Annotated in this window: 53 protein-coding genes and 1 pseudogene (1 of these 54 running past the window's edge); 38 read left to right on the forward strand and 16 right to left on the reverse strand. The window is 62.7% G+C overall.

The window, feature by feature from the left end; genetic code table 11:
- Together GT613_RS05675 and istB are read left to right on the forward strand one after the other, a co-directional pair.
- A pseudogene (locus GT613_RS05675) lies at window positions 1–747 on the forward strand (IS21 family transposase); the annotation flags it as partial.
- Window positions 747–1,481 carry an IS21-like element helper ATPase IstB gene (istB, locus tag GT613_RS05680; protein ID WP_154240150.1) on the forward strand — a complete coding sequence of 245 codons (735 nt, stop codon included), beginning with the start codon at window positions 747–749 and terminating at the stop codon, window positions 1,479–1,481. The pseudogene GT613_RS05675 and the gene istB, both read left to right, overlap by 1 nt.
- A 16-nt stretch (window positions 1,482–1,497) precedes the next feature.
- Here istB and GT613_RS05685 read toward each other — a convergent pair whose 3' ends face one another.
- Together GT613_RS05685 and istA are read right to left on the reverse strand one after the other, a co-directional pair.
- Complete coding sequence (locus GT613_RS05685) at window positions 1,498–1,779, reverse strand: IstB-like ATP-binding domain-containing protein (protein ID WP_161172556.1); 282 nt, start codon at window positions 1,777–1,779, stop codon at window positions 1,498–1,500.
- Between the two features lie 14 nt (window positions 1,780–1,793).
- Window positions 1,794–3,326: an IS21 family transposase gene (gene istA, locus GT613_RS05690; protein WP_154249264.1), complete on the reverse strand. Its 1,533-nt coding sequence runs from the start codon at window positions 3,324–3,326 to the stop codon at window positions 1,794–1,796.
- A gap of 246 nt (window positions 3,327–3,572) precedes the next feature.
- Here istA and GT613_RS05695 point away from each other — a divergent pair, with 246 nt between their 5' ends.
- Genes GT613_RS05695 through GT613_RS05705 form a run of 3 tightly spaced genes read left to right on the forward strand, consistent with a single transcriptional unit; the run spans window position 3,573 to window position 7,713 of the window.
- Window positions 3,573–5,894 (forward strand): AAA family ATPase, encoded by a 2,322-nt coding sequence (locus GT613_RS05695; RefSeq protein ID WP_204987383.1) that lies wholly within the window; start codon window positions 3,573–3,575, stop codon window positions 5,892–5,894.
- Entirely contained in the window at window positions 5,891–6,976 is a 1,086-nt protein-coding gene (locus tag GT613_RS05700; protein ID WP_154249266.1) for a 5-methylcytosine-specific restriction endonuclease system specificity protein McrC, read from the forward strand. Before GT613_RS05695 ends, GT613_RS05700 begins: the two co-directional genes overlap by 4 nt.
- Entirely contained in the window at window positions 6,961–7,713 is a 753-nt protein-coding gene (locus GT613_RS05705; RefSeq protein ID WP_154249267.1) for a hypothetical protein, read from the forward strand. Before GT613_RS05700 ends, GT613_RS05705 begins: the two co-directional genes overlap by 16 nt.
- Before the next feature lie 15 nt (window positions 7,714–7,728).
- Here the strand turns inward: GT613_RS05705 and GT613_RS05710 are convergent, their stop codons facing one another.
- The 5 genes from GT613_RS05710 to GT613_RS05730 all read right to left on the reverse strand — a co-directional run bounded on the left by GT613_RS05710 (window position 7,729) and on the right by GT613_RS05730 (window position 10,898).
- The gene (locus tag GT613_RS05710; RefSeq protein WP_154249268.1) at window positions 7,729–8,088 is read right to left on the reverse strand and encodes a hypothetical protein; all 360 of its coding nucleotides are present in this window, start codon (window positions 8,086–8,088) and stop codon (window positions 7,729–7,731) included.
- Between the two features lie 83 nt (window positions 8,089–8,171).
- Window positions 8,172–9,257 (reverse strand): site-specific integrase, encoded by a 1,086-nt coding sequence (locus tag GT613_RS05715; RefSeq protein ID WP_154249269.1) that lies wholly within the window; start codon window positions 9,255–9,257, stop codon window positions 8,172–8,174.
- 3 nt (window positions 9,258–9,260) lie between these two features.
- Complete coding sequence (locus GT613_RS05720) at window positions 9,261–9,629, reverse strand: hypothetical protein (protein WP_154249270.1); 369 nt, start codon at window positions 9,627–9,629, stop codon at window positions 9,261–9,263.
- Window position 9,630: 1 nt separating this feature from the next.
- Window positions 9,631–10,704, reverse strand: a complete 1,074-nt coding sequence (locus tag GT613_RS05725; RefSeq protein WP_154249271.1) for a site-specific integrase — start codon at window positions 10,702–10,704, stop codon at window positions 9,631–9,633.
- Window positions 10,701–10,898 (reverse strand): HTH domain-containing protein, encoded by a 198-nt coding sequence (locus tag GT613_RS05730; protein ID WP_154249272.1) that lies wholly within the window; start codon window positions 10,896–10,898, stop codon window positions 10,701–10,703. The genes GT613_RS05725 and GT613_RS05730 overlap by 4 nt, the downstream gene beginning before the upstream one ends.
- A 136-nt stretch (window positions 10,899–11,034) precedes the next feature.
- On the opposite strand from GT613_RS05730, the gene GT613_RS05735 reads away from it, so the two are divergent.
- Window positions 11,035–11,451, forward strand: a complete 417-nt coding sequence (locus GT613_RS05735; RefSeq protein ID WP_154249273.1) for a helix-turn-helix domain-containing protein — start codon at window positions 11,035–11,037, stop codon at window positions 11,449–11,451.
- A 641-nt stretch (window positions 11,452–12,092) separates the two neighbouring features.
- Here GT613_RS05735 and guaA read toward each other — a convergent pair.
- A complete protein-coding gene (gene guaA, locus GT613_RS05740) occupies window positions 12,093–13,700 on the reverse strand; it encodes a glutamine-hydrolyzing GMP synthase (protein ID WP_009304919.1) in 1,608 nt (535 codons plus the stop codon).
- A 267-nt stretch (window positions 13,701–13,967) separates the two neighbouring features.
- Window positions 13,968–14,819 (reverse strand): TIGR02452 family protein, encoded by an 852-nt coding sequence (locus GT613_RS05745; protein ID WP_009304918.1) that lies wholly within the window; start codon window positions 14,817–14,819, stop codon window positions 13,968–13,970.
- Window positions 14,820–14,937: 118 nt separating this feature from the next.
- Between GT613_RS05745 and GT613_RS05750 the strand changes: the two genes are divergently transcribed.
- The 3 genes from GT613_RS05750 to GT613_RS05760 all read left to right on the forward strand — a co-directional run bounded on the left by GT613_RS05750 (window position 14,938) and on the right by GT613_RS05760 (window position 17,211).
- A complete protein-coding gene (locus tag GT613_RS05750) occupies window positions 14,938–15,831 on the forward strand; it encodes a DNA/RNA non-specific endonuclease (protein WP_009304917.1) in 894 nt (297 codons plus the stop codon).
- Window positions 15,832–15,903: 72 nt separating this feature from the next.
- A complete protein-coding gene (locus GT613_RS05755) occupies window positions 15,904–16,245 on the forward strand; it encodes a hypothetical protein (RefSeq protein ID WP_009304916.1) in 342 nt (113 codons plus the stop codon).
- A gap of 30 nt (window positions 16,246–16,275) precedes the next feature.
- Window positions 16,276–17,211 (forward strand): undecaprenyl-diphosphate phosphatase, encoded by a 936-nt coding sequence (locus GT613_RS05760; protein ID WP_009304915.1) that lies wholly within the window; start codon window positions 16,276–16,278, stop codon window positions 17,209–17,211.
- Between the two features lie 195 nt (window positions 17,212–17,406).
- Here the strand turns inward: GT613_RS05760 and GT613_RS05765 are convergent, their stop codons facing one another.
- Entirely contained in the window at window positions 17,407–18,345 is a 939-nt protein-coding gene (locus GT613_RS05765; protein ID WP_009304914.1) for an AEC family transporter, read from the reverse strand.
- A gap of 301 nt (window positions 18,346–18,646) precedes the next feature.
- Here GT613_RS05765 and GT613_RS05770 point away from each other — a divergent pair, with 301 nt between their 5' ends.
- From GT613_RS05770 to GT613_RS05790, 5 genes are all read left to right on the forward strand, one after another.
- Window positions 18,647–18,928 (forward strand): chorismate mutase, encoded by a 282-nt coding sequence (locus tag GT613_RS05770; protein WP_009304913.1) that lies wholly within the window; start codon window positions 18,647–18,649, stop codon window positions 18,926–18,928.
- Entirely contained in the window at window positions 18,925–19,725 is an 801-nt protein-coding gene (gene aroF, locus GT613_RS05775) for a 3-deoxy-7-phosphoheptulonate synthase (RefSeq protein ID WP_009608857.1), read from the forward strand. Before GT613_RS05770 ends, aroF begins: the two co-directional genes overlap by 4 nt.
- A 165-nt stretch (window positions 19,726–19,890) precedes the next feature.
- Window positions 19,891–21,654, forward strand: a complete 1,764-nt coding sequence (locus tag GT613_RS05780; RefSeq protein ID WP_009304911.1) for a Na/Pi cotransporter family protein — start codon at window positions 19,891–19,893, stop codon at window positions 21,652–21,654.
- Between the two features lie 107 nt (window positions 21,655–21,761).
- Complete coding sequence (locus GT613_RS05785; protein ID WP_009304910.1) at window positions 21,762–24,203, forward strand: ATP-dependent helicase; 2,442 nt, start codon at window positions 21,762–21,764, stop codon at window positions 24,201–24,203.
- Between the two features lie 183 nt (window positions 24,204–24,386).
- Window positions 24,387–25,241 carry a DegV family protein gene (locus GT613_RS05790; RefSeq protein WP_009304909.1) on the forward strand — a complete coding sequence of 285 codons (855 nt, stop codon included), beginning with the start codon at window positions 24,387–24,389 and terminating at the stop codon, window positions 25,239–25,241.
- A gap of 85 nt (window positions 25,242–25,326) precedes the next feature.
- Here GT613_RS05790 and sdaAA read toward each other — a convergent pair whose 3' ends face one another.
- Window positions 25,327–26,937, reverse strand: coding sequence for an L-serine ammonia-lyase, iron-sulfur-dependent, subunit alpha (sdaAA, locus tag GT613_RS05795; RefSeq protein WP_009304908.1), 1,611 nt, complete (start codon window positions 26,935–26,937; stop codon window positions 25,327–25,329).
- A gap of 278 nt (window positions 26,938–27,215) precedes the next feature.
- Here sdaAA and GT613_RS05800 point away from each other — a divergent pair, with 278 nt between their 5' ends.
- Window positions 27,216–28,583, forward strand: coding sequence for a putative manganese-dependent inorganic diphosphatase (locus GT613_RS05800; protein ID WP_009304907.1), 1,368 nt, complete (start codon window positions 27,216–27,218; stop codon window positions 28,581–28,583).
- Here the strand turns inward: GT613_RS05800 and GT613_RS05805 are convergent.
- Entirely contained in the window at window positions 28,572–29,444 is an 873-nt protein-coding gene (locus tag GT613_RS05805) for a LysR family transcriptional regulator (protein ID WP_009304906.1), read from the reverse strand. The genes GT613_RS05800 and GT613_RS05805 overlap by 12 nt on opposite strands.
- Before the next feature lie 168 nt (window positions 29,445–29,612).
- On the opposite strand from GT613_RS05805, the gene GT613_RS05810 reads away from it, so the two are divergent.
- Window positions 29,613–29,909: a hypothetical protein gene (locus GT613_RS05810; RefSeq protein WP_009304905.1), complete on the forward strand. Its 297-nt coding sequence runs from the start codon at window positions 29,613–29,615 to the stop codon at window positions 29,907–29,909.
- 36 nt (window positions 29,910–29,945) lie between these two features.
- Here GT613_RS05810 and GT613_RS05815 read toward each other — a convergent pair whose 3' ends face one another.
- Entirely contained in the window at window positions 29,946–30,521 is a 576-nt protein-coding gene (locus GT613_RS05815) for a nitroreductase family protein (RefSeq protein WP_009304904.1), read from the reverse strand.
- Window positions 30,522–30,684: 163 nt separating this feature from the next.
- On the opposite strand from GT613_RS05815, the gene GT613_RS05820 reads away from it, so the two are divergent.
- The 9 genes from GT613_RS05820 to rplW all read left to right on the forward strand — a co-directional run bounded on the left by GT613_RS05820 (window position 30,685) and on the right by rplW (window position 37,441).
- Window positions 30,685–31,797 carry a M20/M25/M40 family metallo-hydrolase gene (locus tag GT613_RS05820; protein ID WP_009304903.1) on the forward strand — a complete coding sequence of 371 codons (1,113 nt, stop codon included), beginning with the start codon at window positions 30,685–30,687 and terminating at the stop codon, window positions 31,795–31,797.
- 202 nt (window positions 31,798–31,999) lie between these two features.
- Entirely contained in the window at window positions 32,000–32,176 is a 177-nt protein-coding gene (locus GT613_RS05825) for a hypothetical protein (RefSeq protein ID WP_156788359.1), read from the forward strand.
- Between the two features lie 260 nt (window positions 32,177–32,436).
- Complete coding sequence (gene rpsL / locus GT613_RS05830; protein WP_009304902.1) at window positions 32,437–32,808, forward strand: 30S ribosomal protein S12; 372 nt, start codon at window positions 32,437–32,439, stop codon at window positions 32,806–32,808.
- A 116-nt stretch (window positions 32,809–32,924) separates the two neighbouring features.
- Window positions 32,925–33,395, forward strand: coding sequence for a 30S ribosomal protein S7 (gene rpsG / locus GT613_RS05835; protein ID WP_009304901.1), 471 nt, complete (start codon window positions 32,925–32,927; stop codon window positions 33,393–33,395).
- Between the two features lie 15 nt (window positions 33,396–33,410).
- Window positions 33,411–35,528 (forward strand): elongation factor G, encoded by a 2,118-nt coding sequence (fusA, locus tag GT613_RS05840; protein ID WP_009304900.1) that lies wholly within the window; start codon window positions 33,411–33,413, stop codon window positions 35,526–35,528.
- Between the two features lie 33 nt (window positions 35,529–35,561).
- Entirely contained in the window at window positions 35,562–35,870 is a 309-nt protein-coding gene (rpsJ, locus tag GT613_RS05845; protein WP_009304899.1) for a 30S ribosomal protein S10, read from the forward strand.
- Window positions 35,871–35,876: 6 nt separating this feature from the next.
- Window positions 35,877–36,506 (forward strand): 50S ribosomal protein L3, encoded by a 630-nt coding sequence (gene rplC, locus GT613_RS05850; RefSeq protein ID WP_369707138.1) that lies wholly within the window; start codon window positions 35,877–35,879, stop codon window positions 36,504–36,506.
- Between the two features lie 30 nt (window positions 36,507–36,536).
- Window positions 36,537–37,160 (forward strand): 50S ribosomal protein L4, encoded by a 624-nt coding sequence (rplD, locus tag GT613_RS05855; RefSeq protein WP_009304897.1) that lies wholly within the window; start codon window positions 36,537–36,539, stop codon window positions 37,158–37,160.
- On the forward strand, window positions 37,160–37,441 hold the full coding sequence (gene rplW, locus GT613_RS05860; protein WP_009304896.1) for a 50S ribosomal protein L23: 282 nt from the start codon (window positions 37,160–37,162) through the stop codon (window positions 37,439–37,441). The genes rplD and rplW overlap by 1 nt, the downstream gene beginning before the upstream one ends.
- Window positions 37,442–37,562: 121 nt before the next feature.
- Here rplW and GT613_RS05865 read toward each other — a convergent pair whose 3' ends face one another.
- Entirely contained in the window at window positions 37,563–38,738 is a 1,176-nt protein-coding gene (locus GT613_RS05865) for a phosphoglycerate dehydrogenase (RefSeq protein WP_021410594.1), read from the reverse strand.
- 174 nt (window positions 38,739–38,912) lie between these two features.
- Window positions 38,913–39,377, reverse strand: coding sequence for a bacterioferritin (gene bfr / locus GT613_RS05870; protein WP_009304894.1), 465 nt, complete (start codon window positions 39,375–39,377; stop codon window positions 38,913–38,915).
- Between the two features lie 237 nt (window positions 39,378–39,614).
- Here bfr and GT613_RS05875 point away from each other — a divergent pair, with 237 nt between their 5' ends.
- From GT613_RS05875 to GT613_RS05885, 3 genes are all read left to right on the forward strand, one after another.
- Window positions 39,615–40,415: a YebC/PmpR family DNA-binding transcriptional regulator gene (locus GT613_RS05875; RefSeq protein WP_009304893.1), complete on the forward strand. Its 801-nt coding sequence runs from the start codon at window positions 39,615–39,617 to the stop codon at window positions 40,413–40,415.
- A gap of 310 nt (window positions 40,416–40,725) precedes the next feature.
- A complete protein-coding gene (yidC, locus tag GT613_RS05880) occupies window positions 40,726–42,717 on the forward strand; it encodes a membrane protein insertase YidC (RefSeq protein ID WP_035577319.1) in 1,992 nt (663 codons plus the stop codon).
- Window positions 42,707–44,785: a sulfatase-like hydrolase/transferase gene (locus tag GT613_RS05885; protein ID WP_009608894.1), complete on the forward strand. Its 2,079-nt coding sequence runs from the start codon at window positions 42,707–42,709 to the stop codon at window positions 44,783–44,785. Before yidC ends, GT613_RS05885 begins: the two co-directional genes overlap by 11 nt.
- Window positions 44,786–44,905: 120 nt before the next feature.
- Here GT613_RS05885 and GT613_RS05890 read toward each other — a convergent pair whose 3' ends face one another.
- Window positions 44,906–46,747, reverse strand: coding sequence for an amidohydrolase (locus GT613_RS05890; protein ID WP_009608809.1), 1,842 nt, complete (start codon window positions 46,745–46,747; stop codon window positions 44,906–44,908).
- A gap of 256 nt (window positions 46,748–47,003) precedes the next feature.
- Between GT613_RS05890 and GT613_RS05895 the strand changes: the two genes are divergently transcribed.
- The 10 genes from GT613_RS05895 to GT613_RS05940 all read left to right on the forward strand — a co-directional run.
- Window positions 47,004–47,918 carry a LuxR C-terminal-related transcriptional regulator gene (locus GT613_RS05895; RefSeq protein ID WP_009608815.1) on the forward strand — a complete coding sequence of 305 codons (915 nt, stop codon included), beginning with the start codon at window positions 47,004–47,006 and terminating at the stop codon, window positions 47,916–47,918.
- Window positions 47,919–48,068: 150 nt separating this feature from the next.
- Complete coding sequence (ruvC, locus tag GT613_RS05900) at window positions 48,069–48,632, forward strand: crossover junction endodeoxyribonuclease RuvC (RefSeq protein WP_009608872.1); 564 nt, start codon at window positions 48,069–48,071, stop codon at window positions 48,630–48,632.
- Window positions 48,629–49,246, forward strand: coding sequence for a Holliday junction branch migration protein RuvA (ruvA, locus tag GT613_RS05905; RefSeq protein WP_009608888.1), 618 nt, complete (start codon window positions 48,629–48,631; stop codon window positions 49,244–49,246). The genes ruvC and ruvA overlap by 4 nt, the downstream gene beginning before the upstream one ends.
- A gap of 171 nt (window positions 49,247–49,417) precedes the next feature.
- Window positions 49,418–50,509 (forward strand): Holliday junction branch migration DNA helicase RuvB, encoded by a 1,092-nt coding sequence (ruvB, locus tag GT613_RS05910; RefSeq protein WP_009608877.1) that lies wholly within the window; start codon window positions 49,418–49,420, stop codon window positions 50,507–50,509.
- 43 nt (window positions 50,510–50,552) lie between these two features.
- Window positions 50,553–51,053 (forward strand): hypothetical protein, encoded by a 501-nt coding sequence (locus GT613_RS05915; protein WP_009608806.1) that lies wholly within the window; start codon window positions 50,553–50,555, stop codon window positions 51,051–51,053.
- Between the two features lie 173 nt (window positions 51,054–51,226).
- Window positions 51,227–51,430 (forward strand): cold-shock protein, encoded by a 204-nt coding sequence (locus GT613_RS05920; protein ID WP_009304886.1) that lies wholly within the window; start codon window positions 51,227–51,229, stop codon window positions 51,428–51,430.
- Window positions 51,431–52,370: 940 nt separating this feature from the next.
- Window positions 52,371–52,943, forward strand: a complete 573-nt coding sequence (locus tag GT613_RS05925) for a signal peptidase I (protein WP_114549841.1) — start codon at window positions 52,371–52,373, stop codon at window positions 52,941–52,943.
- Between the two features lie 66 nt (window positions 52,944–53,009).
- Window positions 53,010–53,705 (forward strand): SipW-dependent-type signal peptide-containing protein, encoded by a 696-nt coding sequence (locus tag GT613_RS05930; protein ID WP_009608853.1) that lies wholly within the window; start codon window positions 53,010–53,012, stop codon window positions 53,703–53,705.
- Between the two features lie 119 nt (window positions 53,706–53,824).
- A complete protein-coding gene (locus tag GT613_RS05935) occupies window positions 53,825–54,526 on the forward strand; it encodes a hypothetical protein (protein WP_009608818.1) in 702 nt (233 codons plus the stop codon).
- Window positions 54,523–57,154: the 5' end (the start) of an InlB B-repeat-containing protein gene (locus tag GT613_RS05940; protein WP_161172557.1), read on the forward strand. 2,873 nt of this gene lie beyond the right edge of the window; only the first 2,632 of its 5,505 coding nucleotides appear in the window; it begins with the start codon at window positions 54,523–54,525; the stop codon falls past the right edge of the window. The genes GT613_RS05935 and GT613_RS05940 overlap by 4 nt, the downstream gene beginning before the upstream one ends.

Consider the following 57,154-nt stretch of genomic DNA (forward strand, 5'->3'; position numbering starts at 1 on the left):
CCCCGCGACCGCGTCTTCACGTCGCTCGCGCAGCTGAACGGGGCGCTGATGGAGAAGGTGCGCGAGATCAACGCGCGCCCCTTCCAGAAGCGCGACGGCAGCAGGGACGAGGTCTTCATCCGCCAAGAGAAGCCGCTCCTCGTCCCGCTGCCCGGCAAGCCCTACGAGATGGTGACCCGCAAGACCGCCACCGTCAATTTTAACTACCACGTCGCCTTCGGCGGGTCCTGGTACTCGGTTCCGTTCAGCTACGTGAAGCGCGAGGTGGAGGTCTGCGCCACGAAGTCTGCGGTGTGGATCGCATGCGACGGCGAGCGCATCGCGATGCACGGACGCCTGCGCGGCCCCAAGGGCTCCTACTCCACGAACCCGGGGCACATGCCCGACTCGCACCGCGACTTCGCCGAATGGGACGGGAACCGCTTCCGCAGGTGGGCGGGGGAAATCGGTCCGTCGTGCGAGGCCGTGGTCGACGGAATCCTCAAGTCCCGCAAGATCGAGCAGCAGTCCTACCGCTCCTGCCGCGGCGTGCTCGCCCTCGCCAAGAAACACGGCAAGGAGATGCTCGAGCAAGCCTGCGCGAAGGCGCTTTCGTACTCGCCGCGCCCGAGTTACAAGACCGTCAAGTCGATCGCCTCGAAGATGGCGGAATCCGTCCCGGAGGACCCCGACGACGGCGCGTACCTGAGGGGAAGCGGCTACTACCAGAACCTGGATCAAGAAGATGCTGAAGGAGACGATGAATAATGCCAGCCAGCCAGTCAACCATGGACAAACTCTACAGCATGCGCCTATCGGTGATGGCGCAGGCGTACCGCGACCTAGAGGAGATGCCGGGCGCCGCCGACATGACCTTCGACGAGAGGGTCGCCATGATAGTCGACGCGGAATGGGACGCGCGGCGCGTGAACAAGCGCGCGCGGCTGCTCCGGCAGGCGGGCTTCCCCGAGCCCGAGGCGAACGTCGCAGACGTCCATTACGACCCCGACCGCAAGCTGGACAAGGTGAGGATTGCGGAACTCTCGAACTGCGAATGGATACGCAACCACAGGAACGTTCTGCTGACCGGGGCGTCGGGCGCGGGCAAAAGCTGGATCGCGAGCGCGCTCGGGGTCGCCGCATGCAACGCCTTCTTCTCCGTGCGGTACGTGCGGCTCCCCGAGATGCTCGACGAGCTGACGGTGGAGAAAGACGAGGAATGGTTCAAGACAAAGAAGCGATACCTCAAGTGCGACCTGCTCATCTTGGACGATTGGCTTTTGGAAAAGGTCAGCGGGAAGGGCGCGCGAGAGCTCCTCGAGATCGTCGAGGGCAGGCTGCGCACAGGTTCCCTGCTGATATGCTCGCAGTTCTCGCCAGCCGGCTGGCATGCCAAGCTCGGCGAGGGCGCAATAGCCGATGCGGTTATTGATCGCATCGTTTATCGCTCGGATATAATCCACATCGAGGGCGATGAGTCCATGCGCAAGCGCATCGGCTAGATCCGTCGCGGGTCGATTATGCCAAGAGGGGCGCTCGCGCGCCCCTCGTTGGTCTAACGGTTGCCGCATCGGCACGTATCGGCCAACCGCGGAACGGTGTAGCAGCGGCACGTGGAACGGCGTAGCAAAATCGGCGTAATAAGCACCTTGCGTCCCATTCGGCGTCGACCAGCATCGCGAGCCTGTCGTCGAAGGGCATCTCGGCCACGCCGATCGACTCCTCCTGCTCGCGGTACGCCCTTGCCATCACCGACATCCTCATCTGGTGGAGCTTGTCCATCGTCGCTTCGTTTGCCATCTTAGCCGAACCTCCTATCGGTCGCATCCGTCGAACTCGTCGTAGCAGTCGTCGGGCCTTCGGTAGGCGCCCGCATCCGGATCGGGGGCGGTCTCGGCCGCTATCTTCTGGAGCGCCGTCTTCACTGTCTTGTAGCTGGGGCGCGCCGTCCAGGTGAGCGCCTTTGCGCACGCCCTCTCCAGGAGCGCGTCCCCGTGCTTGTCGGCAAGGCCGAGAAGCGCCCGCGCTGAGCGGTAGGCCTGCTGCTCGACCTTGCGCGACTTGAGTATCCCGTCCACGACGGCGAGGGTGGCCTCCCCTTTCCCCGCCGCCCAGCTGCGGAACCTGTCCCCGCTCCACGCCGTCCATTCCCTGTGGGAGTCGGGCATGTGGGCGGGATCTGTGACATAGGAGCCGGCGGGAGATGTCGAGCGCCTGTGCATGGCGATGCGCTCCCCGTCGCAGATGACGGCCACCGTCGTTCTAGTGGCGACGATGCCCACCTCGCGCCGCACGTAGGCGGCTGGCACCGAGTAGTAGCGCTTGTCAAAGGAGACATGGTAGTTAAACTGGACGGTGGCGGTCTTCCTGACCGTCATCTCGTAATGGGTCGGCGGCAGGGGCTGCAAGCGGTCCTTCTCCCGCCCGAGGAAGGCCTCGCGCCTGCTGCCGGCCCGCTTCTGGAAGGGCGCGGAGTTGATGGAATCCACGGCCTCGTCGATTGCCGCAGCGAGTTCCGCGATGCCGATGAACACTCGGTCGCGCATGGCGGCGATGACCTTTCGCTCCACCACGCCAACGCTCATCTCGACGGCGGCCTTGTCCTTTGGCCTGCGAACCCGTGCCGGCACGACAGCCACGCCGTAGTGCTCGCACATGAGCCTGTACTGCTCATTGACGACGAGCTCCTCTACCGTGTTCTTGATGACGCCGGTCTTGCAGTTGTCCGGCACGACGATGGACGTCGTGCCGCCGAACTCGCAGAAGGCGCGGATGTGCCCGTCGATCCAAGACTCCTCTCCCATGTTCGGATAGGGCCAGGCGAAGATCATCGAGGAGTACGGCAGGCAGGCCACGAACACGTGGGCCTTGCGAATCTCGCCGGTGTCCGGGTCGCAATACGCCGGGCACTTGCCAGCCCAATCGACCTGCATCTCCTCGGCCGGACGACGGTCGATATGCAAGGTGATGCGGTTCCGCTGCGCCCATTTGCGATGGCGCTGGCAGAAAGCCGAGTACATGAAGGGATCGGCGCCGTGATCGGTGGCCTTCACGCAGTATTCGCTCCAAAGAAGCGTCATCGTGACCCCGGGCTTGCCCATCTCGCGCTCGATCCACTCGTGGTCGATGGCGAACTTCCCGTCATCGCGGGGTTCCTTCGGCGGGTAGAGCACGGCTCTGATTGCCGCATCGTCCATCTCGCCGGGCAGCGGCCACTCAAGCCCCTTGCTCTTAGCGAGCTTCTGGATCAGCTGCACGGTGGATCTCGCGCAGCCGCAGGAGAACGCTATGTTCTCCTGGCTGATCCCGAGATAAGTCAGTCTCAGGATCTCTCGGTACTTGACCATTTTTTCCTCCTAACATAGAAATGGCCCGGATGCTTTTTGCACCCGGGCCAATCGTAGGAGATTGGAGAGATTAAAGCGCCATCATCGGCGCACACCGACCGATAGCGGACAAGCGCACCGATGGCTCGCGGAATCACGGACTGAAAACGCCGCAATAATCACAAATGGAAGGCACTCAAGCATTTCAATGATCATTGGGATATCGATGCCCAGGATTTCCACGGAATGCTTTGCGAGTCTCTGTCCATGGCCGAGAACCTTCTCACAAGCAGCATGTACTTTGCACGAGGTATGATTGAGATCCTCGCTGAAAACGATCCTGAGGCCGTGAGAGGCTCTTTCAAATTACTGTTCGACAACAGCATCGCGCTCGATCAGAGAATGGAAAGCTTTTCCGACGACATGGACATCCAACTCGCCGCACTCAACGCCGTGCGGCAAGAAAACGATGTGCATACCGCGAAGAACCATTACCAAGATGCGCATGCGATGAGCGTCTACCTCACACTTCACCAGGACGATGGGCACTACATCTACAAATACCGCCCCTACGAAAGCTTCGCGGCACGCGTTGGCGCTGAAACACCGAAGGACAAGTACAAGAAAGTAGAGTCATTCGAGGCTCTGTGCGCAGTAATCCTCGATTACCTTCTTTCTAGGAGGAAAGACCTCGTCAGGAGGAGCGACGAACTGCTGCCCGAGGAGCTGCGCGATGCCGATTCCTCGCATCACATGCTAGCCCAAGACATCGTCTTCTACGCCAGCTGGGGCGTTACGAGGAACTGGGCATATGCTCCTGGAGAGCAAGCAAAGTACTGGCCAGACTTTCGCAATTCGGGAATCATGGGAATTGGCTGGGGGGATTTGGGCGATCCATCGCAATTAGGAACAAAAAAGGAACTGAAAGAAGCACTTATCGAGGCATACAAGGGCGAGAACCCAAAGAACGACACCGATTCAATCTGGTCGTTCGTACACGACGTTAGACCTGGAGATGTCATCTGGGCGCGCAGGGGGACGAAGCGCGTCGTCGGCTGCGGTATCGTCAAGTCTGATTTCAAATATGAGCCCGAGCGCAAACCATATCAATCTATCCGCGATGTTGAATGGATCGACATGGAAGAGTTCGACGTCGAGGGAACATTTAACCAAAGGACGCTCTACGAGCTCACGGAAAAGACCTCGGTGAAAACAAGCAAGCTCGATGATCTGTCCCAGGGAGCTACGGTCGGAGGCGATGCCGACGGCAGCGCTCGCGAATCGGGAGAAGAGACACGGGGCGATGTCGCTATTGAGAGGGCTTGCTGGTGGCTCAACGCGAACCCGAGGATCTGGAGCTTCGCGGAGACACCCGTCGGCGAGGTGCAGTCGTACACCCTCTACAACGAGAACGGCAACAAGCGCCGTATTTTCCAGCACTTCCTGGACGCAGCACCGGGGGATATCATCATCGGTTACGAATCGAACCCCGTGAAGCAGATCGTGGCGCTCGGCGAGATTGTTGCCGGCAGCGACGGCGAGAAGATCGCCTTCAAGAAAACCGAGGCGCTTGCGAGTCCAATTGACTACCAGGAGCTGAAGGGATTGCCCGAGCTTCAGGAGATGGAGTTCTTCGTGAACCCCAACGGGAGCCTCTTCAAGGTGTCGCCATGCGAGTACGCGACGATCATCGACGTGATCAGAGAGTACAACCCGGTCATAATGCCCGAGAGCCTAACTGCATACGACAAGCAATCGTTCCTCTCTGAGGTCTATCTCGATTCCAGTGAATTCGACAAGTTGGAGCGGGTGCTTCGGAAATCGAAGAACCTGGTCTTGCAAGGCGCCCCGGGCACTGGCAAAACATTCGCCGCAAAGAGGCTTGCCTACGCGATGATGGGCGTCAAGGACGAAGCCCGCGTCAAACTGGTGCAGTTCCATCAGAACTACTCCTACGAGGACTTCGTGATGGGATTCAAGCCCGAGGGGGACACCTTCAGACTGAAGAGCGGCATCTTCTACGAGTTCTGCAAGACTGCCGAGAGCCATCCGGAGGACGACTACTTCTTCATCATCGATGAAATCAACCGAGGCAACATGAGTAAGGTATTCGGAGAGCTCCTTATGCTCATTGAGGCGAGCCACAGGGGCGATTGCGCCACGCTCTCATACACCGGCATGCCCTTCTCTATTCCCGAGAACCTGTACGTCATCGGTATGATGAACACGGCAGACAGGAGCCTTGCTATGATCGACTACGCCCTGCGCAGGCGTTTCTCGTTCTACGAGATGGAGCCTGCGTTCGATTCGGAAGGCTTCAAAAAAGAGCTCTCTGAGCATGACTCCCCACAGCTTCAGAATCTGGTCGGGACGCTGCGAAGGTTGAATCGGGAGATCGAGCAGGACCAGTCGCTCGGCAAGGGCTTTCGAATCGGACACAGCTGCCTGTGTGGGCTCGAAGATGGGTCGATCGAGGAGCTGTCCGACATCGTGGAGCTTGAGATAGTGCCCATGCTTGCAGAATACTGGTACGACGACGAAGAGAAGGTTGCGGACTGGGCAGAGCAGCTTGGAGCCGCGCTCAAATGAGAACCCACAAGGGCATACCGATCTCCAACCTCTACTACATGCTGGCCTACGTCTTCGAGTTCGTCGACGAGAGCGAGCTTATAGATGCCGGGGCTGATGATTTCGACAACGCGCTGGATCTTCTGGCCTTCCTGCTCGAATCGGGCATCGTGAGCCAGGTGAAACACGGTCTACACAAGGAGTACGTTTCAAAACGGGAGGAGCTGCTCACGGTCAGGGGCAAGATCGACATGCTGGCTACCGCCCGTAGCAGGTTCGCCAGAAAGCAGACCATATCCTGCGAGTTCGACGAGCTTTCCGAGAACAACCAGATGAATCAGATCCTGAAGACGACGTGCCTGCTTCTCGTGAAAAGCGATTACGTCGAGCGCGGGCGGAGGGATGCCATCAAGAAGACCATGCTCTACTTCTCGGAAGTAGAGCCGATCCCCCTGCAATCGGTTGATTGGGCGAAGATCGCCTCCACGCGCAGCAACCGGTCGTACCGGTTCCTCCTAAGCATATGCCAGCTCATTGCCGAGGGCATGCTCGTCGATGATTCCAAAGACGGATTCGTCCTTGCCCCATACATAGACGAGGATGCCCTCAACAGGCTGTTCGAGAGGTTCGTGCTGCGCTACTACAAAGTGCACCATCCAGAGCTAAGCCCTTCGTCGCCCAAGATCGCTTGGGCGCTGGACGAGGAGTACTCGGGCACCATGCTTCCGACGATGCAGACCGATATCGCCTTGTCCAACGCTGAAAGATTCTTGATCATCGATGCAAAATTCTACGCGAGCTCGCTCCTGAACCAGGAGAGGTACGGCACGAAGAAGGTTCATTCCGGAAACCTCTACCAGGTCTTTTCCTACGTAAAGAACAAAGCATCGTCCTCTCCCGAGCTCGAGGTTCTCGGCATGTTGCTCTATGCCAGAACCCGAGAGGCCATCCAACCCAACGAGAGGTTCCTGATGGACGGGAACGAGATATTTGTCAGGACACTCGACCTGGCAGGCCAGTTCGACGATATATCGAGCCAACTTGAGGACATAGCTGCTCTGATGAAGCCGAAGCAGGGAGACTGCCCATGCAAAACAAAGTGAGAATCGATATCGAGGATCCCTGCATCCGCTTGTTCGGCAAGCGGGAGTACGCCGAACAATTCGTAGAGGGCCATTTCAGGATGTCCACGTTGAAGCGCTACCGCAAGATGGCAGAGGACGAATCCGGTATCGGCGACCCCTATGAGGGCATCAGGCTGATCGAGGCCTTAGCGCTACCATGCAATGAGGATCACGAGCTAGAAAACACGCCGAGAATGACTTCTGTACCACTGCGAATCCCGGAGGTGGAAGAATCCGTTGTGCTGTGCGCTACTAGTTTTCGGGAAGGCGCACTTGAGACTGCTGGAGAGGCGGATGGGCGGCATCTGGCTCAAATGTCGAAAAGATTCTCGGAATTCGTCGACCGTCAAGGAGATGAGGCGTCCAGGGTTTATTGTGCCATTTTCTCCGCAAGAGAAATGACGAACGCCCTCTTTGACTACGCAGCGCAGAGAGGGCTCGCTTTCATTTGTAATGAAATTGAATATGGATGCCTGCCCCTCACCGAGAAGGAAATCGAAGATTTGAAGCAGGGTCAGCCTGCGATCCACAAGTTTCTCTTCCATAAAAGGGAGGGCTACAGTGATCAGTTCGAGTACCGCTACGCGATTCTTCCTAAACCCGGCGACACCGCTGGTGTTCTGGCGGAAATGCTGGGATCGAAAGAGTTCATAGATGTGGAGATACCGCCGCTCAAGCAATTCCAGCTTTTGGAGTACCAGGTCGATGAGAGCTGATGCGAACCAGGCGGATCAGACAAGGGAGTCGGCCAACTCTCGGCAGATGCTCACCATTCCTATGAAGCGATGGCGGAAGTCGTCCCGCGTCCAACAAAGGCACGCGTCTTCAGATATTCCTGACTTGAAGGAACTCGGCAGCACGTTTTCTGCTTCATTGAGGTTAACGGCACCTTGTCTGCATCTCAGAACGCCGCCCTCGTTCCATACCAAGACATCGTCTTTCTCGAACCTGAACACCATCGCGTAGGGATCGCACCACTCCTTGAGATCGCAATCCCAAAGCCTGAGCACGTCCGCAAGGTAGTCATCATCAAACGTCATGAACACAGCACGCACGTCATCGGAAATGGTTATCGCGGTTTCTTCAGTCATAATCACCTAGCTATCTCTCGTTTTCGGCAAGCATACATTGCAATCTGTAGCGCGGGTGGCCTCAAATGGGACACCCGACGACTTCACCCAACTTTCTTAGTACTCTTAGCTTCGTTAAGGGCATCGGCCATCACTCCCTGCGAGTTGGAGAGCAGATGTGCGTAGCGGAACGTGATGTCCGTCGTCTCATGCCCCATGCGCTCAGCTATCGCGACAACGCTGAAGCCCATATGGATGAGCATGGAGACATGACTATGTCTCAGATCGTGCACCCTTATGCGTTTCGCACCTGAGAGCCTGCAGCCGCGATCCATCTCGTTGCAGAGGAATGACTTCGTCATCCCCTCGAAGATCCTCTCGTCTGGCTCTACCTTCAGGATCAACTCGATATACTCCCTTATCTCTTCGCACAGGAACTCTGACATAGCGATCTTCCTGTAAGACTTCTTCGTCTTCGGCGGGCCCACGATCGCCTCGCCACCTTTTCTCGTGAGGCTCTTATCTATAGTGAGGATGCGGTTCTCGAAATCGAAGTCGGCAGGAGTGAGCGCCAAAAGCTCGCCTTCGCGTATACCCGTCCAGAACAGAAGGTCGAAAGCATAGTAGCTCTTGTCCTTGTCGCAGATGGCGTCCAGGAACCGGTTGAACTCTTCCTTGCTCCATATCTGCATCTCGCTCGTCCTAGATTTGCCCGTCTTGGAGACCTTCTTCATCGGGTTAGGGTTGAGTCCGTAGTTCCGCTCTGCATGGTTGAACAGAGCTGCCAAGTCACTGTTGAGCTTCCTGACATAGGTCGGCGACAATGGATTGCCGTTCTTGAGCCTCTGCTCGTCGAGCCATCCCTGCCAATGCAGGACGTCGACGGGTTCGATGTCTCCAAGCAGCTTCTCTTTGAAGTAGGGCTTGATCCACTTCTCGATGGACAGCCTCTTGGTATCGTAGGTCGTCCAGCGGATGCGCGGCTTCAGGTCTGCCAGATAGACGTCCACAAAGGCCGAGAAGGGAAAGATGCAAGGGTTCTCGGCGCGCGTCCTGAACTCGTTCTCGTAGCGGAGCGCATCATCCTCCGTCTCGAAGCCTCGCTTGAACTTCTGCTTGAGCGTCCCGTCGGGCAGGCGGTAATAGAACGATGCAGACCATTTTCCGTTATCCAGTTTGTAAGCGGGCATCGGCTAGCACCTCCCCATGTTCTTGAGGATCTCGTCCTCATCCTCGATCTCCGAGCCGGTCTCGTCTCCTCGCAACCCGAGCATGACGTCTGCCAGGAGATCGCATGTCTCCAGCAGGTGCTCGCTGGGGTTGTCGCCCTTTCGCAACCGGTTGAGCTGCTTGCAAACCTCGCGCATCTCGTCGCGCAGCGCCTTCAGCGCCCTGGGCGAGGGAACGACGGTGATCTCCGTGTCGCAAAGCTTGGACATGATGTAGTCCTGCTTGGTAAGCCCGCTCATGGCGACCATCAGATTAAGCCGCTCGTTCATCTCCTTGGTGACCCTGAACGCGATGGTCATGGGGCGTGCCCGGTCCTCGTTTTTGCATGCCATGTCAATCCTCCCTATACGATTGCAGGGCATCGGCCATCTTCTCCTGCGAGCCAGGGAACATATGGCCATAGCGGAACGTGATCTCGGCTGACTCGTGGCCCGTCCTGTCACCGATGGCCACGGCCGAGAACCCCATCTCGATGAGAAGGGAAACGTGGCTGTGCCGAAGGTCGTGCACCCTAATGGCGGGAACGCCCGTCATGGCGCATCCCTTGGCGATGGCAGCCTTCAGCTTCGCAGAGCTGAGGTCGGCGAATATGCGCTCGTCGTGAGCCGTCGGGGACACGTTGTAGACGAAGTCTCGAAGCTCGTCGCGCAAGAACTCCGGAAGGGCTATCTGACGAATCGATTTCTCCGTCTTGGGGTCGGTGATGAGGTCCTTTCGCTTGAGCCGCCTGTAGGAGTGTCTGACACGCAGCGTCGATCCCACGAAGTCGATGTCGGCGGGGGTGAGCGCGAGTAGCTCTCCCGTTCGCACGCCCGTCCAATAGAGAACCTCGAAAGCGGTGTAGAGAAGCTTGTCGTTGGTTTGCGACTCGGAGAACCTCAGGTACTGCTCCTTGGACCAGATGTTTATGCCGCGAGCGTTCTTGGAGCCGATGCGCGGCGCTTTCTTGACCGGATTGGGGTGGAGCCCGTAGTATCGCTCGGCGTGGTTCATGATGGAGGCGAATGCGCTGTTGACCGTGCGCACGTACGTCTCCGAGTAGGGCTCGCCATTCTCCTTCCTGAAGGCGAGGATCTCGTTCTGCCAGTCGATGACATCGAGCACGGTTATGTCCCTCATGCGCTTGGTGCCGAATTTTGGGATGATCTTGTCGTTGATGATGTACTCGCGGGTGGCCCAGGTGTACTCCCTGATCGTCGGTTTCACATCTTCGGCGTAGACGTCTACGAAGTCGGCAAGCCTCATATCCATGGATCCGCGCGCCCTGTTCGTGTAGTCAAGCTCGAATGTCTCAGCATCGGACTTCTTCTCGAACCCGCGCTTGCACTTGTGCTTACGAATCCCGTAGATGTCCTTGTACCAGAACTGGCTCGTCCAGCTCCCGTTCTCCTCTCTAATCGCAGTCATTGGATACCGTCCTTCCAACCGAAATAGCGTTGCTCGAAGTAGTCCTTGCTTACTCTTCCCGTGACCGTCATGTAGCCTTTGTCGGCAAGCTCTCGATTCAACCCCTTGATGACCGTGTAGGCGGAAGTTCGGGAAATCCCTAGCCTCTCCGCCACCTCCTCGGCTCGGATCATCTCTATCTTCCGTTCAACCATGCATGCTCCTTTCATACCGTTCATATTTGAACTGTTTCATTCAGAGCATACTAACAGTTCACTTTCGTACGGTCAATACATTGCGTTCATATGTGAACTGTTTTAGAATTCGTAGGACACAGCACTAAGGAGCCTTATGAACACTGGAGAACTGATCCGCTTCTATAGGAAGCGCAAGCATTTGACGCAGGCCGGTCTAGGCGAGGCGGCAGGCCTTTCCGAACCTGCCATCCGAAACTACGAGCTAGGGAACAGGACCCCCGACAGAGGGCAGCTGGAAAAGATATCGAAGGCACTAGGGGTAACGCCCGACTCCCTTGTCAGATACGAGATCGAAAGCGCGAAAGATGTGCTTGGCGTATTGTTCCAACTGGAAGATGAGTTCGGACTCGTTCCTCAGGAGGGCGGGACCCTCGGAATCGATCCGAAGTCCAAGAACGCCCAGAAGCTCGATGCGGCCATCAAGGCATGGAGTAACGCTCGTGACGAGCTAGCACGCGGAGAGATGACGGAAGACGACTACAGAGATTGGCGGGCAAGGCTCCAGGCTTGACAGATGCAACATCTGTTGTCGTTCAAGGGCGCTCGATAGAGCACCCTTTCTTTGTTCTCTGCACACGCCAAATGCAAAACAATCCTTCTACCTCGTAGTATCGGGCGCAGGATTTATTCCCGCATGTATTAGGCACCGTTTTCGCCACGCTTCTAGAGCGATTTAGTCACGTCCCGATACTGTAATCCAACAGGAAAACGGGAACTAAAATGTGCCTGAAATGCCCTGAATCATAGTATCGGGCGGATTTTTTACACCCCTATCATTCCTGGGGAAACGGCTTTTCGAATGCTCGATTTCGGGTGTGAGTACAAAATGATACTGTTCTCCACAATTACACGCTTTTACTATTACCAGCGAAAGTATCGAGTGGCTTGATTCAGGCCATTTCTCTCGACTTCTTTCGAAGACTTTGTAAAGCTTTCGAACTCCCTAGGCGGCGTAGAGTCAGTTGAGGCTTAAAAACAGTATCGGATCTGGGAAAAGAACGACCCGCCAAGGCATTGGCGGGTCGTCTTACTGAAAATAAAAAGTGAGAGAATAATCGGGTGGCTTGCAATTTTCTTGTAGAGAATTACACAGCTTTACAAAGAATTAGAAAGTAATAGTGAAGCAAAATAGTGCCTCTAAACGGGTATTTCTCACTCCCACTCAATCGTCGCGGGCGGTTTGCTGGTGATGTCGTACGCTACCCGGTTCACGCCCGGGACTTCGGCTACGATGCGGCCCGACACTCGGGCCAGCACGTCGTAGGGCAGCTTCGCCCAGTCGGCCGTCATGGCATCGGAGCTCTCCACGGCTCGCAGGATGATGGGGTAGGCGTATGTGCGCTCGTCGCCCATGACGCCGACGCTCTTCACGTCGGGCAGCACGGCGAAGTACTGCCATACGCTGCGTTCGCTGTTGCGCTCGCCGGTCTCCTCGTAGACGCGGACGTTGTAGGCGTCCAGCTCCTCGCGCACGATAGCGTCGGCCTCCTTCAAAATCGACAGCTTCTCGCGCGTCACCGTGCCGATGATGCGGATGGCCAGACCCGGGCCGGGGAAGGGCTGGCGATGCACGATGTGGTCGGGCAGCCCCAGCGTCGTGCCCAGCGCGCGCACCTCGTCCTTGAAGAAGTGGTCCAGCGGCTCGATCAAATCGAAATGCACGCCGTCGGGGAAGGGGATCAGGTTGTGATGGCTCTTGATGGTGCTCGCCTTGCCGCCGGTCTTGCGCGCGCCGCTCTCGATGATATCGGGGTAGATGGTGCCCTGGGCCAGGTACTTCACCGGCCGCCCGTTCTCGGCCAGCTCCTCCGCCACAGCGAAGAACTCCTTCCAGAACTGCGAGCCGATGATGCGGCGCTTCTGCTCCGGCTCCACGACGTCGGCCAGCAGCGCGGCGTAGCGGTCCTCGGCGTGCACGTGCACGAAGTCCACGTCGAACTGCTTCGTGAACACGTCCTCAACTTCTTCGGGCTCGTTCTTGCGCAGCAGCCCGTGGTTGATGAACACGCAGGTCAGCTGCTTACCGATAGCCTTCGCGCACAGCGCGGCCACCACGGAGGAGTCCACGCCGCCCGAAAGGCCCAGGATCACGCGATCGCTTCCCACCTGCTGACGGATGGCCGCCACGGCATCGTCGATGATGGAGTCCATCGTCCAACTGGCCTCAAGGCCGCAGATGCCGAACAGGAAGTTCCTCAGCAGCTGGTCGCCGTGCGGCGTGTGGCGCACCTCGGGGTGGAACTGCGTCGCGTACAGACGGCGCTCGGCGCATTCCATCGAGGCCACGGGGCACACGTCGGTCGAGGCCGTTACCGCGAACCCTGCGGGAACCTCGGACACGGCGTCGCGGTGGCTCATCCACACCGTCTGCTCGACGGGCGTCTCGCCGTACAGCGAAGACGCTCCCTCGTCGCGCCGCGTCAAAGGCGCGGCCCCGTACTCGCCCTTCTCGGTGTGGCCCACGGTGCCGCCCAGCGTGACGGCCATAATCTGCTGGCCGTAGCAGAAGCCCAGCACGGGGATGTCCAGCTCGAAGATGCCCGGGTCGATGGACGGCGCGTCCTCGGCGTACACGCTGGCCGGGCCGCCCGACAGGATGATGGCCGCGGGCGCAAGCTCGCGCACCTCGTCGGCGGTGATGTCGCATGGGACGATTTCCGAGTACACGCGCAAGTCGCGCACGCGCCGCGCGATCAGCTGCCCGTACTGGGCTCCGAAATCGACGACGATGACCAACTGGCTGGACGGGGTGGCAGTCATGTTTGCTCCTTTGCGTACGGGCGGTGGCATGTTGGAAGCGCCCGTTGAAATTATCTCGCTGCCATCTTACATGAAAACGAAACCCGCACGGCGTTTGTCGGCCCACCTGCACGTGTTTTGCATGACGGGAAGGGATGGCGGAATCGGTCGCGCCGTTCCGCGTTTCGTCCGGAGCTTGCGCAGGGCAAAGCAACTCATGACCCAATGCAGCCATCTTGAAGATGGTTGCATCGGCGCGCAGCTATTCTTCTTGGAGGCTCCTCTGCTCTAACGCAGCGTAACGCCTTCGGGCAGCTCGATATTTCTGAGGTCGAAGTCGTCTTCCTCGTCTTCGTCGGCGGCAACCGGAGCGATCTCCTCGACCTTCGGCTCGCCGAATGCGGCGTCGAACGCGGCGGCATGCGCGCGGGGCACGGCGAACACGATGCGGCCGATGACGCCCGGATGCTTCCGGATCCAATCCTCGAACAGGCCGATCACCTGCTGCGTGTCGAACCCTCCGCGCCCGCAGCCGAACGCGCCGCACACGAGCGTCTCGCATCCGTTGGAGGCGGCGATGTGCAGCAAGGTTTCGATGCGCTCCGCCAGAACCTGGTCGCATTCGCGCTCCGAGCGATGGTTCTCCAGCGCGCGGGCGCGGTTCGGCTCGGGCAGCGCGACGACGTCCGCCTTGCGGATGACGCCCGCATGCGAAAACGCCACGTTCGGCAGGTAGAGGGCGCGATCCGTGAACAGCTGCCCGCGCTGGCAGCCGCGGTTGCCGTCATGGTACGCGCTTTTCAGCCCGTAAAGAATAGGGTAGAGGTTGCTTTCCGAGCACAGGATCTGTTCCGGCCCGAACGAGCCGTCCTCGTAGCCGCCGCCGGGCCGCGTGAACGACGCCGGATCCACCACGACGGTCTTGCCTCGCGCGTCGCGCAGGGCGGCGGGGGCGAAGGCGGTGGTGACAGAGGTCTCGGTGGTCTCGAACACGGCTTCCGGGATGGGCAGCTCGCGTCCTTCGCCGTCCTCGTACACGCGTGCGGCAGCGACAGTCGCTTCGGTTTCGGTCGAGAACGCCCCCTTCATCAGGGCAAGGTGCTTCGCCGCTTGGGCTCGTCGTTCTTCTCTCTCGGGCATGGCTTCCTCCTCCGATCGTTTCCCCGTATTGTAGCGGAAACGACGCTTCGGCGGGCTCTTCGCAGCGCGCGCGGTAAGATGTATGCCGTATACTCAATCGACGGTCGAAGGGGGGACGATGGCCCGGAATCTAGCGAAGCTTCTGCTTGTCGGCGTGCTGCTGGCAAGCGGCGTCCTGCTGCCCGGGTGCGCCGGCGAAACGCAGGCGCCGCTCGAGCCCCCGAGGCAAGCCGTCTCCCTTGACGAGTTGCCTGAATTCTCGGGCGACCCGTTCGTTGAAGTGAACGGCAACGTGCCCTCCTTCTCCGAAGCGGAGCGCGATCTCGCCGCGCTCGAAGCCTATGCTCCCCTCGACGGGCTCGGCCGTTGCGGCACGGCGTTCGCGCTGATCGGCCCCGAGACCATGCCGACGGAGGAACGCGGCTCCATCGGCAGCGTGAAGCCGTCGGGTTGGCATCTGGTCAAGTACGACATCGTCGACGGGGCGTACCTCTACAATCGCTGCCATCTTATCGCGTATCGGCTTGCGGGGGAGAATGCCAACGAGCGCAACCTCGTCACGGGCACGCGTTTCATGAACGTTCGAGGCATGGTTCCGCTCGAGGACCGGGTCGCTTCGTACGTCGATCGGACGGGGAACCACGTTCTGTACCGGGCGACGCCGGTGTTCGAGGGGGACGATCTGGTGGCGCGTGGCGTTCACATCGAAGCCGAGTCGGTGGAGGACGGCGGCTCAGGCGTTTCGTTCAACGTGTTCGCCTACAACGCGCAACCGGGGGTGGAGATCGATTACGCCACCGGCGAGAGCCGGCTGGACGGCTCGCTAGAATCGCAGGGCGCCTTCGATGCGTCGCAGTACGCCTACGTCCTCAACGTCAAGACGAAACGCTTCCACAAGCCCGATTGCCCCTCGGTCGAAGACATGAAGGCAGCCAACCGGGAAGGTTTCGACGGCTCGCGCGAGGAGGCGGAGGCGCGCGGTTACGTCCCCTGCGGCAGGTGCAACCCGTAGGCGCATGCCCTCTCGATGTGCCCCCTGTGGTTTCTCGACGCTCCACGCTCATCCTCGTGTACAATTCCCGGCATGGAGAACGCGCGAAACGACATAGAGGCGCTTGACGACCTGGAGCTGGACGCGCCCGCGTCCGTTCCTGCCGCGTCAGACGACGTCGCCGCGCCTGCGCGCCCGGCGAAACGTCCTCGTCGCGAGGCTCCCACCGACGAGGAGCGCCGTCAGATGCACGCCTCGTTCAACGACCGCATCTCCTACCTTTGCAAGATGGCGGCGCTCGTAGTGGCGCTCGTCTCCCTTGCCACCATCGCGCTGGGCCAAGAGCTTCCCCAGTTCGTCCTCATGGGGCTGTGCCTGTCGGTGGCGCTTTTGGCCATCGCCATGCTGCAAGACCATCATCAGCGCAAACGATAACCGCATCGACCCAACCAAGGATACGCACGCATGATCATCGAAGCATTGAAGGCCTTCCTCATCGGCATCGTGGAAGGCATCACCGAATGGCTGCCCATCTCCTCGACCGGCCACATGATCCTCGTGGACGAGTTCGTGAAGCTGCAGGTGTCCGACGAGTTTCTGGCCCTGTTCCTCGTGGTCATCCAGCTGGGCGCCATCATGGCCGTGCTCATCCTGTACTTCCACAAGCTGAACCCGTTCTCGCCGAAGAAGGACGCCGTCGAGAAGAAGAGCACGTGGCGTCTGTGGGGCATGGTGGCCATCGGCTGCATCCCGGCTGCCGTCATCGGCCTCTTGTTCGACGATCTGGTGAACGAGTACTTCTACAACAAGGTGACCGTGGCGGCCATGCTCATCCTGTACGGCGTGGTGTTCATCGTGCTCGAGCGCCGCAACCGCCGTCGACTGCGCGAGGCCGAAGCCGCCCTCGAGGCGCCGCGCGGCCGCCATGCGCGCGTGTCGTACGGCGATGTGTCCGACGAGGCCGAGGCATCGCTGTTCAAGATCACCGACGTGGACGAGATCGACTGGAAAACCGCGCTCAAGATCGGCTGCTTCCAGGTATTGGCCATCATCCCCGGCACCAGCCGCTCCGGCGCCACCATCATCGGCGGCATGCTGGCCGGCTGTTCGCGCACCGCGGCGGCCGAGTTCACGTTCTTCCTGGCCATCCCCATCATGTTCGGCTGGGGTCTGGTGAAGTGCATCAAGTTCGTCGCGGCCGGCATCGCCATGACCTCCACCGAGATCCTCGTGCTGGCGGTGGGAATCATCACGGCGTTCGCCATGTCGGTGGTGGCCATCAAGTTCCTCATGGGCTACATCAAGAAGAACGACTTCACGGCGTTCGGCTGGTACCGCATCGTCGTGGGCGTGCTGGTGCTGGGCTACTTCGTCTTCGAAAGCATGGGCATGCTGCCGTAAAGGTCGTGCATACAGATATCGCACGGTTCGCGGCGCGCCTTCGGGCGCGCCGCTTTACGTTGTCGCCCGAAAGCCGCGTTTTCGCAGCCGAAACCGAGGCTTTGGGGCGAGAACGCGTCCCGACGTCCCTGCCCTGCCGTCCCGCGCGCGATAGACGGCAGGGCGGGGACGTCAGCCGCCTATCGCTGCGCCCCGCTACGCCATGAACAGCACGGCGAGCAGCGGGATGGTGAACACGGCGCCCAGCGTGGTTACGAACGTGCCCTGCGCCATGGTCTTGCTGTCGCCGCCGTACTGGTAGCACAGCATGGTGCCGTTCGTGGCCACCGGCATGGCCGACAGCAGCACGATCACGCCCAGCAGCACGGGGTCGCTCACGAGGAAATGCAGCGGCAGCCATACGAGCGCTGGCGCGACCAACAGGCGCACGAGCGCGGCCGCCATGAGGCGCGGCCCGCCCACCAGCTGGCGCGCCGGCACGTTGGCCAGCGACGAGCCGATGATGAGCATAGCCGCCGGGGTGGTGAGCGAGCCCAGGGTGTCCAGCGCCTCGCCGAGCACCGGCACGCCGTGGATGCCGGCGAACGCCAGCGCGATTGACGCGACGCTGGCCACGATGCACGGCGAGAGGAACGACTTCGGGCTCATCTTGATCTTCACGCCGTATTTGTTGTCCGTGGCGAGCATCCACACGCCCAGCGTGAAGACGAGCGCATTGAACGCGAGATTGAACACCGTCGTGTAGATGAGCGCCTCCGCGCCGAAAACAGCCGCCGTCACGGGGAAGCCGATGAAGCCCGTGTTGCCGAACACCATCATGAACCGGAAGACGCCTTTGCGTCCGTCGGGCACGCGCAGCGCGGCCGTGATGGAGAATCCGATTGCGACGAGCACCACGTAGCTGGCGCACGAAACGCCCGCGGTCCAGAGGATCTTCGTCGCCGAGGGCAGCGTTTCGGCGGTCAGCACGGAGGCCAGTATAAGCGCCGGCAGCGCCGTATTCAGGATGAGCTTCGAGAACTTCTTGTCGAAGTCCTCGTCCATGAGGTTCAGCCGCTTGGCGGCGTAACCTGTCGCGCCCACGGCGAACAGGACGACCATCTGCACGAATATGTCGGCGAACTGCGAGATCAACGAGGCTTCCCTCTCAATAGGTTCGGATTCGGCGCAGCAGCGAGGCGCGCGTTCCCAGTGTACACCGTCAACGGGAGCCGCGGCGCCGAGCGGCTTGCAGCTTCGCCCTTCCATCGGTTTTCGGCATGCGCCGACCGCGATATCCCATGAACTTCCTCGCTAATTCGCCCGGCATGGCAATCGGGCGCGCCGCTTTTGCTATCATGTCAGCACACGTGTCGCCCGAGAACATCGCCGCTTTCGCGCGAGGCAGCGGGTCGAACCGCACGTTAAAGCATGAGAGTCATGAGAGGAAAAGCCGATGTCTGAGAGAGACAGCTCCCTGGCGGAGATCCAAGAACATCGTGCCAAGATCGACGAGATCGACAAGCAGATCGTCGCCTTGCTCAACAAGCGCGCCGGTCATTCGCTGGTCATCCGCGGTCTCAAGCCCGGAGCCCATCTGGGCTTGTACGACGCCAAGCGCGAAGAGGAGATATTCGCGAAGGTGAGCAGCTACAACGAGGGTCCTTTGTACAACGAGAACCTGTGCGAGATCTACGCCACCATTCTCAAGATCATGAAGGAGACCCCGTCCGTATGAGCGAAGCGAAGATAGCCCCCATTCCCGACTTGGGCACCCGCACCGACGAGATCACCATTTTCGCCGGCCCGTGCTCCGTCGAGTCGGCCGAGCAGTTCGAAGAAGTGGCCGAATGTGTCGCGGGCCTCGGCCTCACCTGGATTCGCGGCGGCGCGTTCAAGCCCCGCACGAACCCGCACTCGTTCCAGGGCCTGGGCGAGGAGGCCCTCAAGATCATGCGCGATTCCGGCGAGAAGCACGGCCTGAAAACGCTCACCGAGGTCATGGACTCGGCGCACTGCGAGCTGGTCCACTCCTACGTGGACGGCCTGCAGGTGGGCGCGCGCAACTTCCAGAACTTCAGCCTGTTGAAGAAAATCGGCCAGGTCACCGCCGAGTCGCACAAGATGGTGCTGTACAAGCGTGGTTTCGCGGGCACCATCGCCGAATGGCTGGCCGCCACCGACTACCTCACGGCGGAAGGCAACGACAACGTGGTGCTGTGCGAGCGCGGCATCCGCACGTTCGAGACGGCCACGCGCTTCACGCTGGACATCGCCGCCATCCCGGTGATCCACAAGCAGTCGCTGTGCCCGGTGTGCATCGACGTGTCGCACCCCGCCGGCCAGCGCGACCTGGTGCCGTCGCTCGCCTTCGCCGCCGTGGCGGCCGGCGCCGACTCCCTCATGATCGAGGTGCATCCCAACCCGCCCGCAGCCCTGTCCGACGGCCCGCAGCAGCTGACGCCGGACCAGTTCGAGGTGCTCGTGGCGAAGCTGCGCGAGATCGCCGCCGTCTTCGGCAAGAAGATCGTGTAAGGAATCGGGCGCGTCCGACGGCTCGGAAACCGTCGGACGCGCCCCGTTTGTAAAAACTTTACCCGAACTTTACCTTCCCTTGACCGGGGCCTTACCGTCTGCCCGGTATCCTTTCGACTCGCGTGCATGAGCGCTTGCAACCGACGATGCGAAGGGGAGTCCCGCGTGAACGCTCCGATGGAAACCGTGTTCGGCCTGCTCGGCGGACTGGCCGTGTTCCTGTTCGGCATGAACATGATGTCCGAGGGCCTGCAGAAGGCCGCCGGCGCCAAGATGAAGTCGATCCTGTCCATGCTCACCTCGAACCCGGTGCTGGGCGTGCTGGCGGGCGCGGTGGCCACCGCTGTGCTGCAAAGCTCCAGCGCCACCACGGTCATGGCCATCGGCTTCGTCAGCGCGCGCCTCATGACGCTGCGCCAGGCCATCGCCGTCATCTTCGGCGCCAACATCGGCACCACCATGACCGCGCAGCTCATGGCGTTCAAGCTCAGCGACTACATCTGGCTCATCGTGTTCGTCGGCTTCATCGTGTGGTTCGCGGCGAAGGACGAACGCGTCAAGAACATCGGCCAGACCGTGTTCGCGTTCGGCCTGCTGTTCGTGGGCATCGACACCATGGGCGCGGTCATGAAGCCGCTCGCGCAAAGCGAGGTGTTCCTGGCGATGATCGACCAGGTGAAGGATATCCCCGCGCTCGGCGTTGCGGCGGGCACCGTGATGACGCTGGTCGTGCAAAGCTCCAGCGCCACCATCGCGGTGCTGCAGAGCTTCGCCTCGCAGCCCGGCCCCGACGGCGTGACCAGCGTGCTGGGCCTCCAGGGATCCATCCCCATCCTGCTCGGCGACAACATCGGCACCACCATCACGGCGCTTCTGGCCTGCATCGGGCAGTCGCGCGACGCGAAGCGCACCGCCGTGGCGCATAGCGTGTTCAACGTCACGGGCGCGTTCGTGTTCATCTGGTTTGTGCCGCTTATCGCGCAGTTCGTGCAGCTTCTCACGCCCGGCCCCGAGCTGGACGTCATCGCGCGCCAGATCGCGAACGCGCACACCACGTTCAACATCGTCTGCACGCTTCTATGGCTGCCGTTCATCGGGGCTATGGTGAAGATCGTGACGTTTCTCGTGCCGGGCAAGGCCGGCGAGGCGGCGCCGGGCGCGCTCGTCGTCCTCGACGACAAGATCCTCGGTCAGCCGGTGTTCGCCATCAGGATGTTCGGCGAGGAGCTGCAGAAGTACTGCGACAAGGTGCGCGCCATGCTGGCCGCGCTGCCCGAGGCCATCGCGAACCGGGACGCCGCCGCGCTCAAGGCGCTCCAAGCCGATTGCGCGCAGGTGGAAGCCGCGGAAGGCGAGCTTGCGAATTACGCGGTGGAGCTGCTGAGCGCCGGCGCGACGTCCGAGCGGCAGGCCGCGGAGATATCCGACCTCATGTTCATCGTGGACGCGGCGGGCCGCATCGGCTCGCGCTGCGGCGAAGCGGCCGCGCTGTACGGCGAGCGCCTCTCGTCGAAGAAGCCCTTCTCGGACGAGGCGCGCGAGGAGCTGGCCGAAAGCGCCGCGATGGTGGCGGACATGTACGACGCGGTGCTGCGGTTCCTGAGCGACGGAGGCACCGCCTCCGAGCAGGTGCTCGACGAGCGTCGCCGCCAGATCGTCAAGCGGCAGAGCCGGGCGCGCAAGGCCCACTTCCGCCGCGTGGGCAGCCGGCAGTGCGCGCCTGAGAACAAGGCGGTGTACAACCAGCTGCTGCTGTGCCTGGAGCGCGCGGGCAACGAGTGCTCGAACCTCGTGGAGCACGGCGCCGAGCTGTCCATGTGGGGCGACGCGCTGGGCGCCGACCGTCCCGGTTCGCATGACGGGGGAGCGCCGCCGGTCGCGAAGCGTTCCGAAGCGCCTGTCGACGAGCTGGCGGAGGCGCTTGCGTAGCGGCCCCTGCGCTTGCGCAGATTGCGCGCGTTTGCCAGTTGCCGGAGGGGAAAAGCGGTAGAATACGAAAGCTTTGTTTCACCTCCATCCGTCAGGAGACTGCTCATATGTCAATCGATATCGACAGCTTGAACGGGCCGCAGCGCGAGGCGGTCGTCACCGTCGACGGGCCGCTGCTCGTGCTCGCCGGCGCCGGCTCGGGCAAGACGCGCGTGCTCACGTACCGTATCGCGAACCTCATCGAGAACCACGACGTGGCTCCGTGGGAGATCCTCGCCATCACGTTCACGAACAAGGCGGCCGCCGAGATGCGCGAGCGCCTGAACGGCCTGGTGGGCCCTCGCTGCCGCGGCATGTGGGTGTCGACGTTCCATAGCATGTGCGTGCGCATGCTGCGCTCCGACGCCGAGAAGCTGGGATTCACGCGCAACTTCACCATCTACGACACCGACGACCAGAAGCGCCTGTACAAGGAGATCATGGCCGAGCTGGACATCGACCCAAAGCGCTTCCCTGTGAACGCCCTCATGAACCGCATCTCCACGGCGAAGAACGAGCTCGTCGTGCCGAGCGCCTTCGAGAAGGAAGCGGGCGACCCGGTGGGGAAGGTGGCCTCGCGCGTGTACTCCCGCTTGCAGGAGCGCCTCAAGGCCGCGAACGCCTTCGACTTCGACGACCTTCTGCTGTACGCCTACCTGCTGCTGAAGAACCACGAGGACGTGCGGTCGGCCTACCAGCAGCGCTTCCGCTACATCATGGTGGACGAGTACCAGGACACGAACCACGCCCAGTACTCCATCACGGGGCTTTTGGCCGAGGGGCACAAGAACATCATGGTGGTGGGCGACGACGACCAGTCCATCTACTCGTGGCGCGGCGCCGACCTGCGCAACATCCTCGAGTTCGAGCAGGACTACCCGACGGCGCACACCGTGAAGCTCGAGCAGAACTACCGCAGCGTGGGCAACGTTCTGGCGGCCGCGAACGCGGTCATCGCGAACAACCAGCACCGCAAGGCGAAGAAGCTGTTCACCAGCGCCGAGGACGGCGACAAGATCCAGGTGTACATGGCCGCCGACGAGCGCGATGAAGGCCGCTGGATCGCCGGCGAGATCGAGAAGCAGCGCGCGGCGGGGCTGTCGTACAACCAGGTGGCCGTGTTCTACCGCACGAACGCGCAGAGCCGCATGCTGGAAGACATGCTGCTGCGCGCCGGCGTGCCGTACCGCATCGTCGGCGGCACGCGCTTCTTCGACCGCGCCGAGATCCGCGACGTCATGGCCTACCTCACGCTCGTGGTGAACCCGGCCGACGACATCGCGGCGAAGCGCGTCATCAACGTGCCGAGGCGCGGCATCGGCAAGACCACCATCGAGCGCATCGAGCAGTTCGCCCGCGAGATGGGCATGACGTTCATGGAAGGCGCCGAGCTGGCCATCGTCGACCCGGAGCTGCGCGCGTCGGCGCGCCAGGCCATCGGGGAGTTCGTGGGCCTCGTCAACGAGGCGCGCACCTACGGCGGCGATTTGCGCAAGGTCATCGAGATGATCATCGACAAGAGCGGCCTCATCGGCGCGCTGCAGGCCGAGAACACCGACGAGGCGCGCGGCCGCATCGAGAACATCCAGGAGTTCCTCGGCGTCGTCGACGAGTTCACCGAAACCCACGAGGACGAGGACGCTCTGTACGAGGCTCCCACGGCCGAGCCGGCCGACGCCCCCGCGCTCGCCCCCGTCCCCTCGTCCGCCGACGCCCCCGCGGGTTCGTTCTACGCCTTCGCGGGCGCGAACGAGCTTGCGGCTCCGGCCGAGGAGAGCCCCGTGCGCGTCCTGCGCGGCGACTCGCTGGCCGACTTCATCGAGTGGGTGCGCCTGCGCACCGACCTCGACACGGTGGCCGAGGACGGCCATGCCGTCACCATGATGACCGTGCACTCGTCGAAAGGCCTCGAGTTCGACTGCGTGTTCGTGGCCGGCATGGAGGAGACGCTGTTCCCCCACATGAACAGCGTGGGCGATGCGGCCGGCATCGAGGAGGAGCGTCGTCTCGCGTACGTGGCCATCACGCGCGCCCGCAAGAAGCTGTTCCTCACCTGCGCCTACGCGCGCCAGATCTTCGGCCAGACATCGTCGAACCCCATCTCGCGCTTCATCCAGGAGATCCCCTCCGAGCTGCGCCAGACCACGGGCCTCGGCTCGGCGGGCTTCAGCGGCACGGGCTGGGAGAAGCGCGGCAGCCGCAAGGGCATCGCCGGCAGCGGCACCGAGGCGGGCGGCGGCCGCGTGTTCGGCCGCTCCAGCGCGTCGGGTTCGTCCGGCCGCAGCGACGAGCGCGCCGCGCGCGTGGGCGGTTCCTACGTGCGCCCGGGCGCCGAGAAGAAGGCCGCCGCGAAGATGACGTTCTCCACGGGCGACACCGTGGATCACAAGACGTTCGGCCGCGGAAAGGTGACGAAGGTGGACGGCGACACGCTGTTCGTGAAGTTCTCCAAAACCGGTCAGACCAAGAAGCTCCTCAAAGACTACGCGCCCATCGTCAAGATCGGCTAGCGCGAGGCCCGCATCGGAAACGGTGCGGGCCTCGTCGTTTTTAGGCGTTTCGGCTTCTTCTTTCGCCCAGGCTCTTGCAACGCGGTGCGCTATACCGCATGATAGACGCGTCGATGACGTGCGGTCGCCACCGATCTGCAACCCCGCGCTCTTCGTCCGGCTGGCGAGAGAAAGAGGTTCACCATGAAGATCGTTACCGACTCTTCCGTTATGTTCTCGATGGAGGAGGGCGCGCGGCGCGGCATGGCCGTGCTTCCGCTCGTCGTGGCCATCGACGGCCAAAGCTGGCTCGAATACGAGGACGTGTCGGCCGAGGAGTTCTTGGCGAAGGTACGCGCGGGCGCGCTGCCGCAGAGCGCATCGCCTCCTCCGGCGCTCACCCTGAAGGCTTACGACACCGACGAAGAGGTGATCCACCTCGCCATGGCCGACGGGCTGTCGGGCGCCTACGAGGTGGCGTGCGGCCTCGTCAAGCAGGCGCGCCGTCCCGATCGCGTGCACGTGGTGAACACGCGCACGCTGTGCGTGCCCCATCGGGTGTTGGCCTGCACGGCGGTGCGGCTGGCCGAACAGGGGACGGACGCAAAGGCCGTCCTCGAGACGCTGCATGCCCAGATCGCTACCGCTCACTCCTACCTTATTCCCGAAGATTTCGACTACCTGCGCCGCGGCGGGCGCCTCACGCCGCTCGCGGCGACGTTCGCTCATCTCGTGAAGGCGTTTCCCGTCATGAAGCAGACCGACGACGGTACGCGCCTCGAGAAGATGAAGGTGGCGCGCTCGTTCGCGAAAGCCGTCAACGCCATCGCCGACGACCTGGAGGCTCGGGGCGTGGGCGATGGCTTCTTCCTGGGCGTGAGCCATGCAGACAACCGCGTGCGGGCCGACGAGGCGTCCGGTATGCTGTCCGGGCGCTTTCCGGGATGCCGCCACGGCGTCTTCGACCTGGGCCCCGCGTTCATCACGCAGGGCGGCCCCGGCTGCCTCGCCATACAAGCTGTCGACCTGGGAGCTTATCCCGATCTCGATTTGGATTAACCGAGGGGCCCGGGATGCGGGGATGCGGGCCCCTCGGTGCAGATGCCCGTTCCGGTTGTTCGCCCGCCGAGTCTCGGCCGGCGCGCTAGTTGCACCCCGGGCAGTAGGCGCAGGCCGTCGGCGCGGCGGCTATGCCCCCGAGAGCGCTTTCGCGCAGTTCGAACGGCAAGGTTCGACCCACTTTTCGCATAGCCTCCACCGTCTGGTCGAAGTCGACCAGGTTGCCGATGCCTGCGAGTGCGATCTGCGCGCTGACCAGCGCGACGGCGGCGCCGGCAGCGTTGCGCTTCTGGCAAGGTTCCTCGACAAGGCCTGCGATGGGGTCGCATACGAGGCCCATCATGTTGGTCAGCGCGTTGCTGGCCGCGTCGAGGCATTGGGCGGGAGCGCCGCCCATGAGCTCGACCGACGCCGCCGCGGCCATCGCGGCGGCCGAGCCGATCTCGGCCTGGCAGCCGCCCTCCGCGCCCGATACCGTGGCGTTGCGCGTGATGAGGTACCCGATGGCGGCGGCCGCCGCCAGGCCGCGCGCAAGATCGCCATCCGATAGCCCGCGCGTGCGCTGCAGCGCCAGCAGCACGCCGGGCAGCACGCCAGACGATCCAGCCGTGGGCGCGGCCACGATGCGACCCATCGACGCGTTCGTCTCCAGCACCGCCATCGCGTAGGCGATGGCGCACGACAGCTGGTCGTCGCACAGCTCGCCGTCGCGCTCGCGCAGATCGGCCAGCTTGCGCGCTTCGCCGCCTATGAGGCCGCCCATGGAAGGCAGCGCTTCGTCGATGGGGCGCTGCGCGGCGCATTTCATCACGTCCAGCGTCTCGTGCAAATACGCAAGGGAGCGGTCGGCGTATCCCAAGCTCTCGGCCAGCGCCGCCTCGCGGGCGAGAAACGCCTCCGATAGCGTCGTGCCGTGCTTTTCGCACCATGCCAGAAGCGCGGCTCCGGTGCCGAAGTCCGCCTCGGCGAACCGCTGCAGCGCCTCCTCCGCGTCGGGCGCGTCAACGGACCCGCAGCCGGGGCGCGCGTCGCCGGGAATGACGCGCACGTCCAGGATGGCGGGGTGGTCCTCGATGGCGGCCTTCGCGGCGCCGTCCACCTCTTGGTCGGTTTCCAGCACGGTGTAGGCGATGTCGCCTTTGCGCTCGCGGTACATGCGCGTGGTGGCGATGTTCACGCCTTCGTCGCTGATGCTCTGCGCGATGTGCGCCAGCACGCCGGTCTCGTCGCGCTGGCGCACGACGATGCTCGTGCTCTCGCCGGTGATGCGCACGTCGATGTCGTCGATCTTGCGGATGACGGCCGCTCCGCCTCCGATGCTCTCGCCGCGCACGCTCATCGCGTTGCCTGCGGCGTCCACGATGCGCATGTCGATGGTGTTGGGATGGTCGTATTCCTCGTCGGGAAGCGTGACGAACGAGAACGCGAGTCCCGCATCCCCCGCAAGCTGAAACGAGTCGCGGATGCGCAGGTCGTCGGCGGCCAGCCCCAGCATGCCCGCCACGAGCGCCTTGTCGGTTCCGTGCCCGGTCAGCGTGTGCGCGAACGACCCCAGCAGCCTGAACTCCACCGTCTTCGGCTCGGCCAGGCACAGCCGTCGAGCCATGTAGGCGATACGCAGCGCGCCCGCCGTGTGCGAGCTCGAAGGACCCACCATGATGGGGCCGATGACGTCGGAGAGGCCGATAGTTTTCATAGATGCTCCTCGATTGACGGGTAGGGAAGGGGGCGGGCGCGGGGATGGTGCGCGCCTATGGTATCACGGACTGTCGCAGCCGTCTCGTGCGCTCTTTCTGGCTCTTTCGTGACGTTTGCGCTCGAAAAGGCTGATCGGCCGCCGTTCGCTTCGCCGGTGCCGCTATACTGTGGCTCTCGGCGCCGCGCGGCTCGGTATGCGGCGGCGAACACCCTCATGACAAGCTAAGCGAGCGGGATGCGGCGTGCGTGCGGCATCCCCGGGTAAGGAGTACAGCAATGTCGGCACCGATCATCGTCGTGGGCCACAAGAACCCGGACAACGATTCCATCTCCTCGGCAGTGGGCTACGCCTACCTGAAGAACGAGCTGGCGCGCCGTGCGGCCGGCGAGGGGGAGCCGTTCCAGACGTACGTTCCCGCCCGCTTGGGGCCGTTGCCTCCGGAGAGCGCCTGGGTTCTGGAAGAGAGCGGTATCCACGCGCCCGAGATCGTGGGTCATGTGCATGCGCGCGTCGGAGACGTGATGACGCCGAACCCCATATCCATCGGCCATAACGCCACGCTGCTCGAAGCGGGTCGCCTGCTGCGCCAGCACAACGTGCGCGCGCTCGTGGTGACGAACGACGACGGCACCTACCGTGGACTCATCACCACGCGCATGATCGCCGAGCGCTACATCGCCGCCACCGACGCCCTCGAGGACGGAGGGGCGAACGAGATGGCGGTCGCCGGCGACCTCATCGCCTCGCTCGGCCAGAAGGTGGACGAGATCACCGAGACCGATGTGCTCATCCTCGACAAGGAGGGCCTGCTCAAGGAGGCTATCGAAGACCTCATGGCCAGCGCGTTGCGCGAGGCCGTCGTGCTGAACGACGACGGCCTCGCCATCGGCATCGTCACGCGCTCGGACGTGGCCGTGCGCCCGAAGCGCAAGGTGGTGCTCGTGGACCACAACGAGACGCGCCAGGCCGCCAACGGCATCGAGGAGGCCGAGGTCGTCGAGATCGTCGACCATCATCGCATCGCCGACGTGATGACCGCCAACCCCATCCAGTTCCTCAACCTTCCCGTGGGCTCCACGGCGACCATCGTCACGATGGAGTTCCGCCGCCACAACGTGGAGATGCCTCCGGCCATCGCGCGCGTGCTGCTGTCGGCCGTGATGACCGACACCGTCATCCTCAAGTCGCCCACCGCCACGCCGACCGATCACGAGCAGGTAGCCTATCTCGCCGGCATCGCGGGCGTCGATCCCACCGAATTCGGCCTTGCCGTGTTCAAGTGCCGCGGCGGCGAGGACGACATGCCCGTCGACAAGCTCGTCGGCGCCGACGCCAAGGAGTTCCAGATCGGCGACGCCACCGTTCTCATCGCGCAGCACGAGACGGTGGATCTTCCCGCCGTCATGAAACGCGAAGAGGAGATCCGCGAGCATATGCGCCGTCTGCGCGACGACCACGGCTACGAGTTCGTGCTGCTGCTGGTCACCGATATCGTGGCCGAGGGCAGCCAGTTCATGTGCGAGGGCAACCGCCGCATCGTCAACCGCGTGTTCGGCATCCATTGCACGGGCGAAGGCGGCACCTGGATGCCCGGCATCCTCAGCAGGAAGAAGCAGGTGGCGGCGAAGATCCTAGGAGCATAGGGGCGAGGGTTCGCGCCAGCGTTCTTCGAAAAACGAGACGAGGAAGCCGTGGAACGCCGCGGCTTCTTTGCTAAGGGGGCCGCTTGTCGGGGCGATCTCGATGGTGCGGGCGAACGGCGCGTCGGCTATGCTCGCCAGGCGCGCGCTACTATCGTCGAGGCCTCCCCAGCTGCGTTCGGGCCAAAAGCCCACGCCCAGCCCCAAGCCGATCATGTTCTTCACCACGGCGGGGCTGTCGCTTTCGAACGCCACGCGCGGCACGAACCCGGCATGCGCGCACGCTTCGTCGCATACCGCGCGAAACGTGCGGCTTCCGGCGAGGCAGATGAACGGCTCGTCGGCGAGGTCGGACAGCGGCAGGGGTTCCTGCGAGGCGCGCTCGGCGGGCACGGCGATGCCGATGCGTTCGAAGAAACGGCGAGCGCGGGGGTCCGCGCTCTCTGCGCGCACGGTGCGGACCCGCAGGTCCCAACGTCGGGAGGAGGCTTCCTGCGTCACCACGAAACGTGCGTCGGGATGCGCCGAGCGGTAGGCCGCGATGGCGTCCACCGCCAGCCCCGAGGCCGATTCGATGGCAAGATGGACGGCGGCCCGCTGTTGCCCGGCTACCACGGCAAGCTCCTCGGGCAGCTCGTCGAGGGCCGCCAGCAGCGGCGCGATGCGCTTCTGAAGCGCCTCGCCGCACGCGGTCAGCCGCACGTTGCGTCCCACGCGCTCGAACAGGGTCACGCCCAGCTCGCGTTCGAGCCGGCGGATCGACTGGGTGAGGGCGGGCTGAGCCACGTTGAGCTTCTTCGCGCTGTTCGTCACATGCTGGGTGCGCGCCACTTCGTCGAAGTACCTGAGCTGCTGCAGTTCCATCGGGAGCCTTCCGATCGTTATCCGCTCATCCTATAACATCTATCATATCATTGGGGATGAAATTTATATTGGACAACGCTGGGGCGAGCGCGTAGGGTGGTGCCTGTTGCAGGAAAGCGAGGCCGACGATCGCAGAACGATCCGGCGCGGTAAGGAGATGGTGGGCTCGTGTCAGAGCTCTTGGAGGCGGCGATGCTCGTGTGCTTCGGCTTGTCGTGGCCGCTCAACGCGTACAAGAATTTCAAAGCGGCAACGGCGGCTGGCTCCAGCTGGCAGTTCATCGCCCTGATCACGACAGGCTACATGGCCGGCATCGCCGCGAAGTTCGCATCCGGTTCGGTGAACTGGGTTTTGGCGGTGTACTTGATCAACCTCGCCTGCATCGGCGTCAACTGGATCGTGTACTTTCGCAACCGCCGCCTCGACGCGCAGCGCGAGATCGCGTACGAGGCGGCTGAAGCGTAGGCGCGCGATGCCCGGGCGGCGTGCGCCGGGTGCGGGCTACAGCAGCACGCTCGACAGCGCGCGTTTGGGCACGTAGTGCACGCCCGCCTCGTCGCGCCAATACTCGGTGGCACCGCCTGCCGGAAGGTCGACGATGCGCACGTCTTCGACGGGTTTGCCTAACGCCAACACGAGGTCGGGCTGGAAGCGGTCCGCGTCGACGCCCAGCGCTTCGGCCATGCTCCTCTTTTTGAACGACGCGATGATGCAGCCCCCGAACCCGGCTTCGACGGCCTGCAGCATAATGGTTTGCGCGGCTATTCCCTCGTCCCATGCGGTGAAGGTGTCGGCCAATGTGCGATCGTTGTCGCGGCACACCACGACGTAGGCGCTCGGGCGTTCGCCCGGCACGGGTCCCGGCCAGTCGGGCAGGGCCTTCGCCCATGCGCAGCACGAGAACACGCGCTCGCAGGCGCGCTCGTCGCTGACGATGGCGTAGCGCAGCGGCTGCGCGTTGCCGCTCGAAGCGACCAGTCGCGCGGCGTCCACCCAGGCGGTGAGCAGCTTGCGGTCGATGCGGTCGCTTTCATCGAATCGTCGATAGCTTCGACAGGCTTTGATGATGTCCTGCACTCGGAACCTCCCTCGATTTCGCGGTACGGAGCGCGCGGCCCCGTTGCCCGGGTTCTCGCGCGCACGGTGCTGTTGCTGATTATAATGGCTTTCCGTAACCGAACCCATCGTCGTTGCCGAGCGTTCAAGCTTGGCGGCTGAAGGAGAGAAAGAAGGAACGTCCATGCAAGAGAGCCGTCTGCTCGATCTGTTCTGCGAGCTCGTCCGCATCGAGAGCCCGTCGTTTCACGAGGCCCCGATGGCGGCCCGATGCGCCGACGAGCTGCGCAGGCTCGGGTTCGAGGTGAGCTTCGACGATTCCGCCGAACGCGTCGGCTCGGATACCGGCAACCTTGTCGCTCATCTTCCGGGAACGCGGACGGGGCATATGGTGTTCTCGGCGCATATGGACACCGTGCAGCCGTGCGCGGGCATCGAGCCCGTCGTCGTGGACGGGGTCGTGCGCTCGGCGGGCGACACCATCCTGTCGGCCGACGATAAGGCCGGCGTGGCCGCCATCTTCGAGGGCGTGCGCTCGGCCGTCGAGTCCGGCTCGCCTCGACCCGACGTCACCGTGCTGCTCACCACCTGCGAGGAGCAGCATCTGCTGGGTTCGAGCGCGCTGGCCGACGGCCTGCTGCCCGCGGGCGCGCCTTGCTACGTGCTGGACGCCGACGGCGCTCCGGGCACCATCATCACGGGCGCCCCGTGCCATTGGTCGCTCAACGCGACGTTCTCGGGACGCGCCGCGCATGCGGGCGTGTGCCCCGAAGAGGGCGTGTCGGCCATCGCCATGGCCGCCGCGGCCGTCTCGTCCATGCCGCTCGGCCGGCTCGACGAGGCCACCACGGCGAACGTCGGGTTCATCGAGGGCGGCGGCGCGACGAACGTCGTGCCGGACACGTGCGCGCTGGCGGGGGAGTGCCGCTCGCTGTACGCCGAGCGCGCCGAGGCTCAGAAAGAGGCCATGACCGAGGCGCTGGAGGCCGCCGCCGCGCGCTTCGGAGGCGCGGTGAGCATCGAGTGGACGAAGAGCTACGACGCCGTGCTGTTCGACGAGGAGGACGAGCTCGTGCAGGCCATCGTCCGTGCCTCCCGAGCGGCCGGCCTCGAGCCGCGGTTCCATCGCTCCGGCGGCGGCTCCGATGCCAACGTGCTGGCCGCCCGCGGCGTGCGTCCCGTCACGTTGGGCGTGGGCATGGCCGCCTTCCATTCCGTCGACGAGCACATCGCCGTGGACGACCTGGAGGGCGCTGCCCGCCTCGTGGAGGCTCTCATCGCCGAAGGCGCGCAGTAGGCCGCGCGCGACGGGCGCGTCTCATGCGAGCTTCCGAAGGCGATGCCGCGGAAGCCGAGCGCCGCCGCAAGATGAAGGCGGCCGAAGAGGGTTCGCGCATCTGGGAGCGCTTCTTCGCCGATCGACGCCGGTCGCGCGGCGACGCGGTTCGGATCGTGCAGGAAGCTGCCGCGCTCGATGCGGCGCTGTACTGCACGGCCCTGTGTTCGCCGCCGCCCAGCGCATCCAGGCCGACTACCTGGTCACCTCCGACAAACGGCTTGCCCGGAGCGCACCGGTGGCGTGCCTGGACGTTCCGGACATGCTCGCGCTGCTCCAAGCCGCGAAAGTCGACGGGGATGGCGGCGATACGCTGCCGACGGGTTCGAAGTATTTTTGAGAAACGGTGGACTTTTCGCCACGGATTCGTCACCAGTGTGGGTTTCACCTGCGATAACGGTTCTCAAGAGGTATAGATACTCCCGGATGCGTGGCGTTTGACAACCCTGAGGGGCGATGGTAGAGTTCACCTTCGCGTCTCCGAGGAGGCGAGCGTTTTCGTGTGCGCATCAGCTGAACGCACTTGGAAACGGTGTTCAAGCGAGCGTCTATAGAGTATGTAGACGTCTCGGACAAGCAAGAGGTAAAAGGAGAGAAGCTTTGCCTACCATCAACCAGCTGGTCCGCAAGGGCCGCAAGAAGGCAGTCGACAAGAGCAAGACGCCTGCCCTGAAGGGCAACCCGCAGAAGCGCGGCGTGTGCACCCGCGTGTTCACGACCACGCCGAAGAAGCCGAACTCGGCTCTGCGCAAGGTTTGCCGCGTGCGCCTCGTCAACGGCATGGAAGTGACCGCCTACATCCCGGGCGTCGGCCATAACCTCCAGGAGCACTCCATGGTGCTGCTGCGCGGCGGCCGCGTGAAGGACCTCCCCGGTGTGCGCTACAAGGTCATCCGCGCCGCGCTCGACTGCGCCGCCGTGGACAACCGCAAGCAGGCTCGCAGCCGCTACGGTGCCAAGCGCCCGAAGTAACACCCGCTAAGACGCGCGGGCCGCAGCAACCGACCGAGCCCAAAGGGGGCAGGCGGGCGGCCTAATGAACGGAGAGAAAGCCGTTCCGAAGCGCGCAGGACCTAGAAGGAGAACACATGCCGCGTCGTGCAGCAGCAGTCCGCCGCGAAGTACAGCCGGACGCCCAGTACAACAACCGTCTCGTCACGCAGCTGATCAACAAGATCCTGCTTGACGGCAAGAAGGCCACCGCCGAGAACATCGTCTACGGTGCGTTCGCCATCGTCGAGGAGAAGACCGGCGGCGATCCGCTGGCCGTCTTCAAGAAGGCAATGGACAACGTCCGCCCCACGCTCGAAGTCAAGCCGAAGCGTGTCGGCGGCGCCACCTACCAGGTGCCGATGGAGGTCAACTCCCGTCGTGCCACCACGCTTGCCATTCGCTGGATCGTCGACTTCTCGCGCAAGCGCAAGGAGCACACGATGAAGGAGCGCCTCGCCGCCGAGATCATGGATGCCGCCGAGAACACCGGCGCGTCGGTGAAGAAGCGCGAGGACCTGTACAAGATGGCCGAGTCGAACCGTGCGTTCTCGCACTACCGCTTCTAAGGGAGGATTCGACTCATGGCGAAAATCGAACTGAAGGATACGCGCAACATCGGCATCATGGCCCACATCGACGCGGGCAAGACGACGACCACCGAGCGCATCCTCTACTACACGGGCAAGACCCACAAGATCGGCGAGGTACACGACGGCGCCGCGACGATGGACTGGATGGTGCAGGAGCAGGAGCGCGGCGTGACCATCACCGCCGCCGCCACCACGTGCTTCTGGAAGTACCCCGGCGGGGCTGACAACGGCAAAGAGTACCGTTTCCAGATTATTGACACTCCCGGCCACGTGGACTTCACGGCCGAGGTCGAGCGTTCGCTTCGCGTGCTCGACGGCGCTGTCGCGGTGTTCGACGCCGTCGCCGGCGTGCAGCCGCAGTCCGAGACGGTGTGGCGCCAGGCAAGCCGCTACGGCGTGCCCCGCATCGCCTACATCAACAAGTACGACCGCGTGGGCGCCGACTTCTTCCATGCGATCGAGACCATGAAGGATCGCCTGGGCGCGCCGGCTGTCGCCGCGCAGATGCCCATGGGCGCCGAGGACAACTTCTGGGGCGTCATCGACCTGGTCACCATGACCGCGTGGGACTTCAAGGCCGACGACAAGGGCATGACCTACCCCGAGGCCATGGACGCCATCCCGGCCGAGTTCGCCGAAGAGGCCGAGCTGCGCCACCAGGAGCTGGTGGAAGCCGCCGCCGACTGCGACGACGCTCTCATGGAGAAGGTCCTCATGGAGGAAGAGGTGACGGTTGACGAGCTGAAGGCCGCCATCCGCAAGGGCACCATCGCCTGCCAGATCCACCCCGTGTTCGTGGGCTCGTCCTACAAGAACAAGGGCGTGCAGGAGCTCCTCGACGCCGTGGTCGACTACATGCCGTCCCCGATCGACGTGCCGGCCATCAAGGGCACGAACCCGGACACGGGCGAGGAAGACGAGCGTCCCTCCGACGTGAAGGCGCCGTTCTCCGCTCTGGCCTTCAAGATCATGACGGATCCGTTCGTGGGCAAGCTCACCTACCTCCGCGTGTACTCGGGCCAGCTCGATTCCGGCTCCTACGTGTCCAACGCCTCGAAGGGCAAGAAGGAGCGCATCGGCCGTTTGCTGCAGATGCACTCGAACCAGCGCGTCGATATCGACGGCTGCGCCGCGGGCGACATCGTCGCCGTCGTGGGCTTGAAGGACACGTCGACCGGCGACACGCTGTGCGACGCTGATCATCCGATCATCCTCGAGTCCATGGAGTTCGCCGAGCCGGTCATCGACATCGCCGTCGAGCCGAAGACGAAGGCCGAGCAGGACAAGATGGGCATCGCGCTGCAGAAGCTGGCCGAGGAGGACCCGACGTTCCGCGTGTCCACCAACCAGGAGACCGGCCAGACCATCATCGCCGGCATGGGCGAGCTGCACCTCGAGATCATCGTCGACCGCCTGCTGCGCGAGTTCAAGGTCGAGGCGAACGTGGGCAAGCCCCAGGTCGCCTACCGCGAGACGGCCACGCAGGAAGCTCGCAACGTCGAGGGCAAGTTCGTGCGCCAGTCCGGCGGTCGCGGCCAGTACGGCCATGCGGTCATCAACCTGATCCCGCAGGAAGCCGGCAAGGGCTACGAGTTCGAGAACAAGATCGTGGGCGGCGTGATCCCCAAGGAGTACATCACCCCGATCGACAAGGGCATCCAGGAAGCCATCAACTCGGGCGTGCTTGCGGGCTACCCGGTCGTGGACATCAAGATCGAGCTCATCGACGGTTCGTACCACGACGTCGACTCCTCCGAGGCGGCGTTCAAGGTCGCCGGTTCGATGGCGGTCAAGGCTGCGCTCAAGAAGGCCGCTCCGGTCATTCTCGAGCCGATGATGGCCGTCGAGGTCGAGACGCCCGAGGAGTACATGGGCGACGTCATGGGCAACCTGTCCAGCCGTCGCGGCCAGATCCAGGGCATGGGCGATCGCGGCAACGCCAAGACCATCAAGGCGAAGGTTCCGCTGTCCGAGATGTTCGGTTACGCCACCGACCTGCGTTCGACGACGCAGGGCCGCGCTTCGTACACGATGCAGTTCGATTCGTACGAGGCAGTGCCGAAGAACGTGGCGGAGGAAATTATCAGCAAGGCCGGCGGCAACGCCTAGGGCGTGCGCGCGAGCATAACGGAGGTAAAGTAAGTGGCTAATCAAAAGATTCGCATCCGCTTGAAGGGGTACGATCATGAGATCGTGGACCAGTCCACGAAGCTCATCGTCGATACCGCGCAGAAGACGGGTGCCAAGGTGTCCGGTCCTATCCCGCTGCCGACGGAGCGCAACCTGTACTGCGTCGTCAAGGGCCCGCACGTCGACAAGGATTCGCGCGAGCAGTTCGAGATGCGCACGCACAAGCGCCTCATCGACATCCTGGAACCGACCCCGAACACGGTCGATTCCCTGATGCGCCTCGATCTCCCTGCCGGTGTCGACATCGAGATCAAGCTGTAAAGGGGGATGTGCGATATGATCAACGCCATCTATGGTAAGAAAATCGGCATGACCCAGATCTTCAACGAGGACGACCGTGTCGTGCCCGTGACGGTGATCCAGGCCGAGCCGAACACGATCTGTCAGGTCAAGACGAAGGACAGCGACGGCTACGAGGCCGTGCAGCTGGGCTTCGGCGCCATCAAGGAGAAGAAGGTCAACAAGCCCATGGCGGGTCACTTCGCCAAGCAGGGCACGGCTCCTACGCGCTACCTGCGCGAGGTGCGCGTCGAGAACGCCGGCGAGTACAAGGTGGGCGACCAGCAGACGGTGGCCGCTTTCGCTGAGACGAAGAAGGTCGACGTGACCGGCACGTCCAAGGGCAAGGGCTTCGCCGGCGTCATGAAGCGCTACGGCTTCCGCGGCGGCCCGGGCGGCCACGGCGCGCACTTCCATCGCGCTCCCGGTTCGGTGGGCCAGTGCGCCACGCCGTCCCGCGTGTTCAAGGGGCTCAAGCTCCCGGGCCACATGGGCGTCGACACCGTGACCGTGAAGAACCTGGAAGTCGTCCGCATCGACGAGGAGCAGAACCTCATCCTCGTCAAGGGCGCCATCCCCGGCGGCAAGAACGGCGTCGTTCGCGTCCGCATGGCGTAGTTGAAGTAACCTATAAGGAGCTTGTATATCATGACGACTATCGAGATCAAAGACGCGAGCGGGAAGAAGGCCGGCACCGCCGACCTCGCCGCTTCCGTGTTCGGCATCGAGCCGAACGTGCCCGTCATGCACCAGGTCGTGCGCGCGCAGCGCGCGTCTTGGCGCCAGGGCACGCATGACACGAAGACGCGCGGCCAGGTGCGCGGCGGCGGCAAGAAGCCGTGGCGCCAGAAGGGCACCGGCCGTGCCCGTCAGGGCACCATCCGCGCCCCTCAGTGGGCCGGCGGCGGTACCGTGTTCGGCCCGCATCCGCGTTCCTACGCGTTCCGCGTGAACAACAAGGAGGTCAAGCTGGCCATGCGCTCCGCGCTGTCCGCCAAGCTGGCCGACGGCGAGCTGTTCGTGGTCGACGCGTTCAACTTCGAGAAGCCCTCGACGAAGGCGGCTGTGGCCGCGCTCAAGGCCCTCGGCTTGGAGCGTCGCACCACCCTCGTCATCGACGACGAGGACGTGAACACCTATCTGTCGTTCCGCAACATCCCCACGGTGAACATCCTGCCCGTGTCCGCGGCGAACACCTACGAGCTGATCGACAACAAGGCTCTCGTGTTCACGGCCGACGCCCTGAAGCGCATCGAGGAGGTGCTTGCATAATGAAGGATCCCCGCGAGGTCATCATCCGCCCCGTCATCACGGAGCACAGCTACGACCAGATGGAGGGCAACACCTTTACCTTCGAGGTGGCCAAGGACGCCAACAAGGTTGAGATCCGCCAGGCCATCGAAGCCATCTTCGATGTGACGGTGGTCAAGGTGAACACGCTCAACGTGAAGCCGAAGCCGAAGCGCGTTCGCTACCAGCTGGGCAAGACCCGCACCTGGAAGAAGGCCATGGTCACGCTCAAGGAAGGCGACACCATCGAGCTGTTCGCGTAAGCGACGTTTCCACGTGCTGCCTCGGCGCCCCTGCAATCGCGGGGGCGCCTTTTTTGTTGGAGGAGGGTGCGAAAAGCGAACTGCGGCGCCTTCTTTGACGTGCCGTATCGCCTTGGAGTCGTTACTTCACCACGCGGACGCGGCGGACGCCCTCGATGGCGCTCAGGCGCTCGATGGCGTCATCGGGATGCCCCGGAGTGCCGGCGTCCAGGTCGAGCATCGTGTAGGCGTTCTCGCCGCGGGCCTTGTTCATCATGTTCTCGATGTTCACGCCGGCATCGCCGAACACGTTCGTGATGCGAGCGATGGCGTTCGGGACGTTCGCGTGCAGCACGGCCACGCGGCGCAGGCCGTCGGGCACGGGACCCATGTCGCAGGCGGGGTAGTTCACGGAGTTCGCGATATTGCCGTTCTCCAGGTAGTCCATGAGCTCCCGCACGGCCATCATCGCGCAGTTGTCCTCGGCCTCGGCGGTAGAGGCGCCCAGGTGGGGCAGCACGATGGCGCGCTCCATCTTCATGACCTCGGGCGTGGCGAAGTCGGTGATGTAGGCATGCACCTTGCCGGAGTCCAGCGCGGCGGCCATGGCAGCGTTGTCCACGAGCGTGTCGCGCGAGAAGTTCAGGAACACGGCGCCGTCTTTCATGAGCGAGCAGGCGCGTTCGTCGATCATGCCGATAGTGCCCTCCATGGCCGGCACGTGGATGGTCATGTAGTCGCAGGTGCGGAAAATGTCGTCGAGGTTCGTCACGTGATGGACGGCGCTCGAGATGCGCCATGCTGCGCCCACCGACACGTACGGATCGTACCCGTACACGTCCATGCCCAGATCGATGGCGATGTTGGCGACTTCCGCCCCGATGGCGCCCAGGCCTATGACACCCAGCTTCTTGCCCTTCACCTCGCGTCCGGCGAACGCCTTCTTCGCCTTCTCGGCGGCTTTCGCGATGTTCTCGTCGGCGGCGTTGTGGCGGCACCAGGCGATGCCGCCGGCGATGTCGCGGCTGCCCAACATGAGGCCGCACACCACGATCTCCTTCACGGCGTTCGCGTTCGCGCCGGGGGTGTTAAACACCACGATGCCCTCTTCGGCGCAACGGTCGAGCGGGATGTTGTTCACGCCGGCGCCCGCGCGGGCAATGGCCTGGAGGCTTTCGGGGAACGCGGTGTCGTGCAGGGCGGCGCTGCGGACGAGCACGCCTTCCGCCTGGGTGAGGTCGTCGACGAGCTGGTAGTCGTCGGTGAGCAGGTCGGTGCCGTACGCCGAGATGTTGTTGAGGCAGTGGATGTTGCGCATGAGGTCTCCTTCGAGGATGGCAGACGTCACCGATGACGCGCGGCTCGTCGCCGTTTCTTGCTGCATCCTCCTATAGTGCGCAGGTCGCAACCCGTTGTCAACCACCGTTCAGCGGGTTCGCGCTTTATCTCGGTAAAGTGCGAACCCGCTTCGTCCTCGCGTCGCCGTTCGGTGCTAGTTCTGCGTGGAAAGGAAGGTGGGCAGCGTCATCTGCTCGATCTGGTCCTGCAGCTCTTCCAGCTCGTCGAGGTGCGTGTCCTCGTCGCGCAGGATGGCTTCGAGGATGTCGCGCGTGGCATAGTCCAGCACCTGGCCGGCCAGCACGATGGCCTCGTTGTACTGCCTGATCGCATCGAGCTCCAAGGCGTGGTCGTTGTTCACCTGCTGGGGGATCTCCGCGCCGATGTGCATGTCGTTGAGGTGGGATACGATAGGCGTGCCCTCCAGGAACAGGATGCGCTCGATGAGGCGCTCGGCATGCTTCATCTCGGTGATCGAGCGCTTCTTGAAATTCTCGCTCAGGCGGGTGTAGCCCCAGTCCTCGGCCATCTCGGCATGCACCATGTACTGGTTGATGGAGGTCAGCTCGCTGGCAAGCAGACCGTTCAGCGCGTCGACAAGTTCTTGGTTTCCCTTCATGGCAGTGCTCCTTCCATACGCACGATGATAGGGAGGATCCGCCCTTTGTAAGATCCTCGACCTCAGCATTGTACGGACAAGGGACCGGCTTGTTCGCTTGCTTACCGACTCGCATCCGTCCCGTGTTCTTCTCGAAACCTGTCGTTCTGGTTTTTGAAGACCGTGCGAAGGGTTATCGGGGATTTGACAGGTGTGCTAGAATAATCGGCTGGTATTGCTATGTTGGAAGGGACGTATATGTCTGGGCATTCAAAGTGGGCTACAACGAAACATCGCAAGGCAGCGCAGGATGCGAAGCGCTCGGCCTTGTTCTCCAAGCTGTCGCGCAACATCACGGTGGCTGCGAAAGAGGGCGGCGACCCGAATCCCGACAACAACGCATCGCTTGCGGCCGCCATCGAAAAGGCCAAGGGCTACTCCCTGCCGAAAGATAAGATCAAAGTCGCCATCGACAAGGCGTTCGGCTCCGGCAAGGACTCCGCTAACTACGAGACCGTCGTGTACGAGGGCTACGGTCCGGCCGGCGTCGCCGTGCTGTGCGAGGCTCTGACCGACAACCGCAACCGCACCGCCGCCGACGTGCGCGCGGCCTTCAGCCATGCGGGCGGCAACCTGGGCACGTCCGGCTCCGTTGCGTTCCAGTTCGAGCGCAAAGGCCAGATCATGGTTCCCAAAGAGGTCGAGACCGGCGACAAGAAGAACCCCGTGAAGCCGAACGGCGCCGCTGCCGACGAGGAAGAGTTCATGCTCGCTGTGGCCGAGGCCGGCGGCGACGATTACGAGGACGCCGAGGACGAGTGGATCGTCTACACGTCGCCCACCGATCTCATGGCCGTGAAGAAGGCGCTCGAGGAAGCCGACGTCGTCACGAAGGGCGCCGAAATGACCATGGTGCCCACTACGCCCGCGACGGTGAGCGTGTCCGATGCGAAGAAGGTCATGCGCCTTGTCGACCGCCTCGAAGAGCTGGAAGACCTCCAGAACGTCTACCACGTCATGGATATCACTGACGAGATTGCAGAAGCTCTGGACGAATAGGCTCTCTCGAAACCAAGCGAACGCGAAGCCGCCGCAAGCACGAAGCTTGCGGCGGCTTTCTCATGCGGGGTTGGACGAAGGGCGTAAGCGCCGGAGCGTCCGGTATCGCCGACGCCTTGTCGCTCGAAAGCCGCGTTTTCGGCCTCGATTCCCCCCACAACGGCGCGGCATGCGACCGTGGGCTCCGAGTCTCGCCTGCCCAGCCTGCGGTCTCCCGTTCTTCGCTGCCGCCGTTGTGTATAATAGCTGGTTGCTTGCTTGATTATCAATTGCCGCGCTTTTCGCGCGAAGGGGATTCAGGATTACGGATATGCTAGAAGCACTCGCTCGTCTTTTCTCGTACATCGTTCAGCCTTGCTACGATCTGACAGGAAGCTGGTGGATGGCTATTTTGCTGTTCACCGTGATCATCAAGATCGTTCTCATGCCGCTGTCGCTTTGGTGCCAGTGGAACAGCATCGTCATGGTCAAGATCATGCCGGAGCTCAACCGCATCAAAGTGAAGTACTTCGGCGACGCCGAAGCCATCGGCGAGAAGCAGACCTTGCTGAACAAGAAGCACCACTATCATCCTCTGCTGTCGCTCATTCCGTTGGCGGCGCAGATTCTCGTGCTGTTCGGGCTGGTGGAAGTGATTCACGGCATCACCGACCACGGCGCTCCGGGAACCGAGTTCTTGGGCATGGTGCCGATTGAAGACGGAGGGCTTTCTTGGATCATGCCGCTTCTGGCCGGTTTGTCCGCGGTGGTGATGGGCTTCGCGCAGAACAGGATCAACCCGCTGCAGCGCGAGCAGTCGAAGATGGAGAAGAACACCACCAACGGGCTGTCCATCGTGTTGTCCCTCGTCCTGGGCGTGTACGTGGCCGCCGGCATGGCCTTCTACTGGATATGCTCGAACCTGATGGCCATCGTGGTGCAGGCCCTGTGCAACCTGATCATGCGGCCAGCGAAGTATATCGACTATGCCGAACTCGCTGCAAGTCGTGTGGAGCTGGACGAGCTCAACGCTTTCACGGCGCGTAAAACGCCTTGGTACAAGCGCGATCCGCTGGCGAAGCGCGAGAAGGAGGACTACAAGCGCTTCATGAGCGTGGTCGGCAAGCATATCGTGTTCTACTCCGAGCGCAGCGGCTTCTACAAGTACTTCCAGGGCGCCGTCGAATGGCTGCTGGCGAACTCCGATGCGTGCGTTCACTACGTTACCAGCGATCCCAACGACCAGGTGTTCAAGCTGCATGAGGCAAATCCCCGCCTCATGCCGTACTACATCGGCGACAAGCGCCTGATCACGCTCATGATGAAGCTCGATTGCGACGTTGCCGTGATGACGCTGGACGATCTGGAGAATTTCTACATCAAGCGTTCGTATATTCGCAAAGACATCGAGTACGTGTACGCGTTCCATCATATGACGTCCACGCACTTGGTGTGCACGAAGGAGGCTTTCGACCACTACGACACCGTTCTGTGCGTGGGCCCGCATCAGAAGGCGGAGCTCGAACGCGCCGGGGAGATGCGGGATATCCCTCGTCGCAATCTCGTGGAATGCGGCTACGACCTGCTCGATCGGCAGATCGCGGCCTACGAGTCGCGCAAGGCCGCGAAAGCTGCCGAGGGCGCCGGGTCGCGTCGTCCCGTCGTGCTCGTCGCTCCGTCGTGGCAGGAGGACTGCCTGCTCGACCTGTGCGCCGACGAGGTGCTCGAGCCCTTGCTGGGACGCGGGTTCAGCGTGATCGTGCGTCCGCATCCCGAGTACACCAAGCGCTATCACGCCCGGTGGGAGTCGCTGCAGCAGCGCTACGCGTCGTGGTCGCGCGACGACATCTACTTCGAGCAGGACTTCAGCACGTCCGATTCGGTCTACGATGCCGACGTGCTGGTCACCGACTGGTCCTCCATCGCCTGCGAGTTCTCCTTCACCACGATGAAGCCGTGCGTGTTCGTGGACACGCCCATGAAGGTGACCAACCCCGATTGGGAAGAGCTGGGCATCGAGCCCGCCGATCTGGCCATCCGCAATCAAATCGGCGCGTCGCTGGCCATGGAGGAGCTGCCGCGGTTGGGCGATGTCGTGGAGGACATGGTTGCCCGCCCCGAAGCCTGGCGGAACCGTATCGAGGAGGTGCGTTCGCGCATGATCTACCATAAGGGTCGCGGGGGCGAGATCGCCGGCGCATATCTGCTTGACCGCATGCTGGCGAAGCAGGGCGACCGGGCCGTCGAGGCGTCCGGAGCATCCCGGCTGGATAGGGCTGGCGTAGCCGGCTGGATCGACGAGGAGGTGCGTCATGCGGGATAGCAGCCTGCCGCGCTTCGCTGCGCGCATCGGCCTTGCGGCGTCCGACGTCGCGTTCCCCCTTGTCATCGCTCTGGTTTTGACGCTGGGTTTCGCCTCGCCGGCCTACGCCTACGTCGACCCTTCGGTCATGACCTACACCATACAGGCGCTGGCGGGCGTCGCGGTGGCGCTTTCGGCTGTGCTCGGCGTCGTTTGGCGCCGCATGCGCAGACATCTTCTGCATATTCTGCGCATCGACGAGAACGAGGGAAAACAGGTTGAAGGCGCGGTGCACGCGCTCGATCCGCTTGCGTCCGATTACCGAGACCGCCTCGATAGGGCGGAATCGGAAGCGCGCAGAATGAAGGCCGAGCAATCGTCGAGCAAGCCTGAGACGCTGTGCTGGCGTGCGCGCTTCCTGTTCTCGCTGGCGGCTTCGCTGATGCTGGTCTACACGTTCGCGGTGGTGGCTCCGCTGGAAATCGTCGCCAGCAGCGTGAACAGCCTGCTCTTCACGGTGACGGACGTCTGGGTTCCCTTCGCCGTCTTCGGGCTCGCGGGCACTGTCGTGCTGGCCTTGGCGTTGTCGCTGTTGCGGGGAAGGGCGTTCAACGTGTGCTTCGCGGTCGTGGCGGCCGTGGGCGTAGCCGGCTTCGTGCAGGCCCTGTTCCTGAACGGATCTCTTCCCGCAGCCGACGGCACGCAGGTGGTTTGGGACGACTACACCACGGCCACCGTGGTGAGCGCCGCCGTGTGGATCGTCCTCATCGGGTCGGCGGTGTTCCTGTCGCTGAGGAAGTCGCTGGCGTTCAAGGGCGCGGCCGCCGCGCTGTGCCTGGTGGGCGTCGTCGCGCAATCGGTGAGCCTGGGAGTCCTGCTCACCGCGCCGGCGCCCGACGGCTTGCCCCCTGTCGCCGCGAGGCATTCCGTCACTACCGACGGAGTCTCGGAGGTTTCGTCGAACGGCAACATCATCATGTTCGTGCTGGATACGTACGACACGCTGTATTTGGAGGAGGGTCTGGAGGAGGGGCCCGGCTGCCTCGACGAGTTCACCGGGTTCACCTGGTTCGACAACTCCACCGGCTCGATGATCCCCACGCGCTACGCCATGGCCTCGATGCTGACGGGGCAGTCCCTCGACGAAGGCGATGAGGGCTTCTCCACGTCGTTGATCATCGACTGGTACGAGCAGCACGGCCTGATCGACGACATCAACGCGCAGGGGTACGAGACGCGCCTGTACGCCACCGACATCAACGATGCCATCGGCTCCCTGTCCGAGCGGGTGGAGAACATCAAGCTTCGCGAGAACCAGCTGGACTACCCGTCGGCGGTTGCGATGCTGGTGAAGTGTTCGCTGTACCGCGGTCTGCCCTGGGCGCTGAAGCCGCCGTTCTGGTTCTACACCGACGAGGTGAACAGCGCTGCGTTGGGCAGCGGTGCCGAGAGCGCCGTGAACGCGCTGTGGACCATGAACGACGCGCGATACTACGCAACCCTCAAAGAGCAGGGGCTGAGCGCTGCCGACCTGGGCGAGAAGGGGAGCTTCCGCGTCATTCACCTGGCGGGCCCCCATCCGCCGTACACGCTGAACCGCAACGCCGAGACGGTGGAGGACGGAACCGGCGCCATCGAGCAAGGCCTCGGATCTCTCCACATCGTGAGCGCGTACCTGGAGGAGCTCAAGCGGTTGGGCTTGTACGACGAGGCCACCATCGTGGTGACCGCCGACCATGGCGAGTGGTACATCGCCGAAGACATAGTGCGTGCGACCAGCCCTATCATGCTGGTGAAGCCCTCGACGCAGCCGGGCGGCTCGGACGAGCCCGTGAAGCGCTCTTCGGTGCCGACGGGACACGTCGATCTCGCGGCGACGCTGCTCGAGGCCGCCGGGGGCGATGCCTCCGCGTACGGCGGGATGAGCGTGTTCGACGTGCCCGACGCCCCGCGCCCCCGCTACTACAACGCCTCGTCGGTGGTGGGTCCCGAGCACGTGTACACGTCTATCATCCAGTGGGAGATCGACGGCGATGCGATGAACTGGGACGATTGGCGCGAAACGGGAGTGAGATGGCCCATCGGCTGATCGGCGACGATGGCTGCGAGGTGCAGGGATGATTGTCGCTTTCGCAGATCTTTCGAGCTGGTGAACGCGAAGCCGCCGCAAGCACGAAGCTTGCGGCGGCTTTCTCATGCGGGAGACTGGTTACCCCTCGTACACGATATCGCCGTTCGAGACGGTGCAGACCACCTTCGCCTCCGAGATCTGCTTGGGGTCGACGTCGAGGATGTTGCGATCGATCACGACGAGGTCTGCCTTCTTGCCTGTTTCGATTGTGCCCACGATGTCGTCCATGAAGTTCTCGTACGCCACGTTCTTCGTGTACATCTCGAGCATCTGGTAGGCGGTCAGTCCTTGCTCCTTCCACCGGTAGTGGTCTTCGTCCTCTTCGACGGGGAAGGGGCTGTTGCGCGTGATGCCCACTTCGATTTCAAGCAGGGGATCGTAGGCGGTCACGGCTCCGTCGCTGCCGCCGCTGATGAGGCAGCCTGCTTCCAGCATGTCCTTAGCCGGGTACATGGCGAACGCGCGCTCCTTGCCGATAAATGCGGCTTCCAGTTGACACAGAGGGTCGTTGTACATCCACAGGAACTGCAGGTTGCTGATCGCTTTGAGATCCGCGCAGCGTTTGATGTCCTCGGGAGTGATGGCGCATACGTGCACCATCGTGTGACGCGCGTCACGCTTGCCGTTCGCCGCTTCGGCGCGCTCGTAGGCGTCGAGCGAGGCGCGCACGGCTCCGTCGCCGATGGCGTGAATATGCGCCTGGTACCCGTTCTTGTCGAGATCGGCTACCACCTGGTCGAGCTCTTCTGTGGACCAGTCGCTTGTGGCGGTCCAGCCTTCTCCCTTGCCGGCTGCGGGCAGGTACGGCTCCAGCATAACGGCCGTTGCGCCTTCGGTCACGCCGTCGTAGACGATCTTCACCGTGCCGGTTTGGAACATGTCGGAATCGTAGGCGGCTACGGCATCGAGCTTCTTCTTGATGCCTTCGTAGCCCATGCCCGGCTGTCCCCACACGAGGAAGCGCTGGCGCAGATGCAGATCGCCCCGTGCGTCCATGTTGTGGAGCGCCTCGGCGTGGATGAGCTCGATGCCCGACAGGTTGATGTTCGTGAGGCCGGTGATGCCCAGCGAATGACAGTACTCCTGGAACGCTTCGTAGGCTTTCGCCATGTTCTCGGTCGAGTAGGGAACTTCGATCTTGGACGTGACAAGGCCTTTCGCTGCGTCGGTCAGCAGACCGCTTGGCTGGCCAGCGGCGTTGTGCACGATGGAGCCTCCGTCGGGGTCGGGCGTGTCGGCCGTGATTCCGGCGATTTCCAGCGCCTTGCTGTTCACCCAATAGGAATGGTGCGATACGTCGCGGATCATGATGGGCTTGTCGGAGCAGATGGCGTCGAGGTCCTCTTTCTGCGGGCCCGGGTTCGATCCGTCGGGTTGCAGATAGGCGTTCTGCATGAACGGTCCGCCGTAGTACACTTCGTCGTCGGGATGCGCTTCCACGAACTCGCGGATGATGCGCAGATACTCCTCGTTGTCCATGGTGCCTTCGGGGATGGCGATTTGGAACAGTTCTTCGTAATAAGGCTGTGGGCCGTGCAGGTGGCCGTCCATGAAGCCCGGGCACAAGAACTTGCCGCCGAGGTCGATGACCTTGGTCGCGTCGCCTACGAACGCCTCGATGCCGGCATCGTCTCCTACGTACACGATGTCGCCGCCGCGCACGGCGACGGCCTGCGCTACGTCTCCTTCGTTTACGAGCGTCTGCACGTGGCCGTTCTTGAATACGAGGTCGGCCGCCTTGCCGGTTGCCTGCGCTTCGGCTTCGATGCTCGTGTCCGCCGCCCCTTCTTCTGCGGGCGCGCTGCATCCGAACGGTCCTCCCAGCAGCATCCCTGCTGCAAGCACCGATGCTCCCGCTACGAACGAACGGCGCGTGAGCGCGCTTTGCCGTCCCAGTCCCTGGTTCGTGCTATGCGTCATGACGATCCCTTCCTTCCCTTGTTCGACGATACGCTTGCCGGATCCCTTGTGCCGACGGCACCTTGCCCGACGTTATGGCCGAAGGGGGCCTGCGACAATCAACGCGAAGATGGATGCCTGCTCGAAAGAGGGTTTATTTTTCTCTACCTTGTAGCAAACATGCTGGTGGAGGGCGAGGGTGCTTGTTTTGCGGAAGGGCGCGCTCCCGAGCGGGAATTCGCGCGTGCTATAATCCGCCGCAGGGGAAAGGGGTGCGATGGTTTACTTGCTGTTCTTCTACGATATGGGTATGACCATGGCGAACGCGGCGCTCTGTATCGTGTTCGCTGCGTTGTTCGTGCGGAACAGAAGCCCTCTCCATCTTTGGCTCGCTATCTTGTTCGGATTGTGCACGGCTGACATCGTGCTCATGTACCTGTTCGATTTCGTGCCCGATTTCCAGCTGCTGTTCAGCGCTTTTCCCGGATCGTCGCCGTTTTTGTACGGTTACCTGCATCTCGGTATTCTGCTGACGTTCAGGTTCATTGCGGGCTTTATCTTCGACCAGCCGCCGGCGGCGCGGGAAAGTGCGTTGTGGATTTTATGTTGCACGTATCTCGCGGTTGCCGGGTCGTTGTCGGAAGCCGTGGTAGAGGAATTCGCCGAGAACTTGTGCATCGGCGTGCTGCAGCTTTATATCATGGGCATCGGTATTCGAGGGTTGCGCAAGGGCGATGTAGGGGGTCGCGTGCTGGACTCGAAGGCCGTCGTTGCGCTCGTGGCGTCGTTCGCGTTTTGCTCGGTTGGTTATTTGGCGTGGTCGATAGGCTCGTTCGCGGCTGGATGGGAGAGCCCGCGCAACGTGTTCGTCGAATTGTCTGGTGGAATTAATTTCGTGTTCGCCTGTCTTTACCTGGTTGCGTACGCCCGCAAACTCCGCGAGGCATCGGTTCCAGCCGTGGTGCCTTTTGTTGCCAAGCGCTACGATCTCACCAAGCGCGAGGAGGAGATGCTTGAAATGCTGGTGGAGGGGTTGAGCAACCAGCAGATCAGCTCGCAGGCGTACATCTCGGTCGGAACGGTGAAAACGCACGCGCACAACATCTACGCGAAATTGGGCATTAAGGGGCGTGCGGATCTGCCCGCGTTTCTCGAATGCGAGCTCGCCGCCTCCCTTGATCATCGGAGTTGATCGCGCCGCGCCGCTTCCGTCGTCGGCCTCTGACGAGGGTGTGAAAAAAGCGCGTCTTCCGCGGGTTGTTCCCGAGCTTTGTGCTAGGATGGTAACGAACAAACGTTTGCAACTGAGGCAAACCCTCGGCATGACGACGAAAAGGAACCGATGACGCGCATCGAACGAACCATCTTGGGGATCGATCCCGGCCTGGCCAACACCGGCTGGGGCATCGTGGAGCAGCGCGGGCCGCGCCTGGCGTGCACGGCGTACGGGTGCGTGTCCACGCCGAAGGAGCTGCCGCTGGCTCAGCGTCTGCGGAAGATCCACGAGCAGATGGCTGCGGTCATCGCGCGGTTCCGGCCGACGTGCGCGGGAATCGAGACCGTGTGGTTCGGCGTGAACGTGCAAAGCGCGTTCGCCACGGGGCAGGCGCGGGGCGCTGCGCTCGTGGCATGCGCCGAATGCGACCTCGAGGTGCTGGAATTCTCGCCCAGCCAGATCAAGCTGGCGGTGGTGGGAACCGGCTCGGCCGAGAAGGACCAGGTGCAGTACATGGTGCGCCAGCTGCTTGCCCTCGAGGACGTCCCGCGACCCGACCATGCCGCCGACGCGTTGGCCGCCGCCATCTGCTATACCACTCATGAGGGTTTCGCGCGCCGCACGGGCGCGGCATGCATGGCGTACGACGCGCCCGTTTGCAACGTACCCGTCGGAAAGGACAGGCTATGATCGCGTTTCTCAAGGGGACGCTGGCGGGGAAGACCGCCACGACCGCCTACATCGAAGTGAACGGCGTGGGCTATGCCGTGGGCATGTCCCAGGCCAGCCTGTCGAAGCTGCCCGAAGCGGGGGCACCGGTTGAGGTGCACACGTTCTTGCAGGTGCGCGACGATGCGCTGGCGCTGTACGGATTTCTCGCGCTGGAGGAGAAGGCTCTGTTCGAGCGGCTCATCGGCGTGGGCGGCGTGGGGCCGAAGGTGGCGCTTGCCGCGCTGTCGGCGTTCTCGCCCGCGGGTCTTGTGGCCGCCGTGCAGGCGCAGGACGTGGCGGCGGTGCAGCGCATTCCCGGCGTGGGGAAGAAGACGGCCTCGCGCATCATCCTGGAGCTGAAGGGCTCGTTCGACGAGGGGCTGGCAAGCCTGTTCGACGGGGCGGCGCCCGCAGCGGCGTCGGCTGCGAATCTTGCCGGCACGCGCGAGGCGCTGCTGTCGATGGGCTTCACGTCCGAAGAGGCCGACGTCGCCCTCAAGGGCGCCCCCGAAGGCGCGTCCGAGGGCGTGCTGCTACAATATGCGCTGAAGCGATTAGGTTCCGCCGGTCTGCCGACCGGCGGAACGGCTTGACGCTGCGGCTTTCCGCAGCACCCGATCTTGGCGCTCCAAGCCCTCCTCGCGTACGAAGTACGCTTCGTCGGGCTTTCACGTCAATCTCGGGCACCGCGAAAAGCCTCGCTGACATTGTCGGACCGGCGAGGGGGACAATGTTAGACTGGCGAGAAAGATGAAAAGGCGGCTATGGCTGACAACGGCATTCAAATAGAAGGGCTCGTGTTCGAGGCGGGCGCCGGAGCGGGGCGGGATGGCGGCTCGTCGCCCGTCGACGCACGCTCGCGCGCGGTGGCGCCGACGCTCACCGAGGACGATCTCGCGCTCGATCGCAGTCTGCGCCCTAAGCGCCTGGGCGACTACCTGGGGCAGACGAAGATCAAGGAGTCGCTCGCCATCCTCATCGAGGCGGCTCAGGCGCGCGGCGACGTGGTGGATCATATCTTGTTCTCAGGACCTCCGGGCCTCGGCAAGACCACGCTTGCGACGGTCGTCGCCAACGAGCTGGGCGCGAACATCAAGACGACGAGCGGCCCCGCCATCGAGCGCACGGGCGATCTGGCGGCCATCCTCACGAACCTCGAGGAGGGCGATGTCCTGTTCATCGACGAGATCCATCGCCTGAACCGCATGGTCGAAGAGGTGCTGTACCCTGCGCTCGAGGACTTCGCCCTCGACATCGTGGTGGGGAAGGGCCCGGCGGCACGCTCCATTCGCCTCGACCTGCCGCGCTTCACCCTGGTCGGCGCCACCACGCGAACGGGCCTGCTCACCGGTCCTTTGCGCGACCGCTTCGGCATCGTGTTCCGCCTGCAGTACTACTCGCCCGAGGAGCTGGCCTCCATCGTGCGCCGTTCCGCCTCCATCCTGGACGTCGCAATCGAGGAGGACGGGGCGCTGGAGATCGCGCGCCGTAGCCGCGGCACCCCGCGTCTGGCGAACCGCCTGCTCAAGCGCGTGCGCGATTGGGCGCAGGTGCGCGGGGACGGCATCATCGACGAGGACGTGGCCGCCCAAGCGCTCAGCTTCTTCGAAGTCGACGCGTTGGGCTTGGACATGATGGACAACCGCATCCTCGAGCTTCTGGCCGTGCAGTTCGGCGGCCGCCCCGTGGGGCTGACCACGCTGGCGTCCGCCCTGTCGGAGGACACCGACACGCTGGAAGACGTCTACGAGCCTTACCTCATGCAGCAGGGCCTGCTGGTGCGCACGCCGAAGGGCCGCATCTGCACCGAGCGGGCCTACGACCATCTGGGGATTCCGGTTCCGCCGTTCTCGTGATCACGACCGTCCGGGGCGTCCCGGGCTTACGAAGGGAGCTTCCATGCTCGAACAGGATTACCTGATGCGCATCCTCCTGCAATTCGCGGAGGCCATCCGCCGCAGCTGGGCGCGATCGGTGGAGGATCGCGATCCGCGCGATGCCGCCAACATGCTGGAGCGCGCCATAGGCGACGCCACCGACATCGACGGCGCCACGCTGCTGTCGCTGTCGCCCGAGTCGATAGCCAGCGTCATGCAGGTGTCGGGCGTCGACCCGCGCGTGTCCGAGTACATCGCCCGGAGCCTGCTTCTGGCCTCGGGTTATCTGGCAGAGGCGGGCGAGGGCGATCTGTCCGCCCTGCGCGCCGAGCAGGCTCGCGCCTTGGCCGAGGCGTACGATCTCGATCTGCCCGACACGCCCGAAGAGCTAGCCACCCTTTTGGATGAGGCCGATGCCGCGCTGGCGAAAGACGCCGAGTCCACCATGGACGTGCTAGGCTACGGCACCGAGCCCGTCATCCCGGCGAACACGATCGAGGCGCCCCTCGATTCCGACCGGTAGGAGCCCGCTCGATCAACGGATCGGTAAAATACGGGCGAAAAAGAGAATCCCGAGCTTTTTTGTTGCCGCATAGCGTATAGTAAGCATGTGCCCTCGAGGTGAGGGCGAGTGTTGCGGCCATGCAGCACACAGTGTTACCTCCTCGGGGACGAGGAGAGGAAAGAGGATTTAAAATGGCGGAAGGTACTGTTAAGTGGTTCAACCCGGAAAAGGGCTACGGCTTCATCTCTCAGAAGGATGGCGAAGACCTCTTCGTGCATTTCTCTGAGATCAAGATGGACGGCTTCAAGACGCTTGACGAAGGTGCTGCGGTGCAGTTCGACGTCACGACCGGTCAGAACGGCAAGCTTCAGGCAAGCAACGTGACGAAGGCATAAGCAGACTAACATATAGAATGCTGAAATGACCCCGCAAAGTGCGGGGTCATTTTTTTAATGCGTATCGGTTCGGCAGTGTCTCTTTGCGGGGCTTGGGTCGCGGGCCGATGAGCCGAAAACCCTCTTTTAGGCGTAAAAATGCGTAAACTCCGTCCCGAGGGTTGCCAGCCTTGCGGCGTTCGCGACGCTGTTGATTTTGCGATGCCTCAGTGCTGCGATGATAATGCGGTTCTCTTTGGTGAGATGTTCGACGTTCGGATGGTGTGCCATGCGGTGTAGCAGTTAAAAGCAGCGCGCTACGCCGGCCGACTCCGTCTTCTAAGACGAAGGAGGCGAGGCCGGCTTACTGCTATCGACGCGAACCCGGACGTGTCGAAAGTATACTGATTATGGTGCGAACTCGGTTGGGGCCTTTGATCCTCGGGCTCTCACGCCGGCACGCTGCCCGATTCACTCTTATCCAGGCTGACTGACTTTTGGGTATTGGATTTTGCGTCTTCGTTGCGTCGCAAGTTGTTTGGCATGCTGTGGGCGGGGGGCGGAGGGTCTGAATGTTTCACGTGAAAACATTCGTACGTGTCGAATCGAAGTCATGATGGGGCTGATCCGTTCCCGTTGAGTAGGCGGGAGCAGCAAAGGAGTCGAGCGCTTTACGAGACGGGCTTGCGGGTTCGTGTGAAACCCCAGAGACCATAGAGTTTCTTGCTATTTGATAGTTAATATGTATCATTTAAGAAATAATTACCAAAAAGGTATTAACAAAACGCGTGCATGGTGCTTAAATAAAAGAAAAGAGGGTATCGGGAAAACGGTCGACGGTCGGAAATAGCGAGGGAGTGCGCTTTTCACGCATCGTTCGGTCGACAATCGACAAGCAACACATATGCACAGCACGCTCACACGCCATATAGGGCGCTGCGTCTGCATAACGGGGGAGCACATGACTACGATTTCGCATCGCAAACTTTGTCGCGGGGGGGGGCTCACTAGTCTGCTAATTGCAGCAGCGGCGGTGCTTCTGGTTGCGTTTGCGGGCGTGCGCCTCGTAGGACTGACCCCGTACGCCGTTCTCTCGGGCAGCATGGAGCCCGAATATCCCGTTGGCTCGCTGGTGTACGTCAAAGCGGTCGATCCGCTTGACGTCGAAGTGGGCGACGCCATCACGTTCAGCCTGCCCTCGGGCACGCTGGTGACCCATCAGGTGTATCAGATCGATGCCGAATCCCGTGCGTTCCGCACGCAGGGCATCGCCAACATCGCCAGCGACGGGTCCATTTCCCCCGACGCCGCGCCGGTGCCGTACGAGAACCTCGTGGGCAAACCCGTGGCGTGCATCCCGTATCTGGGCTACATCAACAAATTCCTCACTTCTCCGCTGGGTCTTGTGATTGCAGGGACGGCTATCGCCGTTTTCATCATAGCATCGATTGCTGCCGGGAAGCTTGCCGCCCTCGATAGCGGCCAAGCGGCATCGCACCGAGGGGGTGGTGGCAAGCACAGCCGATGCGCCTGAGCATTGAGCGACAGCGTGCGCCCCTGCAAGCGGACGCAAGAAACGAACGAGAGAGAGGAGCGCTTCATGGAAGCGGAAGTAAAACGTAGAAAGCGCCGTGTGGTGTTGGTTGCCCTGGCGGCCTGTTTGGTGGTGGCCGGCATCGGCGGAACCCTAGCCTGGTTCAGCGCGCAAAGCAGTCTGACGAACACGTTCAAGGTGGGCAACATCACCGATCCGACGACGAAGCCGGATAAGCCCTCTGAAAACCTTCCCAGTGACACAACGAAGGTGAGCGGGAATATCTATGAGCCCAGCTGGGTTGACCAGTCTGCGATCGCTCCGGGTGCGAGCGTGGCTAAGGATCCGTACGTGGGCATCGGCAAGGACAGCGAGTCTGCCTATGTGTACGTGTACGTGAAGAACAATCTGCCGGAAGGTGCATACTTCACGATCGAGCAGGGTTGGGAAGCGGTTGAAGCAACTTTGGTTTCGGGATCGCAAGACCAGTACACGGGCGGTCTGTTCGCCTATGCCTCCAACTACCAGAATGGAGCTGGTCTCACCGAGCTTAAACCGACTGGTACCCCTGCTGCCGATGCTTGGACGAAAAACCCCCTGTTCAAAAGCATTATGACGAGCGATACGTTTGTGGCGAACGACACCAACAAAACGGTTGAGGTGTATGCATATGTTGCAGCCAAATCGAACAACAGCGAGTCTACGACCGATCTCGACGCTGCTGCCGATGCTTGGGCGGCTGAGATCAAAATGAAGCAGTAGCTTCCAGCGTCGCAACTTGCGCATGCTCAGCCTTTGAGCTGCCCTTTGCCCATCCCGGCGCTCCCTCGGGCGCCGGGATGGGCGCATCCGCACCCGTTTACCCAAGGACCTGGATCCCTATGACTGAACACGCACATCACAACATCGCCAGCGCCGCATCGCCCGACGATGCCGCGCGCGAGGCTGCGCCGCCCGACGAGCTCCGCTCGAGCTCGACCGGCCAGCCCTCTGCACCGGAGGCCCGTGCGAAGGCCTCCCGCGCGCAGCGCTTCGCCGCGGTCGCTGCGGCGCTGACGCTGTTGTTCGCTGCCGCGGTTTTGGCGACCCAGGCGTTCAACGTCGAGCTGTTCGACGCGCATCACCCCTTCTCGTTCGGCGCGCCCGACATCGAGGTGGTCGAAACCATGTTGGACGCCTCGGGAAACGAGGTTCCGGCGCTTGTGGACGACCGTATCAACCCCGGCTCCGGCGCCGTGAGCCGCATCGTGCGTGTGCAGAACCTCGGCACGCATCCGATGTTCGTGCGCGTGATGCTGAGCGTGGAAGGCGTGCGGCCCAACGGCGACGCGCTGTCGCTCGACCACGCCGTGACGTACGACTTCGGCGACGCGTCCGCGTGGCAGCGGGGGCAGGACGGCCGGTACTACCTGGCCGTCGCGCTGGAACCCGACCAAACCACGCCCGTGCTGATCGACTCGTTCGAGGTGGAGGCGGGCGCGCTGGCCGGCATCGATCAGCTGAAGCTGGTGATCAAGGCCGACGGCGTGCAAAGCGAGCACAACGCAACCAGTTCCCTGACTGCTGAAGGATGGCCGGCATGATGAATACTCGGGTTTCGATATGGCGGAATGCGCTGCGCATGCTGCTGGCGCTTGCTTTGGCCGCGACGGCGGTGCCCTTCGTCGCACCCGACAAGGCGCATGCCGAACAGGCCGCCGATGGGGCGTATCATATTTCCACCGCAGCCGATTTGCTGTACACGGTCAGCTTGACGCGTGCGGCCATCGGTCAGAGTGTCGATATCGTTCTGGACAACGATCTGACTTTGACCGAAGCCGACCTTACGGTTGCGAAGCAGTACGGCGGCTTGATCTTCGGCACCATCGACTTGCCGTTCAAGGGCACGTTCGACGGTCAGGGTCACACCATCAAGGGCTTGAAGTACGACCGCGAATTGTTCACCCCGAAGGCGAACACCGGCCTGTTCGCCAGCACCGACGGCGCCATCATCAAGAACCTCACGTTGGAGGACGCCTATATCGGCGCAGACTTCCGCGGCGGCGTGTTGGTGGGCCGCGCGGACAACACGCGCATCGAGAACGTCACCCTCATCAACTGCACATCCAGCATCACGCCCGCCAACAACGCCGTCAGCCTGATCACCAACGCCGGCGTGCTGGGCGGCATCCTCGCCGGCGAGACGAACGGAGGCGTCATCTACAACTGCGAGGTGCGCGGCGGCAGGTGCGTGTCGAACTCGACGTCCGCCGTCGCCGCGCTGGGCGGCGAAGGGCTGTACATGGGCGCGTTGGTAGGTGCAGCAAGCGGAACCGTCATCGAGTATTCGCGTGTGACGCCGATTCGCGAGGTTGCGGCCGATGGCACCGTGACCTACCAGCATGCAAGCGTCAAGAACAGCTACGACAAGGCGGTGGGCGCCCTGGGCGGCTTCACCGTGTACGCGGGCGGCGTGACGGGGCAGCTTTCGAACGGCGCCCAGATGATCGACTGCTTCTCTACGGCGGACTGCTACGCCTACTGCGGCACGTACGTGAGCGTCGGCGCGGGCGCCACGGTGAGCGTCGGCGGCCTGACGGCGTCGGCGTACGACAACAACTGCAGCATCGAGCGCTCCCATTACGCCGGCAACCTGAGCTCGAAGCAGTACAACGCGCTGATCGTCATTCCCATCATCGAGTACAACGTGTATTTGGCCGGCCTCGCAAGGCGGGCCGATGGCCTGTCGGTAAGCGAGTCGTACTTCAAGCCTTCTGCAAGCGCAGAGGAGGGTACGAACAAGAAGATCCCCGCGTTGAATGACGCCGCGACGGGGCCGTCGTTCGGGCCGTTGGACGATAACGTGTACGTCGACCGCGACTTCTGGGAGGGGTGCGGCTACGACTTCGCAGGCGGCATCGAGCGCAGCAGCGTGTATTCTGCCAGTCATATCAACAAGTGGGTCATGGACTACGACCTGGGCATTCCCGTGCATGGGTCGTCCATCAAGGCGACGTTCGACTTCCCGGGCGCGGCCAGCGTGAGCATCGGGACGACCGGGCTTTCGCCGACGCAGGCGCAGACGACCGACAACGCTTGGAAGTTCGCCGTGCAGGGCGTTCTTGCCGCGGACAATGCGGTGGAGCTGAGCGCGACGACGACCGATGCACCTATGGCGAACGGGACGAATGGCTACCGCTTCGTGGGATGGTGTCGCGAGCCCAGCGTCACGGTGAACGAGGTGGCCGAAGACCCCGCGTACTTCGAGCCGATGGTGACGGGCGATTGGGTGTCGGACAGTCCGGTGTACGAGGCTTCGAACGCCGATCCTGCTAACAGGCAATTCGAGGACAACGACCTGTTCATCGCGCATTACCAAGCGCAGGTGCTGTTCCACGACGTGGACGGCAACGTGATCAACAAAGGTACCGGCGCGGCGGATCCGAATACCGATGACGACTGGTACGACTACTTCGACCCGCTGCCGTCGCCGAGTCCGGCGAAGCCCTCCGAAAGCTCGACCTTCGTCGGCTGGACGACGACAAAGAACTCGGCAGGCGGCGGTGGCTACAATGGCATAACATCCACAGAGCTCGTTGCGATCGTCAACAACGGGGCGTTGTACAAAGCGAGTGATCCGGTAACTAAGCCTATGGATCTGTATCCCATCTACATAGATTATTCGGTGAACATCCTCACCGAAATCGAGGGTTATAGCGCCGATGCAGATAAGACGGTGCGCAGCAGCGTGGGCTCGACGCATGTGGAGAAGGTGACGAACACTGACGGAATCACGTCGTATCGTGTGTTTGTGAAAGATGCCACCGGCAATGATCTGAGTGTCGACGGGGCGCTTCCCGACGGCTATCGGTTCCTGGGGTGGTACAAGAACGTGGACGGCGTTGAGGTGCGCGTGAGCTCCGACCCCAGCTACACCATCCCCGCCGACACCGACCTCACCCAACAGCAAACCTACATAGCCCGCTTCGAGTACCGGGTTGATTACTACGTTGCATCAGATGCGCAAGATGCTAACGAATTCAAGAATCCCACGCTTCATGCTGAGAGATGGCAGCGGTACGAAAGCGCTTTCGTGGAATTGCCTCCACCCGCTTATTACAATGAAATGTTCGAGTACTGGGCATCGTACGACCCCGGTGCCAACCCAGCAATAGGAGCTAAATTTACCGGCGTGATATGTAATCCTGAAAAGGTTGCTTCGAAGATGACGT

It is taken from the genome of Eggerthella sp. BIOML-A4 (assembly GCF_009875575.1).
Taxonomy (GTDB): Bacteria; Actinomycetota; Coriobacteriia; order Coriobacteriales; family Eggerthellaceae; genus Eggerthella; species Eggerthella lenta.

Coding starts and splice junctions, on each gene's coding strand:
- istB (WP_154240150.1), top strand. CDS start 747: ATGCCAGCCAGCCAGTCAACCATGGACAAACTCTACAGCATGCGCCTA.
- GT613_RS05685 (WP_161172556.1), bottom strand. CDS start 1,779: ATGGCAAACGAAGCGACGATGGACAAGCTCCACCAGATGAGGATGTCG.
- istA (WP_154249264.1), bottom strand. CDS start 3,326: ATGGTCAAGTACCGAGAGATCCTGAGACTGACTTATCTCGGGATCAGC.
- GT613_RS05695 (WP_204987383.1), top strand. CDS start 3,573: ATGGCCGAGAACCTTCTCACAAGCAGCATGTACTTTGCACGAGGTATG.
- GT613_RS05700 (WP_154249266.1), top strand. CDS start 5,891: ATGAGAACCCACAAGGGCATACCGATCTCCAACCTCTACTACATGCTG.
- GT613_RS05705 (WP_154249267.1), top strand. CDS start 6,961: ATGCAAAACAAAGTGAGAATCGATATCGAGGATCCCTGCATCCGCTTG.
- GT613_RS05710 (WP_154249268.1), bottom strand. CDS start 8,088: ATGACTGAAGAAACCGCGATAACCATTTCCGATGACGTGCGTGCTGTG.
- GT613_RS05715 (WP_154249269.1), bottom strand. CDS start 9,257: ATGCCCGCTTACAAACTGGATAACGGAAAATGGTCTGCATCGTTCTAT.
- GT613_RS05720 (WP_154249270.1), bottom strand. CDS start 9,629: ATGGCATGCAAAAACGAGGACCGGGCACGCCCCATGACCATCGCGTTC.
- GT613_RS05725 (WP_154249271.1), bottom strand. CDS start 10,704: ATGACTGCGATTAGAGAGGAGAACGGGAGCTGGACGAGCCAGTTCTGG.
- GT613_RS05730 (WP_154249272.1), bottom strand. CDS start 10,898: ATGGTTGAACGGAAGATAGAGATGATCCGAGCCGAGGAGGTGGCGGAG.
- GT613_RS05735 (WP_154249273.1), top strand. CDS start 11,035: ATGAACACTGGAGAACTGATCCGCTTCTATAGGAAGCGCAAGCATTTG.
- guaA (WP_009304919.1), bottom strand. CDS start 13,700: ATGACTGCCACCCCGTCCAGCCAGTTGGTCATCGTCGTCGATTTCGGA.
- GT613_RS05745 (WP_009304918.1), bottom strand. CDS start 14,819: ATGCCCGAGAGAGAAGAACGACGAGCCCAAGCGGCGAAGCACCTTGCC.
- GT613_RS05750 (WP_009304917.1), top strand. CDS start 14,938: ATGGCCCGGAATCTAGCGAAGCTTCTGCTTGTCGGCGTGCTGCTGGCA.
- GT613_RS05755 (WP_009304916.1), top strand. CDS start 15,904: ATGGAGAACGCGCGAAACGACATAGAGGCGCTTGACGACCTGGAGCTG.
- GT613_RS05760 (WP_009304915.1), top strand. CDS start 16,276: ATGATCATCGAAGCATTGAAGGCCTTCCTCATCGGCATCGTGGAAGGC.
- GT613_RS05770 (WP_009304913.1), top strand. CDS start 18,647: ATGTCTGAGAGAGACAGCTCCCTGGCGGAGATCCAAGAACATCGTGCC.
- aroF (WP_009608857.1), top strand. CDS start 18,925: ATGAGCGAAGCGAAGATAGCCCCCATTCCCGACTTGGGCACCCGCACC.
- GT613_RS05785 (WP_009304910.1), top strand. CDS start 21,762: ATGTCAATCGATATCGACAGCTTGAACGGGCCGCAGCGCGAGGCGGTC.
- GT613_RS05790 (WP_009304909.1), top strand. CDS start 24,387: ATGAAGATCGTTACCGACTCTTCCGTTATGTTCTCGATGGAGGAGGGC.
- sdaAA (WP_009304908.1), bottom strand. CDS start 26,937: ATGAAAACTATCGGCCTCTCCGACGTCATCGGCCCCATCATGGTGGGT.
- GT613_RS05800 (WP_009304907.1), top strand. CDS start 27,216: ATGTCGGCACCGATCATCGTCGTGGGCCACAAGAACCCGGACAACGAT.
- GT613_RS05805 (WP_009304906.1), bottom strand. CDS start 29,444: ATGGAACTGCAGCAGCTCAGGTACTTCGACGAAGTGGCGCGCACCCAG.
- GT613_RS05820 (WP_009304903.1), top strand. CDS start 30,685: ATGCAAGAGAGCCGTCTGCTCGATCTGTTCTGCGAGCTCGTCCGCATC.
- rpsG (WP_009304901.1), top strand. CDS start 32,925: ATGCCGCGTCGTGCAGCAGCAGTCCGCCGCGAAGTACAGCCGGACGCC.
- fusA (WP_009304900.1), top strand. CDS start 33,411: ATGGCGAAAATCGAACTGAAGGATACGCGCAACATCGGCATCATGGCC.
- rplC (WP_369707138.1), top strand. CDS start 35,877: ATGTGCGATATGATCAACGCCATCTATGGTAAGAAAATCGGCATGACC.
- rplD (WP_009304897.1), top strand. CDS start 36,537: ATGACGACTATCGAGATCAAAGACGCGAGCGGGAAGAAGGCCGGCACC.
- rplW (WP_009304896.1), top strand. CDS start 37,160: ATGAAGGATCCCCGCGAGGTCATCATCCGCCCCGTCATCACGGAGCAC.
- GT613_RS05865 (WP_021410594.1), bottom strand. CDS start 38,738: ATGCGCAACATCCACTGCCTCAACAACATCTCGGCGTACGGCACCGAC.
- bfr (WP_009304894.1), bottom strand. CDS start 39,377: ATGAAGGGAAACCAAGAACTTGTCGACGCGCTGAACGGTCTGCTTGCC.
- GT613_RS05875 (WP_009304893.1), top strand. CDS start 39,615: ATGTCTGGGCATTCAAAGTGGGCTACAACGAAACATCGCAAGGCAGCG.
- yidC (WP_035577319.1), top strand. CDS start 40,726: ATGCTAGAAGCACTCGCTCGTCTTTTCTCGTACATCGTTCAGCCTTGC.
- GT613_RS05885 (WP_009608894.1), top strand. CDS start 42,707: ATGCGGGATAGCAGCCTGCCGCGCTTCGCTGCGCGCATCGGCCTTGCG.
- GT613_RS05890 (WP_009608809.1), bottom strand. CDS start 46,747: ATGACGCATAGCACGAACCAGGGACTGGGACGGCAAAGCGCGCTCACG.
- GT613_RS05895 (WP_009608815.1), top strand. CDS start 47,004: ATGGTTTACTTGCTGTTCTTCTACGATATGGGTATGACCATGGCGAAC.
- ruvC (WP_009608872.1), top strand. CDS start 48,069: ATGACGCGCATCGAACGAACCATCTTGGGGATCGATCCCGGCCTGGCC.
- ruvA (WP_009608888.1), top strand. CDS start 48,629: ATGATCGCGTTTCTCAAGGGGACGCTGGCGGGGAAGACCGCCACGACC.
- ruvB (WP_009608877.1), top strand. CDS start 49,418: ATGGCTGACAACGGCATTCAAATAGAAGGGCTCGTGTTCGAGGCGGGC.
- GT613_RS05915 (WP_009608806.1), top strand. CDS start 50,553: ATGCTCGAACAGGATTACCTGATGCGCATCCTCCTGCAATTCGCGGAG.
- GT613_RS05920 (WP_009304886.1), top strand. CDS start 51,227: ATGGCGGAAGGTACTGTTAAGTGGTTCAACCCGGAAAAGGGCTACGGC.
- GT613_RS05925 (WP_114549841.1), top strand. CDS start 52,371: ATGACTACGATTTCGCATCGCAAACTTTGTCGCGGGGGGGGGCTCACT.
- GT613_RS05930 (WP_009608853.1), top strand. CDS start 53,010: ATGGAAGCGGAAGTAAAACGTAGAAAGCGCCGTGTGGTGTTGGTTGCC.
- GT613_RS05935 (WP_009608818.1), top strand. CDS start 53,825: ATGACTGAACACGCACATCACAACATCGCCAGCGCCGCATCGCCCGAC.